General features: G+C 52.3%; 42 protein-coding genes (2 of these 42 running past the window's edge). 37 read left to right on the top strand and 5 right to left on the bottom strand.

Annotated features, from left to right (window positions below; all coding sequences use genetic code 11):
- From L1F29_RS31765 to argH, 22 genes are all read left to right on the top strand, one after another.
- Nucleotides 1–330: the 3' portion of a flagellar protein FlaG gene (locus tag L1F29_RS31765; RefSeq protein ID WP_258385962.1), read on the top strand. The gene continues 27 nt to the left of window position 1, outside the view; only the last 330 of its 357 coding nucleotides appear in the window; the start codon falls outside the window, past its left edge; it ends in the stop codon at nt 328–330.
- Between the two features lie 15 nt (nt 331–345).
- Entirely contained in the window at nt 346–1,839 is a 1,494-nt protein-coding gene (gene fliD / locus L1F29_RS31760; RefSeq protein WP_258385961.1) for a flagellar filament capping protein FliD, read from the top strand.
- 21 nt (nt 1,840–1,860) lie between these two features.
- Entirely contained in the window at nt 1,861–2,259 is a 399-nt protein-coding gene (fliS, locus tag L1F29_RS31755; protein WP_258385960.1) for a flagellar export chaperone FliS, read from the top strand.
- A 1-nt stretch (nt 2,260) separates the two neighbouring features.
- Entirely contained in the window at nt 2,261–2,590 is a 330-nt protein-coding gene (locus L1F29_RS31750; RefSeq protein WP_258385959.1) for a hypothetical protein, read from the top strand.
- A gap of 164 nt (nt 2,591–2,754) precedes the next feature.
- Nucleotides 2,755–4,962 (top strand): motility associated factor glycosyltransferase family protein, encoded by a 2,208-nt coding sequence (locus L1F29_RS31745; protein WP_258385958.1) that lies wholly within the window; start codon nt 2,755–2,757, stop codon nt 4,960–4,962.
- 105 nt (nt 4,963–5,067) lie between these two features.
- A complete protein-coding gene (locus L1F29_RS31740; RefSeq protein ID WP_258385957.1) occupies nt 5,068–7,311 on the top strand; it encodes a motility associated factor glycosyltransferase family protein in 2,244 nt (747 codons plus the stop codon).
- A gap of 18 nt (nt 7,312–7,329) precedes the next feature.
- Nucleotides 7,330–8,196, top strand: coding sequence for an N-acetylneuraminate synthase family protein (locus L1F29_RS31735; protein ID WP_258385956.1), 867 nt, complete (start codon nt 7,330–7,332; stop codon nt 8,194–8,196).
- Nucleotides 8,181–9,353, top strand: coding sequence for an acylneuraminate cytidylyltransferase (locus L1F29_RS31730; protein WP_258385955.1), 1,173 nt, complete (start codon nt 8,181–8,183; stop codon nt 9,351–9,353). The genes L1F29_RS31735 and L1F29_RS31730 overlap by 16 nt, the downstream gene beginning before the upstream one ends.
- 113 nt (nt 9,354–9,466) lie before the next feature.
- The gene (locus L1F29_RS31725) at nt 9,467–10,309 is read left to right on the top strand and encodes a class I SAM-dependent methyltransferase (protein ID WP_258385954.1); all 843 of its coding nucleotides are present in this window, start codon (nt 9,467–9,469) and stop codon (nt 10,307–10,309) included.
- Nucleotides 10,310–10,553: 244 nt separating this feature from the next.
- A complete protein-coding gene (locus L1F29_RS31720) occupies nt 10,554–10,751 on the top strand; it encodes a cold-shock protein (protein WP_042170033.1) in 198 nt (65 codons plus the stop codon).
- Between the two features lie 108 nt (nt 10,752–10,859).
- The gene (locus L1F29_RS31715) at nt 10,860–11,954 is read left to right on the top strand and encodes a DUF2920 family protein (protein WP_258385953.1); all 1,095 of its coding nucleotides are present in this window, start codon (nt 10,860–10,862) and stop codon (nt 11,952–11,954) included.
- Between the two features lie 114 nt (nt 11,955–12,068).
- Nucleotides 12,069–12,614: a ribosome hibernation-promoting factor, HPF/YfiA family gene (gene hpf / locus L1F29_RS31710; protein ID WP_258385952.1), complete on the top strand. Its 546-nt coding sequence runs from the start codon at nt 12,069–12,071 to the stop codon at nt 12,612–12,614.
- A gap of 148 nt (nt 12,615–12,762) precedes the next feature.
- Nucleotides 12,763–15,279: a preprotein translocase subunit SecA gene (gene secA / locus L1F29_RS31705; protein ID WP_258385951.1), complete on the top strand. Its 2,517-nt coding sequence runs from the start codon at nt 12,763–12,765 to the stop codon at nt 15,277–15,279.
- Nucleotides 15,280–15,334: 55 nt separating this feature from the next.
- Nucleotides 15,335–16,442, top strand: a protein-coding gene (gene prfB / locus L1F29_RS31700; protein ID WP_258385950.1) for a peptide chain release factor 2 whose coding sequence is annotated in 2 segments (ribosomal slippage) — nt 15,335–15,406 and nt 15,408–16,442 — 1,107 coding nt in all. Because the reading frame shifts where the segments join, the coding sequence is not laid out codon by codon here.
- A 197-nt stretch (nt 16,443–16,639) separates the two neighbouring features.
- Entirely contained in the window at nt 16,640–17,671 is a 1,032-nt protein-coding gene (locus tag L1F29_RS31695; protein ID WP_258385949.1) for a YitT family protein, read from the top strand.
- Between the two features lie 153 nt (nt 17,672–17,824).
- The gene (argC, locus tag L1F29_RS31690; protein ID WP_258385948.1) at nt 17,825–18,874 is read left to right on the top strand and encodes an N-acetyl-gamma-glutamyl-phosphate reductase; all 1,050 of its coding nucleotides are present in this window, start codon (nt 17,825–17,827) and stop codon (nt 18,872–18,874) included.
- Nucleotides 18,875–18,925: 51 nt separating this feature from the next.
- Nucleotides 18,926–20,164 (top strand): bifunctional glutamate N-acetyltransferase/amino-acid acetyltransferase ArgJ, encoded by a 1,239-nt coding sequence (argJ, locus tag L1F29_RS31685; RefSeq protein ID WP_258385947.1) that lies wholly within the window; start codon nt 18,926–18,928, stop codon nt 20,162–20,164.
- 48 nt (nt 20,165–20,212) lie between these two features.
- Nucleotides 20,213–21,001, top strand: a complete 789-nt coding sequence (argB, locus tag L1F29_RS31680; protein ID WP_258385946.1) for an acetylglutamate kinase — start codon at nt 20,213–20,215, stop codon at nt 20,999–21,001.
- 80 nt (nt 21,002–21,081) lie between these two features.
- Nucleotides 21,082–22,275 (top strand): acetylornithine transaminase, encoded by a 1,194-nt coding sequence (gene argD / locus L1F29_RS31675; protein ID WP_258385945.1) that lies wholly within the window; start codon nt 21,082–21,084, stop codon nt 22,273–22,275.
- Nucleotides 22,276–22,303: 28 nt separating this feature from the next.
- On the top strand, nt 22,304–23,260 hold the full coding sequence (gene argF / locus L1F29_RS31670; protein WP_258385944.1) for an ornithine carbamoyltransferase: 957 nt from the start codon (nt 22,304–22,306) through the stop codon (nt 23,258–23,260).
- Between the two features lie 53 nt (nt 23,261–23,313).
- Complete coding sequence (locus tag L1F29_RS31665; RefSeq protein ID WP_258385943.1) at nt 23,314–24,549, top strand: argininosuccinate synthase; 1,236 nt, start codon at nt 23,314–23,316, stop codon at nt 24,547–24,549.
- Between the two features lie 128 nt (nt 24,550–24,677).
- Nucleotides 24,678–26,093 (top strand): argininosuccinate lyase, encoded by a 1,416-nt coding sequence (gene argH / locus L1F29_RS31660; protein ID WP_258385942.1) that lies wholly within the window; start codon nt 24,678–24,680, stop codon nt 26,091–26,093.
- 114 nt (nt 26,094–26,207) lie between these two features.
- On the opposite strand, the gene L1F29_RS31655 is transcribed toward argH, so the two are convergent.
- Nucleotides 26,208–27,707 carry a VanW family protein gene (locus L1F29_RS31655; RefSeq protein ID WP_258385941.1) on the bottom strand — a complete coding sequence of 500 codons (1,500 nt, stop codon included), beginning with the start codon at nt 27,705–27,707 and terminating at the stop codon, nt 26,208–26,210.
- A 259-nt stretch (nt 27,708–27,966) separates the two neighbouring features.
- Here L1F29_RS31655 and ftsE point away from each other — a divergent pair, with 259 nt between their 5' ends.
- The 5 genes from ftsE (at nt 27,967) to L1F29_RS31630 (ending at nt 33,992) form a co-directional block, all read left to right on the top strand.
- Nucleotides 27,967–28,653: a cell division ATP-binding protein FtsE gene (ftsE, locus tag L1F29_RS31650; protein WP_258385940.1), complete on the top strand. Its 687-nt coding sequence runs from the start codon at nt 27,967–27,969 to the stop codon at nt 28,651–28,653.
- On the top strand, nt 28,643–29,560 hold the full coding sequence (ftsX, locus tag L1F29_RS31645) for a permease-like cell division protein FtsX (RefSeq protein ID WP_258385939.1): 918 nt from the start codon (nt 28,643–28,645) through the stop codon (nt 29,558–29,560). The genes ftsE and ftsX overlap by 11 nt, the downstream gene beginning before the upstream one ends.
- An 11-nt stretch (nt 29,561–29,571) precedes the next feature.
- On the top strand, nt 29,572–30,771 hold the full coding sequence (locus L1F29_RS31640) for a murein hydrolase activator EnvC family protein (RefSeq protein ID WP_258385938.1): 1,200 nt from the start codon (nt 29,572–29,574) through the stop codon (nt 30,769–30,771).
- A 127-nt stretch (nt 30,772–30,898) separates the two neighbouring features.
- On the top strand, nt 30,899–32,374 hold the full coding sequence (locus L1F29_RS31635) for a S41 family peptidase (protein WP_258385937.1): 1,476 nt from the start codon (nt 30,899–30,901) through the stop codon (nt 32,372–32,374).
- Between the two features lie 328 nt (nt 32,375–32,702).
- Nucleotides 32,703–33,992: a PDZ domain-containing protein gene (locus tag L1F29_RS31630; protein ID WP_258389871.1), complete on the top strand. Its 1,290-nt coding sequence runs from the start codon at nt 32,703–32,705 to the stop codon at nt 33,990–33,992.
- Between the two features lie 478 nt (nt 33,993–34,470).
- Here L1F29_RS31630 and L1F29_RS31625 read toward each other — a convergent pair whose 3' ends face one another.
- Both L1F29_RS31625 and L1F29_RS31620 read right to left on the bottom strand, forming a co-directional pair.
- Complete coding sequence (locus L1F29_RS31625; protein ID WP_258385936.1) at nt 34,471–35,256, bottom strand: OmpA/MotB family protein; 786 nt, start codon at nt 35,254–35,256, stop codon at nt 34,471–34,473.
- Nucleotides 35,243–36,034, bottom strand: a complete 792-nt coding sequence (locus L1F29_RS31620; RefSeq protein WP_258385935.1) for a flagellar motor protein — start codon at nt 36,032–36,034, stop codon at nt 35,243–35,245. Before L1F29_RS31620 ends, L1F29_RS31625 begins: the two co-directional genes overlap by 14 nt.
- A 350-nt stretch (nt 36,035–36,384) precedes the next feature.
- Between L1F29_RS31620 and uvrB the strand changes: the two genes are divergently transcribed.
- Both uvrB and uvrA read left to right on the top strand, forming a co-directional pair.
- Nucleotides 36,385–38,388, top strand: a complete 2,004-nt coding sequence (gene uvrB, locus L1F29_RS31615) for an excinuclease ABC subunit UvrB (RefSeq protein ID WP_309252354.1) — start codon at nt 36,385–36,387, stop codon at nt 38,386–38,388.
- 210 nt (nt 38,389–38,598) lie between these two features.
- On the top strand, nt 38,599–41,484 hold the full coding sequence (uvrA, locus tag L1F29_RS31610; RefSeq protein WP_258385934.1) for an excinuclease ABC subunit UvrA: 2,886 nt from the start codon (nt 38,599–38,601) through the stop codon (nt 41,482–41,484).
- Nucleotides 41,485–41,656: 172 nt separating this feature from the next.
- Here uvrA and L1F29_RS31605 read toward each other — a convergent pair whose 3' ends face one another.
- Complete coding sequence (locus L1F29_RS31605) at nt 41,657–43,279, bottom strand: nitrite/sulfite reductase (RefSeq protein ID WP_258385933.1); 1,623 nt, start codon at nt 43,277–43,279, stop codon at nt 41,657–41,659.
- A gap of 285 nt (nt 43,280–43,564) precedes the next feature.
- Between L1F29_RS31605 and L1F29_RS31600 the strand changes: the two genes are divergently transcribed.
- The gene (locus tag L1F29_RS31600) at nt 43,565–43,783 is read left to right on the top strand and encodes a hypothetical protein (protein ID WP_258385932.1); all 219 of its coding nucleotides are present in this window, start codon (nt 43,565–43,567) and stop codon (nt 43,781–43,783) included.
- Nucleotides 43,784–44,404: 621 nt separating this feature from the next.
- On the opposite strand, the gene L1F29_RS31595 is transcribed toward L1F29_RS31600, so the two are convergent.
- Entirely contained in the window at nt 44,405–45,373 is a 969-nt protein-coding gene (locus tag L1F29_RS31595) for a sugar phosphate isomerase/epimerase family protein (RefSeq protein WP_258385931.1), read from the bottom strand.
- A 326-nt stretch (nt 45,374–45,699) separates the two neighbouring features.
- Between L1F29_RS31595 and L1F29_RS31590 the strand changes: the two genes are divergently transcribed.
- The 7 genes from L1F29_RS31590 to ligA all read left to right on the top strand — a co-directional run.
- Complete coding sequence (locus tag L1F29_RS31590) at nt 45,700–48,222, top strand: U32 family peptidase (protein WP_258385930.1); 2,523 nt, start codon at nt 45,700–45,702, stop codon at nt 48,220–48,222.
- A gap of 233 nt (nt 48,223–48,455) precedes the next feature.
- The gene (locus L1F29_RS31585) at nt 48,456–50,273 is read left to right on the top strand and encodes an AfsR/SARP family transcriptional regulator (RefSeq protein ID WP_258385929.1); all 1,818 of its coding nucleotides are present in this window, start codon (nt 48,456–48,458) and stop codon (nt 50,271–50,273) included.
- Between the two features lie 23 nt (nt 50,274–50,296).
- Entirely contained in the window at nt 50,297–52,477 is a 2,181-nt protein-coding gene (locus tag L1F29_RS31580; protein ID WP_258385928.1) for an ATP-binding SpoIIE family protein phosphatase, read from the top strand.
- A 29-nt stretch (nt 52,478–52,506) separates the two neighbouring features.
- A complete protein-coding gene (locus tag L1F29_RS31575) occupies nt 52,507–52,866 on the top strand; it encodes an STAS domain-containing protein (RefSeq protein WP_258385927.1) in 360 nt (119 codons plus the stop codon).
- A gap of 23 nt (nt 52,867–52,889) precedes the next feature.
- Nucleotides 52,890–53,609, top strand: coding sequence for a heptaprenylglyceryl phosphate synthase (gene pcrB, locus L1F29_RS31570; protein WP_258385926.1), 720 nt, complete (start codon nt 52,890–52,892; stop codon nt 53,607–53,609).
- Nucleotides 53,610–53,831: 222 nt separating this feature from the next.
- Complete coding sequence (pcrA, locus tag L1F29_RS31565) at nt 53,832–56,186, top strand: DNA helicase PcrA (protein WP_258385925.1); 2,355 nt, start codon at nt 53,832–53,834, stop codon at nt 56,184–56,186.
- Nucleotides 56,187–56,243: 57 nt separating this feature from the next.
- Nucleotides 56,244–57,671, top strand: the 5' portion of a protein-coding gene (gene ligA / locus L1F29_RS31560) for an NAD-dependent DNA ligase LigA (RefSeq protein WP_258385924.1). The gene runs 618 nt beyond the window's last position; 1,428 of the gene's 2,046 nt are visible here — the first part of the coding sequence; its start codon is at nt 56,244–56,246; its stop codon lies beyond the right edge, outside the window.

Here is a 57,671-nt window from a genome sequence, read left to right as displayed (position 1 = left end):
ACGACAGGCTATATGACAGACGGGAGTACACACATCGGCTCGCGGAATGAAGCAGTAATTGAGAATAAGAATAGTAGTAATACCAGTACCAATAACGAGTCCATCGATCGACCGCAGTTGAAAAAAAGTCTTGAGCGTATCTTGCAGGCTATTCAAGGACCGGAAACAACGGTTGAGCGATCTGTCCATAAGGAAACGAACCAAGTCGTGTACAAAATCAAGGATAAGGCAAGCGGTGAAGTGATTAGACAATTTCCCGAAGAGAAATTGTTGGATGCCGCCGCCAGGCTTATTGAATTAACAGGCATGATGATCGATGAGAAGGTATAGGAAGGAGGATGTAAAATGAGACTCTCTGGATTAGCTTCCGGCATGGATGTCGATGCGATGGTCAAGGAGCTTATGAAAGCCCGGCGATCTTCTTATGACAAGATGATCAAGAATCGCGTTAAGGTAGAATGGAAGCAAGAGGATTTTCGTACGATGAGCACGAAGATCGTGGATTTTAGAAATAATAAGCTATCCACTTATAACGTATCGAATGTGATGAAGGCGAAAACCTCGCAAGTTAGTGGGGACACGAACGCGTTGACCGTTAACGCTACGAATTCGACTGCTTCCGGAACGTTGTCCGTTCAGGTTACATCCGTAGCGAAAGCTGCTAATGATGTTTATACGTTCGCGGATCCTTCGAAAACACTTGAGGAATTGGGATTTACATTGGAGATGAAGGATGAAGGTAGCGGTCCACAGCCGACAGGCAATGTACTTGCCACGATTAACGGAAAAACGATAGCCATAAACAAGGACGCCAAATTGGCCGACTTGGCAAATGCGGTTAATAATTCCAGCAGTATGCTAAAGGCAACAGCTGTTTTCGATGCAGCATCAGGCAAGCTATCGCTGGCGGCAACGCAGACAGGCGCCAATGGACTAAGTATTGGAAACTTTCCTCCAGCTGTGGAACCAACCAATCCGCCAACCGTTCCGACTCCAGCTGTCACGAAGCAGACGATAACGGCTGGATCGGATGCCAGCGTAACGGTTAATGGAATTAATTACACGAGCTCCACCAACCGCTTCACGGTAAATGGCGTCGATTTTACCGTAAAAGCCGAAACGGCAGCGGGCAGTCCGACTATGATTACAGCCGTACAGGATACGAATAAGATCATCGACACCATCAAATCCTTTGTTGCGGATTATAACAGCTTGATCGGCGCGCTTAATACGGAACTTTCGGAAGTGAACAATCGCAATTATATGCCGTTGACAAGTGAAGAAAAGAAAGAAATGACGGACGATGATATCAAGCGTTGGGAAGAGAAGGCACGGAACGGTACGCTAAGGAACGATAACACGCTTACCAAGCTGGCGACGGAGCTTCGTCTCTCGGCCACCTCGTTGATTGGCGGAATCGATGACGGCTCCGGTAACAGACTATCGATCGGAATTACGACGGGGAGTTACACGGAGAAGGGTAAACTCATTCTCGATGAGAATAAGCTGCGCAGCGCGTTGGAGTCGAATCCGGATCAAGTTACCGATCTCTTCATGAATCCGGATAAAGGCGTATTCAGGCAAATGTCGAAGTCTTCCATGGATGCCTTAACGGACCTTTCCAAAAAAGCGGGCACATCTCTCGTTAGTACCGACTTAACGATGTCCTTCCAAAAGGATTCATCGATAGGCAAGGAAATTGAGCAGATGAAAAAGCGTGAGAGTGCGATGCTGACACGTCTCAATATGCTTGAAAAACAATATTACAAACAGTTTACTGCGATGGAAACGGCAATTAACAAATTTAATTCACAATCATCATCATTGTCGAGTCTATAAGTAATTAAAGGGGTGTAGAATGTGGTAAACTCACCATATCAAATTTACCAGCAATCATCCGTTCAGACAGCAAATGGCGGCAAGTTGATCATTATGCTCTACGAAGGCGCTATAAGATTTACGAAGTTGGGTATTGATGCTGTCCATAACCGTAAATATGATGCGGCTAATACGAATTTCTTAAAAGCTCAAGCCATTATTAATGAATTAATCGCATCACTTAATTTCAATTATCCAATATCGAATGATTTAGTTAAAATATATGAATATATGTTACATTGTCTGATTCAGGCTAATGTGAAGAAGAATGCGACAATTGCTGAGGAAGTTGTGGCGCATCTGATGGATCTGCTTGGAACCTGGAAGCAGGTTTCCAACGGAACGGCAGGAAACCATCAAGCAGCTGTGGATTCCATTTGATATGGTTGAGCTTATCACGCACTTATTGAATGTAACGAAGAGGACGTCTGATCAAATCGATGAGATCAATGAGGAGGAGCTGAATGTACTGCTCGAGCTTCGTGATGAAGTCATCGGTCAGCTTAACGGCAGCGGTAGTTCTTTATCAAAGACCGAGAAAGAATTGCTTCAGAAAATCGGAGAGTACGATTACGTAATCGTACAACGAATGGAATACCTGAAGGAAGAAGCATCCCAAGGACTTGCCAAGCTTCAGGCATCGCAGATGCAGAAGAGCAGGTATGAGCAGGCATCCGCATCCGAAAGTTACTTCATAGACCGCAAAGAATAGATACTGTCAAAAGAGACTGCTGGGTTATTATTCCTAGCAGTTTTTCTTATTAAATGACCGGGATTATCCGATATAATGCTTATCGACATTGTATAAGGGTGTGAAAACGAATGCGCGAAGAGCTACATGATCTATTTGAAACCATAGAGGAGATTAAAGCGTTTTTGCCTCGATTGCAGAGAGCATGCGGATCGATATCCGATTTATTCTATGATAAGTTGACCGAGCAGGCGTGGTCGGTATTCGGCCAGGTAGTCGCTGGATTGGATGATCTATATAAAGTGCTGCGTACCGTGGATAATGGACTGCAGGACGCTGCAGTCGATTTCGGCATACAGCCCATCATTCATCATACGGTGGGAACAATTGAAGAGAAGTTCTCCTTATTAAACGATTATGTTGACCGTGAAATGCATGTGGCCGTTGGCGATATCATCAAGCATGAGTTTATTCCCCTCATTCAAGGGCTATCTATTAGTCTAGGGGAAGAAAATGAGGCGATGAAACGGCGTTTCGAGGTTAATGCGGCCTACTTTCAATCGGCCCACCCGGAGGTATACAAGCAAATCGCGGGTCTTGTTTGGGATCAGTTAAATTATCAATTGATTCCCGCTAAGGATGGAACGCCTAATCTGCATATACGAAGCGGTAACGCATCCGTAGCGTTATATAGTACATACAATCCAATGTATGAGGTTGTACGTTGGGCGGAATCTGAGACAAGCAAAGGAACAGGGAGAAGGCAAATTCTCATGTATGGTCTTGGGCTCGGGTATCATTTGTCAACGTTCTCACGGCAGCATCCAGATGTAAAGGTCGTTGTCGTTGAGCCGGATGAGCAGATTCTGCTTGCCGCAATGCATGCGGTAAATTTGGAAGCGTTGTTTAAGGAAGCCAATGTACATGCAATGGAAGTTGGCGTGAGAAGAGGCAGGTTAGAAGATATTATAAAAGGGTTTTATACTTTAAACGACAGCAAAGTGAGCGAAGTGAGTATCCCGATTTATAATCGTTTATATTCCGACGATAAAATTATCTTAAAAGATTTGATTCATCAAGTCGCCTGGTCCTATGTATCGAATATAAGCACGATGAAAGAACGCGGACTGCAGCATACGAAGAATGTTCTATATAACCTTGCTGCAAACTTAAATACGCCGTCACTATCGAATAAATACCAGTCGCTGAGCGGAACGTCCGCCGTCATAGTAGGTGCGGGCCCTTCATTGGAAAGGGATGTCGAATGGTTAAAGAAAGTAAAGGATTACGCGCTCATTATAGCTGCAGGCACTTCGATTCAGTCGTTACAGCATTACGGAATAAAGCCTCATCTCGTGGTTTCAATGGATGGAAGCGATTCTAACTATGATGCATTCAAGCCTATCGACCGCAGCGATATTCCTTTCGTCTATATACCGCAAGTGGACTATCGAATTGTTGATTTACAGATGAGCAATACGATGCATGCATTCTTCTACAGCGATGCTATAACCAATTATTTGATGGGAACCGTAGAAACGGATCCTTTATTCCGTTCCCATTTTTCCGTAACCGGAACATGTATTCAAATTGCAGCTTATTTAGGCTGTACAGAGATTATCTTTACGGGACAAGATCTGTCCTATCCTACCAGCAGCATGTATGCAACCGGAGCGAAGCATGTCAGCAGCGAGCATAAAAGCGAAGTCGTCAACAAGGCAAACATGTCGGTAGATAATGTGCAAAGCGGCAAAAATAGAACGGATGTGCGAATGCAGATTACTCTGGCAAATATCGAGGAAGAAATACAACGGACTGCCGATGTGCAATTTGTTAATGCGAGTCAATTGGGGGCAAAGATTGAGCATACGCGATTTGAACCGATGAGCAGCGTATTGGAACGATTAAGCAGTCGGCCGCGTGTTGATGAGCTGATAAAACAAATACTAAGCGACCAGGGCGATACGTATGATCGCTCGAGAAAGCAGGAGGTTGAAGCAAGACTGCGGGAGCTGCCTGTATTGACGAATGATATCGATAAAGTCATACAGGAAGTCAAGACACAATTGGATACACTGCCCGGTCTTGGACAGACCGATCCGGATCAATGCCTGCAAGCAATGGCTGATATTGAAGATCAATGGGGCATAATCGTCTGCAGCAAGCTTTTTGAGGCTATATATACCTATACCATCGGCGGAGATGTACATGAATTTGACCGCAAACTGCCTGAGCTAGCCGAGGAGAAGAACATTCAAAATAAGGCGAAGATGTTCGTTGAGGTGCTGGGTAAACTGATCGATCGAATGGTAGATACGAATATTCATTTGCAGGCGTATTATGAAGAAGCGATTGCGAGAATAGATAGACTGAAAGTTATTTCATTAGGTTAATTGGAATATATTACAAGAGTCCGTCAGAGACAATTCTGATGGACTTTATTAATTTATTTAGGCAAATATCCGATATATAGAGTAGGTACGAGAGGGGACGGACAGATGGATCAACAGGTTGATGCCGTTAATAGGGTCTTAGCTGATATAAAAAACTTTTTACCTGACCTAGTCGGAGCTTGCACGAATATCGCTGATGTAATCCAAGAACCTCTAGCCGCACAAGAGTGGGAACAATTTGGCTATGTCATCGATGGTATCGATGATCTCTACAGAACATTAACACACGTTAACAATAGTCTGAATGAATATGATTTCCGATTTGCTCTGCAGCCTTGTATTGCACGCGCAATAACGGATATCAACGATACCTTTCAGGATATGAATCGCAGTATGGACCAGGAAGACTACATTGGTGCCAGTGATTGCATGACATACGAGTTAATACCCGTACTTAAGCAATTGGAGACTGATCTGGGGCAGGACAAGCAGACGCTGGAACAACGATTTAACCGCAATAGGAATTACTTTCAAATCCACAAGCCCATGCTGTACGATCGGATTCGTTCTGAAGCAAGGAATCGCGAACACTACCAGATTGTAACCAGCAAGAATGGTAAACCAAATCTCTATATCAAAATAGAAGGACAGGATCCCTTATATTTATACAGCCGATACAATCCTGATCGAGAGGTTGAACGATGGGTCGATAAACGATCCATCAAACCAGAAGAAACGACAAGCATCTTTTTCTATGGATTTGGATTTGGCTATCATATCGAGCGGTATGCAAGCTTGTATCCGCAGCATCGTTTATACATATACGAGCCTGATGTGCAAATACTGCTGGCTGCGATGGAAGTTGTTGATTTTCAAGCCGTATTCGAGCGGTATCCATTCGTAGATTTTATTGTGGGAGCGGACGGGAAGAACAGGGAAAAGATGTTTTATCACTTCGCCAGATATGCCAAGGGCGAGCCTGAGCTCTACACGCTGCCGGTGTATGATCACATACGCAAGGAAGATAAGGAACAATTCTATCAAGAAGCAGCCTTGGCTGTCGGCAACTACAATAGCTCGATTATAAGATCGGAAAAGTCCGGCGTGGAATGGGTCAGAAATAGTCTGTATAACCTCCAGGCGACTTTAATCACGCCTTCAATTGCCGGCTTGAAAAATAAGTGTAATGGAATGACGGCCGTTATTATTGGAGCGGGACCTTCATTGGAAGCGGATATCAGCCATCTGATCAAACTTAAAGAGCATGCCTTTCTAATCGCTGCCGGTTCGGCCATCCAATCTCTGCTTCATTATGGCATAAGACCGCATCTTATCGTTTCTATCGATGGCGGCGAGTCGAACTATCGTGTATTTAAGAACACGAATATAGAAGGAATTCCATTACTATATGCCCCAATGATCCATTATCAAATCATCGATGATAACCGCAACCATTTGCTGCATGCTTTTTTGGACAACGATGTAACAATGGATCATCTTATGGAGCTGCGTAACGGGGAACCGCGTTTTCAATCTACTTTATCCGTGACGGGGACAGCGATCCAAGCGGCGGTGTACATGGGATGCAATGAAATCGTATTTACAGGACAAGATTTATCGTTTCCAGCCAATACTTTGTACGCTCCAGGAGCACGACATGTAAGTGAAGCAGCAATGAACGCGATAGTTGAAAGCGCGGATATGTTCGTCGAGAACGTACAAGGCGGAACAAATCGATATCATGCTGGTATGGAACAAACATTGGCTAATATCGAAGGGCTGATTGAACAATACCCTGACGTTGCGTTTACCAACTCATCAAGCAAAGGGGCAAAAATTAAGCATACCGCTTACCGGCCAATGGAAGAGGTCTTAGAAAGCCTGCAGCATCAACAGGTGGCCGAAGACTTTCTCCTTCACGAGATAGAAAGATTGCAAGGGTATACCCCGTCACGCATATCAGCCATAGTAGAGCGAACCATGAAACTGCCGGGTGAAATGGACAGGTATGAGAACCAATTAATGACGCTTTCCAATCGAATTGGCGGAATGCCGAAGCTAAGCAGAACGGAACCTAATAAATGCATCAAGTCTTTTCAGGCGATTCATGCTGACTGGAAGATGCTTTTGAACAGCGATCCCTACAGGGGACTATATATGAAAGTTTGCCGAAATGAGCTGCTGACGTTTGAACGAGATTTTGCCGAATACGCAGGCGAGTCTGACTTGAACAAGAAGGCAGAACTTGCGGTTCGTGTCATGCTGCCGCTTATTCAAACAATGCTGAAAAAAACGCCCGAGCTTAAGGGAATCGTTAGAGAAGCAATAAGCAGGTTGGAAGCACAATAATAATTAGGGGGATTTATAATGAAAGCTCCACGAATGATCGCTGAAGTCGGATGTAATCATATGGGCGATATGGAAATCGCAAAAGAAATGATCGTGACGGCCGCTATATTTTGCAAAGTCGATGCCGTTAAGTTTCAAAAGCGCAATAATAAAGAGTTATTAACCGAAGAGCAGTATAATGCGCCGCATCCAAACCCTCATAACTCCTATGGAAATACATATGGGGAGCATCGCGAATACTTGGAATTCGATGTTGACCAGCATAAGCAATTGAAGCAATGGTGCGAGGAGGCTGGACTCGTCTACAGTACGTCGGTATGGGATTTAACGTCGGCCAAGGAAATAGCTTCGATTAAACCGAGCTTTATTAAAATTCCTTCGGCCCTTAATTTGCACTATGATATGCTCGGATACTTATGCGAGGAGTATGAAGGGGAAATTCATATGTCGCTCGGTATGACAGCCAAGTCAGAAGAAGCCGATATCATTGACTTCTTCGTTAAAAATAAACGTGCCAAAGATGTCGTGCTCTACAGCTGCACATCCGGCTATCCGGTCCCGTTCGAAGATGTATGCTTGTTTGAAATTTCTCGTCTTCAGAAGCTCTATGGCAATGTAGTGAAAGAAATCGGATTTTCCGGACATCACAATGGCATTGCGGTTGATATCGCGGCATATGCACTCGGCGCAACTACGATCGAACGCCACTATACTCTGAATCGTACTTGGAAAGGTACGGACCATGCGGCTTCCCTGGAGCCGGACGGAATGCGCAGACTGGCGAGAGATTTAAAGGCGGTTCAGAAATCACTGACATACAAGGAAACGGATATGCTGGATATCGAATTGGTGCAAAGGGATAAGCTGAAATGGAAAAATCATTGAAAACAGTAGCGTTCATTCCGGCCAGAGGCGGCAGCAAATCGATTCCGCTCAAGAATATAAAGCAGATAGCAGGCAAACCTCTCATACAATGGACCATCGATGCTGCAATCGAATGTTCTCTTATCGATCATGTGTATGTCTCTACGGATTGTGATATTATACGGAATATCGTTCAGGAGTGCGCAAATGAGAAGGTAACGGTTATTGGTAGGAGCGAAGAGACTGCGACTGACCATGCAAGCTCTGAAATGGCTCTATTGGAGTTTACCCGAAAATATCGTTTCGAGAACGTCGTGTTCATTCAGGCGACTTCTCCTCTATTAGAGGCGGCGGATCTCGAGAAGGCCATCCAGTATTATGATGATGAACCCTTCGATAGCTTGTTATCCGTCGTTCGGCAGAAACGGTTCATGTGGACGGTCAATTCGGACGGGACGGTTAGTCCGGGGAATTACGATTATAGACGCAGGCCGAGGAGGCAGGAATTCGACGGGTACCTGGTAGAGAACGGAGCGTTCTATATTACCGGAAGAGAAAGGCTTCTGCAGAGTGAAAATCGGATTTCGGGTGCCATTGGTCATTACGAAATGGATGCAGCGTCTTACTTGGAAATCGATGAGCCAGAAGACTGGATCATAATCGAACAACTGCTAAGACGAAAAAAGAACCGAGAAATACAGCGCATCTGCCAAAATATAAAGCTGTTTATTACGGATTGCGACGGGGTTCTGACGGACGGCGGCATGTATTATTCGGAGAACGGAGACGAACTCAAACGCTTTAATACGAAGGATGCCGTCGGCTTAGGACTTTTGAGAGAGCAGGGAATCTTGACAGCTATTATAACCGGTGAAGATGTAGATCTAGTAAGACGAAGAGCAAGGAAGATGAAGGTTGAAGAAGTGCATCTTGGAATAACGAATAAAATGGAAGTTATCAATAAGCTGGCGGCAAAGTATAGCATTAGTCTTGATCAGGTTGCCTACATAGGGGACGATCTGAATGACTATGATGTTATTGGAAATGTTGGACTTTCCTTTAGCGTTAATGACGCAACAGAATGTATAAAAGAACGGGCGGATATCGTTACGCTAAGCAACGGTGGGCAAGGTGCGGTAAGAGAAGCGTGCGAGTTTATTATTCGATATATCCGCTAGACAGATAAGCGGTTAATAGACTCAGAAGGGCTGAATTATACCTGGCAACAGGTTTATATAACGGTATTGATTCGAACGATCATGGGGGTTGTCTCTTGGAGACATGTTGCTATTTGTGTGGAACAGCTAGTGGAAAGCTGAGGCATCAAGGAGTCAGAGATAATACTCTGATAGATGTGCTGGAATGTTCCGAATGTGGACTTGTATATTTATCTTCATTTGATCATATCAGCGATGATTATTATGAGCAGTCCATGATGTTGGGCGGGGTTGTGGATTTAGATCAGTATCGGTTGCGTTCATTAAATGATGATACACGCCGGTTAACCACAATCAAGGAAGAGGCAATCGACAAAACTATTTTGGATTTTGGCTGCGGCGGTGGCGGCTTTCTATCTATGATCAAACCATTCGTTCAATGTGCGGCAGGTGTTGAATTGGATAACACCATAAGAAATTCATTGCGTCAAGAAGGGCTGCAAGTATTCGCGTCTATTGATGAAATAGAGGGTCAATACGATTATATAACCCTCTTCCATGTACTTGAGCATTTGCCGGATCCGGCTGCCATACTCGGGAGACTAAAGAATCATTTAAGCCCTAAAGGAAAAATCATCATTGAGGTCCCGAGTGCAAACGATGCTTTGTTAAAATTGTATGGAAGCGATAAGTTTGCAAAATTCACGTACTGGAGCTGCCACCTGTTTTTATTTACACCAGAGACGTTAACGAAAACAGCAATAAATGCCGGATTCAAAGTAAAGTACGTAAAGCAAGTGCAGAGGTACCCGCTCTCGAACCACTTGCATTGGCTCGCTGAGCAGCGTCCCGGGGGACATCAAGAATGGAGCTTCTTGAACGATGTGCAGCTGAATCAAGCCTACGAGAAACAATTGGCTAGTATCGGAATGTGTGACACATTGTTTACTTGTTTAATGATAGATGATGTAAAGTAGTCTGCGGTACTAGGATGGATGCGTCGGACGATGATCTCCCTTCTGCACGCAAGCAGGATCTGTAATCGTAAATTGCTAGAATGCGCCCGGATTCTCAACAAATTAAAGGAAAGGCACATAATAATCCACGTTGTGTATTCGCTTACAAAATATGATTGACAATTATGTGAAGGCGATGGTATATTCGAAATGTGGTTCACTTTATGTGATTTCCAGCAATTTAAGAATGAAGGGAATGTTCTGAATGCAAGGTAAAGTTAAATGGTTCAACGCTGAGAAGGGTTATGGATTTATCGAGACTGAGCAAGGCGGCGACGTATTTGTTCACTTCTCCGCTATTCAATCCGAAGGTTTCAAAACGCTCGAAGAGGGCCAATCGGTTGAATTCGACATCGTTGAAGGCGCTCGCGGACCACAAGCAGCTAACGTAATCAAACTGTAATACGCTTAACCAAAGAAGCAGACAGAGCCCTGGAATCCCAGGGCTTTTTTTTCGTTTATTTGCCGACAATAAGTAGTACATTACATGAAGAACCGGGAGGTCGCGTGATTGTCGATCGAACTCCATCACCGCCGGTCAGGGCATCCGAATATACATCACGATAATAGTTTGAGAGAATTGGATGTCTATTATTCCGAGCCGGCGGACGGCCCGAATGATGAAACGGGCGTTCTCTTATTGATTCCTGGCTTTGGCGGGCACGCGAATGCAAATGTGTACAGAAAGATGCGGAGGACATTTTCGGATAAGTATAATCTAATGGTCGTGCAGTGCGACTATTTCGGGAATGAATTCATGCAGACTCCGGCAGCGGATCATCAATTAACGGTGTCGTCCGAGTCCTTAAAGTTGATTGATGATGAACAGGACTTACAGGATGCGTCACGTAACGGGTACGACATGAACCTGGCTATGCAGCTGGCTGAACATAAGAACATGGATTTGCTGGTGAAATGCCAACTTAATGAAACCATTGAACATTTTAATGAGATGGGCATCATGCAAGCGATCGACAATCTGACGGCGCTGTTCGATGTGATTAAGGTAGTAAAAGAAAAGGGCGTCCAAATTAACAGTAAAAAAATCATCGTATACGGCCATTCCCATGGAGCTTATCTGTCTTATATGTGCAATGCCCTCGTCCCGGAACTATTCACGCTGTTAATTGATAATTCCGCCTGGTGCTTCCCGCAATACTTGAACATGCCCAGAGTGCTGTCTCAGACGAAAGGCAAGATCAATCTTATTATGGAAATGAAATATTTAGCCGCGAGCATGGACGTTGACCGCGAACTGCTTGAATTGAACAAACTGTACCGGAGAACGAACAACAGCTGCCGAATCGTAAGCTATCATGGCGCGGATGATATATTGGTCTCTTCAGAAGAGAAGAAAGCGTTCTGCGCATCCGTTCCGAATTGCGAATATCATGAAATCACGCGAGATGCCGTGGACGGGGAAATAGTTCGATCAGCCGCACACGGGCTAGATGCAAATTTCCTGCTTCTGTTCGATTATGTCATGAAGGACAGACACTTTGACATAAGCTATGAGTGGAAGTATGGTCCCCACAAGATTGCCACCAACAAGCATGTCTATTGCATCGATTTCGACGATGATATCCCGCTGCTTACCGTCCAATAAGTAATCGCTACGGTTATTGTGTCAATTTATCTAAATATTCTAAAAAAACAGAAAATTGCTTTGTGTCCTCCTTCGCCTATGGTATAATAAGAACATGTAAAGGAGGAGTGCCCCATGAAATACAACATTCGAGGTCAACACATTCAGGTGACAGACGCCTTGCGCGATTTTGTCGAAAAGAAGCTCACACGCCTGGAAAAGTATTTTGAAGCGCCAATCACCTCCGAGCTTAATGTAACGATGTCTGTAACGAAAGGAAAACACGCGGTAGAGGTCACGATTCCGCTGCCGGGAATGATGCTCCGAGCGGAAGAGAAAAGCGACGATATGTACGCTTCCATCGATCTGGTGGTGGACAAACTGGAGCGTCAGATCCGCAAGCACAAGACGAGAGTCAATCGCAAGGTTAGGCAGGAGAGCGGGATACGAACCCTCTTCAAGGACGACAGCGCCCCGGTACGGGTGCTGGATGAAGAAGACGATATGGAGCTAGTGCGGACCAAGCGGTTCACGATGAAACCGATGGATGTCGAGGAAGCCATCCTCCAGATGAACATGGTCGGTCACTCCTTCTTCGTATTTGCCAATTCCACCACGCGGGAAGTCAACGTTGTCTATCGGCGCAGCGACGGCAAATACGGACTAATTGAACAAGAATAACAATGACAATGAATATACGGGGGCGGTACTTCTTCCAAGAAGTGCCGCCCTTTTCATACGGCCGCAATAGGCCTGTCCGCATTGCGATAAGTGCCGCAAACTGTTACAATTTATGCAAACAGGCTTTTTGCAGCGAAAGGGGAAGACCATGCTCGGACTTGTGAAAAAGATATTCGGTGACGCTAACGAACGGGAGATTAAGCGTCTGCTGCGCACGGTAGATCAAATCAATGCCATGGAACCGCAAATCTCGCAGCTTTCGGACGAGGCGCTCCGGGCGAAGACGGAGGAATTTAAGTCCCGTATCGAGAAGGACGAGGATCTCCTTGCGATTCTTCCTGAAGCGTTCGCCGTCGTTCGCGAAGCGTCCAAACGGGTACTCGATAAGCGCCACTATGATGTTCAATTAATAGGCGGCATGGTGCTCCACGAAGGTAAGATCGCCGAGATGAAGACAGGCGAGGGCAAGACGCTCGTTGCCACGTTGGCCGTGTACTTGAACGCGCTCCTCGGGAAAGGCGTTCATGTCGTAACGGTCAATGATTATTTGGCTATGCGCGACAGCCAGCAGATGGGAGTGCTCTATAATTTCCTCGGACTGACCGTCGGCTGTAACATGAACGGATTAACGCACGGTCAGAAGCAGGAAGCTTATGCCTGCGATATCACATATGGTACGAACAATGAATTCGGCTTCGACTATTTGCGCGATAATATGGTCCTATATAAGGAACAGATGGTTCAACGTCCGCTCTACTACTCGATCATCGATGAAGTGGACTCCATTCTGGTCGACGAGGCGCGTACGCCGCTCATTATTTCCGGCCAAGCGGCCAAGTCGACGGAGATGTATTTTGCCGCTGACCGGTTTGTAAACCGGATGAAGCACGAAGAGGACTACACGATCGACGTGAAGCTTCGCAGCGTTACGATGACGGAGGCTGGGGTGGAGAAGGCGGAGCGTGCGTTCGCCGTCGAGAACTTGTTCGATCATGCCAACGTTACGCTGAACCACCATATCCAACAAGCGCTGAAGGCGCATGTCATTATGAAGCGCGATGTGGACTACGTGGTGCAGGACGATGAAGTCGTGATCGTCGACGAATTCACGGGCCGTCTGATGGCAGGCCGCCGCTACAGCGACGGTCTTCACCAAGCGATCGAAGCGAAGGAACAGATCAAGGTTCAGAACGAGAGCATGACGCTCGCTACCATCACGTTCCAGAACTACTTCCGTATGTACCGCAAGCTGTCCGGCATGACCGGCACGGCGAAGACGGAGGAAGAAGAATTCAAGAAAATTTACGGGCTGGAAGTCATTCAAGTGCCGACCAACCGTCCGAACATACGTCAAGATACCGCGGATGTCGTCTATAAGACGCAGAATGGCAAGTTCAATGCGGTTGTCGAAGAAATCGTGGAGCGCCACAAGAAGAACCAGCCGGTTCTTGTCGGCACGGTATCCATCGAGAACTCGGAGAAGCTCTCTGACATGCTGAAGAAGCGCGGCGTTACGCATAAAGTGCTCAACGCCAAGTTTCATGCCGAAGAGGCTGAAATCGTCTCTCGCGCCGGGCAGCCAGGGGGAGTGACGATTGCCACCAATATGGCGGGCCGGGGCACGGATATTTTGCTGGGCGAGGGCGTACCTGAGGTTGGCGGGCTTCATATTATGGGTACGGAACGGCATGAAAGCCGCCGGATCGATAACCAGCTGCGTGGGCGCGCTGGCCGTCAGGGCGATCCGGGTTCTTCTCAATTCTATCTGTCCCTCGATGATGAGCTGATGCGCCGGTTTGGCTCCGAGAATATTATGGGCATGATGGAGCGTCTGGGCTTCGAGGAAGATCAGCCGATTGAGAGCCGCCTTATTTCGAGAGCGGTCGAATCCGCCCAGAAGCGGGTAGAAGGCAATAACTTCGATCTGAGGAAGATTGTCCTCCAGTACGACGACGTGATGAACCAGCAGCGTGAGATTATTTATAAGCAGCGCCGTGAGGTATTGTACTCGGAGAACATCCGTGAAGTAGTCATTGATATGATCAAGCCCGTAATCGAGCGGATCGTTGAGGCTCACTGTCCGGATAGCGAAGTGCCGGAGAACTGGGAGTATCAGGAGATCATCGATTATGCCCAGGGCACATTCCTCGAAGAAGGCTCACTCACAAGGGACGATCTGTGGGGCAAAGAGAAGGATGAGATCATCGAATACCTGACCGAACGTCTGCTGGAGCTGTACGATCGGCGAGAAGCGGAAATCGGTACCGAATCGATGCGTGAATTCGAGAAGGTCGTCGTTCTCCGTGCGGTCGACAGCAAGTGGATGGATCATATCGACGCCATGGATCAGCTTCGCCAAGGGATTCACCTTCGTGCATACGGCGGTACCGATCCGCTGCGCGAATATCAATTCGAAGGCTTCGAGATGTTCAAGGAAATGATCGACAGCATTCAAGAAGAAGTGACCAAATATATTATGAAGGCCCACGTGGAGAGCAACCTGGAGCGTCAGGAAGTGGCCAAGGGACAAACGGAGTCCGGCGGCGGAAGCGGCGAGCCGCAGACGAAGCGTCCCGTGAAGCGCGATGACCGTATCGGCCGCAACGATCCATGCCCATGCGGAAGCGGCAAGAAGTTCAAACAATGCCACGGCGCGGAGCTCTAGAGCTTCCGCCTGCATAAGATAGAGCCAAGAAAGAATGTTGAGGTGAAGCATTGCCATGATAGACATATCGGTGAAGCAAGATCTGCGCGAGATGGCAAAGCGTCTCCAAGAGCTCAGGGGGTCTCTTTGACTTAGATCTCAAGCAGGAACTGATCGAGAACTTTGAAGAGAAGATGACCGCGCCCGACTTCTGGGACGACAATGACCGTGCGCAGAGCGTTATTGCGGAGCTCAATGCGGTCAAGTCGGTCGTGGAGCAGTACGAACGCTTGAATGTGGAGCAGGACGATCTGCAGACGATGCTGGAGCTTGCGGAAGAGGAGGGCGACGAATCGCTGGAAGCGGATATTGCTTCCGGGGTGCAGGAGCTCGTACGCAAAGTGAATGAATTCGAGCTGCAGCTGCTGCTCAACCAGCCTTACGACAAGCTGAATGCCATTCTCGAGCTGCATCCCGGCGCGGGCGGTACGGAATCGCAGGACTGGGCGCAGATGCTGTATAGGATGTATACCCGCTGGGCGGAGAAGAAGGGCTTTAAGGTCGAGCTGCTTGACTACCTGCCGGGCGACGAAGCGGGCATCAAGAGCGTCACCGTCATGGTGAAGGGCTATAATGCCTACGGTTATCTGAAAGCGGAGAAGGGCGTTCACCGGCTTGTGCGGATTTCCCCCTTCGACGCTTCCGGACGGCGGCATACGTCGTTTGTTTCCTGCGATATCATGCCGGAGATTGTCGACGATATCGAAATTGAGATTCGTTCGGAGGATCTGAAGGTCGATACGTACCGGGCGAGCGGAGCAGGCGGCCAGCATATCAATAAGACGGAGTCGGCGATCCGGATTACGCACATCCCGACGGGTATCGTCGTATCCTGCCAGACGCAGCGTTCGCAGATCCAGAACCGCGAGAGCGCGATGACGATGCTTCGTTCCAAGCTCTATGAGCGCAAGATCGAAGAGCAGCAGAAGCAGCTTGCGGAGATTCGCGGCGAACAGTCCGACATCGCGTGGGGGAGCCAAATACGTTCGTATGTATTCCACCCGTACAGCATGGTTAAGGACCACCGGACTTCGGTGGAGACCGGCAATGTCGGCGCGGTGATGGATGGCGATCTGGATGCCTTTATCGACGGGTATTTGCGCAGCCAGATCAAGCACGACTAAATGGTATAGTGCATGCAGATATCGATCTGATCACGTCGAATCCGCTGTTCATGCATAGCCGAGGGGAAGAGTTCCTACACTGATATGGTGTGGGAACTCTTTTTTTCGGGCGATAAGAATGGATGATTAGGGTACATAAAAGGATTGCAAATGGAACTTCAGCATGAATCACGGATAATACGGGAGGTTACGAATCAATGCATGACAGGCTGCTTCAAAGACGGGACAAAAGGGACGGGGCAGCAATTAGAGAGCAGCTGACTTACCTTAAGAGTGAACGGAAAAGCGTGGGCATAAGCTCTACATCGGGAAAGGCGGGAGAAGGACCGCACAAGCATCAGTATCAGCATCAGCCTTCGCGTAAGCGGAAACGGCCGGACGGCTTCTGGCGGGACCCCAAATTCGAAGCGGTAACCAGCGTGCTGCTGCTGCTGACCGGTTCATTCATCGTTGCGGTCAGTTTCAATCTCTTTCTCGTTCCGCTCGGTATCGCTTCGGGAGGGGTGTCAGGCATTTCCATCCTGGTGAAACGGCTGACCGATATTCCTCCGGCTTATACGCAGTGGGCATTGAATGTGCCGCTCTTCCTGCTCGGCTGGTGGCTGCTGGGCAGGCGCTTTGCGCTGAAGACCGCGCTGGGATCGTTCGTGCTGCCGCTGTTCGTCCTGCTGACCTCCCATTGGTCGCCGCCGACAACGAACGCCCTGCTGGCTGCTATTTATGGCGGTATCGGCGTTGGAGTGGGGCTGGGCTTCGTGTTCCGCGGACGCGGCTCGACGGGCGGTCTCGACTTGGCGGCACAGGTTCTGCACCGCTTTACGGGGATCCGGCTGGGGCTTGCCGTCGCCTGCTTCGACGGCCTCGTCATTGTGGCTGCTGGCATCCTGATCGCGCCTGAGAATGCGCTCTACGCGCTCATCGGCTTATTCGCGACGAGCAAGACGATCGATTTTGTCCAGACGGGAATGGCACTGTCGAAGGTCGCGTTCGTTATTTCCGACCGCCCGGATGAAATTACAGAGGTCATCCTGTCCGATTTGGACCGCGGACTGACGATGCTGGACGGGCGCGGCGGTTACACGGGCGAGCAGCGGACGATTCTGATGGTTGTCGTCGGACGCGGGGAAGTGTCCAAGCTGAAGCAGCTTGTCCGAAGCGCGGATTCGAATGCCTTCGTCATCATCAGCGATACGGCGGAGGTCCTTGGGGAAGGCTTTAGCCTGCCGTAACAGAGGGAATTCTAGCTGCGGAACGGTATATTTTTTCATTGAATTAATATAAATACGAATGTATAATAATACATAATTACTAGCTATTTTCTCTGCTTCCCGGTTCGTGTAGAATGGATAGTTAGATAGTTCATGGATGGGAGAGAGACAGGCATGAATGAGAACGTGAAGGTAGCAATCATCGGGTCCACGGGATACGGCGGCGTAGAGCTTATCCGGCTGCTGGCCAGCCATCCGCGGGCGGCGGTGACCTCGGTTATATCGTCGTCGAGCGCTGGCGCTCCGATTGCCGAAGGTTTTCCGCATCTGAGCGAAATTCGCACGGATGTGCTGGACGATGTCGATCCTGCGCTCATCATGAGCAAGGCGGATCTCGTATTTCTTGCCACGCCCGCAGGCGTGGCCGCGAAGCTGGTTCCCTCGCTGCTTGAAGCAGGCTTGAAGGTTATTGATATTTCCGGCGACTTCCGGCTGAAGTCGCGTGATTCCTATGAGACGTGGTATAAGAAAGAGGCGGCTGAACAGCAGTACATCGATCAGGCCGAGTACGGGCTGGCTGAAGTGTACGGCGACCGCGTGAAGGGGAAGGATTTCATCTCCAACCCGGGCTGTTACCCGACGGCAACGCTGCTAGGACTGGTGCCGGCCATCAAGGCGGGATATATTGATCCGGCTACCATTATTATTGATGCCAAATCCGGGGTATCCGGCGCAGGGCGCGGAGCAAGCCTCGGAACGCATTATTCGGAGCTGAACGAGAACTTCAAAGCGTACAAGGTGAACAAGCATCAGCATATTCCCGAGATTGAGCAGGTGCTCTCGGACGCAGCGGGCTGCCCGGTCATCACGACCTTCACGACGCATTTGGTCCCGATGACGCGCGGAATTATGAGCACGATGTATGCAACGATCCAAGGCGGACGTTCCTTGGAAGATTTCATTTCCTTATATCGTCATTACTATGAAGGGCGCCGCTTCGTTCGTATCCGCAATGCAGGCATATGGCCGGCTACGAAGGAAGTATGGGGCTCGAATTATTGCGACATCGGCTTTGCCGTTGACGAACGTACCGGGCGAGTGACGATCGTATCGGTCATAGACAACCTGGTTAAGGGTGCAGCGGGCCAGGCGATCCAGAACTTGAATCTCATGATGGGATGGGACGAGTCATTGGGGCTCCAATTCGTTCCGGCCTATCCTTAAGCCGCTGGACTTGCGATACAGCTTACCTAATGAAGGAGAATCGATGCGATAATGGGACAGGGTACGAAATCATCCTATACGGTTATGCCGGAAGGCTCGATCACAACCCCGAAGGGTTTTAAGGCGGGGGGCTTGCATTGCGGGTTGAAGAAGACGACGCGCCACGATCTCGGTGCGATTGTATGCGAAGTACCGGCTACCGCTGCAGGTGTCTATACGACGAATGTGTTTCAAGCGGCGCCGATCAAAGTGACGCGCGAGAGCATTCAAGCCGGCGGCCTGCTGCGGGCTGTCATCGTGAACAGCGGCAATGCGAATGCCTGCACGGGCAAGCAGGGCGAAGCCGATGCGTATGAGATGCGCGGCAATTTCGCTGAGGCGATCGGGGTACCGGCCGATCAAGTCGCGGTTGCATCCACGGGCGTAATCGGCGAGCTGCTGAAGATGGACCGGGTGCTGGGCGGCATCAAGGAACTCCCGGCGAGACTGGCTGCTACCTACGATGCGGGAGACGACTTCTGCCAAGCGATTCTGACAACGGATTTAACGAAGAAGGAAGCTTGCGTTTCCGTTACGATAGACGGGAAGACGGTGCACATTGCCGGCGCATCCAAAGGTTCGGGCATGATTCATCCGAATATGGCGACGATGCTCGGATTCGTCACAACCGACGCGGCCATCGGCGGCGAGGCGCTGCAGCAGCTGCTGCGGCAGGTGACGGACCTGACTTTCAATATGATTACGGTAGACGGCGATACGAGCACGAACGATATGCTTGTAGCTATGGCGAGCGGGCTTGCGGGCAACAGCGAGCTGACGCAGGCTCATCCGGATTGGGCCGCTTTCGCAGACGGACTCCGGTATGTATGCGAAGTGCTTGCCAAAGCGATCGCCCGCGATGGCGAAGGTGCGACGAAGCTGGTTGAAGTTCAGGTGCGCGGCGCGGTATCCGACGATTCGGCGCAGGCTATTGCGAAGACGGTTATCGGTTCGTCGCTCGTGAAATCCGCGGTCTTCGGAGCGGACGCGAACTGGGGCCGCATCATTGCGGCCGTCGGCCGGGCAGGCCAGCCGGTCAACCCGGAGACGGTCGACATCCGGCTTGGCGAGATCGTAACGATGGAGCAGTCGCGCCCGGTCGGCTTCGACGAGGACGCCGCGCTGGAATATTTGAAGGGCGATACGGTTGTCATTCATGTCGATCTTCACGGTGGAGAAGGAGCTGCAACCGCATGGGGCTGCGACCTTACATACGATTATGTGCGGATCAACGCTGCATACCGGACATAAGGTCAGGGGTTAAGCCATCATAACGGTAATGAAAGGGACGGACGATATATGGAACAACGGTTTGTTATGAAGTGCGGCGGCAGCACGTTAGCGGCGCTGCCGGATTCGTTCTTCGCCGATCTGCGCAGCCTTCAGGAGAATGGCGTCAAGCCGGTCATCGTGCACGGCGGCGGCCCGGCCATCTCCGAGACGCTGGGGAAGCTCGGCATTGAAAGCGAGTTTGTGAACGGCCTGCGCAAGACGAGCGATGAGGTGCTGGACGTGGTGGAGATGGTCCTGGCGGGACGCATCAACAAAGAAATCGTCCGGCGCATGCTGAGCAGCGGAGCCAAGTCGCTCGGTCTCTCCGGCGTAGACGGCCGTCTCATTACGGCACAGCCGGTGGCAAATGCCAATGAAGTCGGCTTCGTCGGCGACGTCACGGATGTCAACGCAGCCATCATCGAAGGCGTAATGGCCATGGGCTATATTCCGGTCATTGCTCCGATCGGCATTGACGGTGAAGGCCAGCGCTATAATATTAACGCAGATACGGCGGCGGGCGCGGTCGCGTCCCATCTCGGGGTGGAGCGGATGATCGTCGTCACCGATGTGCCGGGTATCTTGAAGACAATCGATGGCGAGAAGCGCGTGCTGCCTTCCGTCAGCGTAGCTGAAATTGAAGCGATGATATCGAGCGGCGAGATCTACGGAGGCATGATTCCGAAGGTGCGCGCAGCGATTCAATGCATACAAGGCCGGGTCCGCGAAGTGGTCATCGTTAACGGAGACGAGCCGAACGTGCTGAGCAAGGCCATTAGCGGGGGCGGGATCGGCACGAGGATTGTTCGGGAATAGCGGAAGCTGCTCGTAAGCACAAGAAGAGGCAGGGGCAGAGGCCTATACCGTTTTAGCGATAATAAGAGAGGTGACTGAAGATGAGTGAGGCGACGAAGAGCGAAAGCTCGCTGTTTCCGACTTATGCCAGATATCCGTTTACGCCTGTCCGCGGGCAGGGAAGCTGGTTATGGGATGACAAGGGGAACAAATATTTGGATTTCGTGAGCGGAATCGCGGTAACGAATCTGGGCCATGCGCCGCAGCGGATCAAGGAAGCGCTCGTGAAGCAGCTTGACGAGCTCTGGCATGTCTCGAATTTATATCATATTCCGAATCAGGAGGCCGCTGCCAAGCTGTTGACTGACAACAGCTGCGCGGATGCGGTGTTCTTCTGCAACTCGGGAGCGGAAGCGAACGAAGCGGCCATCAAGCTTGCCCGCCGGTATCAGCAGAAGGTAGCCGGGACGGGCCGCTACGAGGTCATTACGTTCAATCAATCGTTCCATGGACGTACGCTGGCAACGCTGACGGCAACGGGGCAGGACAAGGTCAAGGACGGCTTCACTCCACTACCGGAAGGGTTCCGTCATGTTCCTTTGCACGATGTGCAGGCGCTGGATGCAGCTATTAACGACAAGACAGCGGCGATCATGATCGAGATGGTGCAGGCCGAAGGCGGCATCTATCCGGTTGAGCCGGCGTTCGTTCAGCATATTACCAAGCTGTGCAAAGATAACGGCATCCTGCTCATTGTCGATGAGATCCAGACCGGCATGGGCCGTACGGGCAAGCTGTTCGCCTTCGAGCATTACGGCATCGAGCCGGACATCTTCACGCTCGCCAAAGGAATCGGAAGCGGCTTCCCGGTCGGCGCTATGCTGGGCAAGGGCTATCTTGCCGAAGCCTTCAGCGCCGGAAGCCACGGCTCCACATTCGGCGGCACGCCGATCGCGACAGCTGTCGTGAAGGCGACGATCGAGACGATTGTCGGCGACAAGCTGGCGGATCGCGCTGCGGAGATGGGCGAATACCTCGCGGAGCAGCTGCGCGAGAAGCTTGCCGGGCATCCGCTGGTGGTCGAGATTCGGGGCAAAGGACTCATCGTCGGAATCGAGTGCACCGAACCGGTAGCAAGCTTCGTTAACGAGGGAATGCAGCGCGGCCTCCTTATTCTTACGGCGGGCCCGAACGTTATTCGACTTCTTCCGAGCCTTCTGGTGACGCGCGAGGAGATTGATCAAGCGGTCGGTATTCTGGCTGCGATGTTTGCAGAGCGGACGGCAGCCGTTTAGAAACAGATTGAAGGGAGCAAACGATAGCATGCAGCCAATAGTAAAGGAAGAGCTGGCGTCCAGCCTGAGAGGCCGCGACTTCATCGCACTCGTTGATTATTCGCCGGAAGAGGTTCGTTACCTGATTGACCTGGCGATCGATTTGAAGGGCAAACAGAAGGCCGGCGAGATCTATCACCCGCTTAAAGGGAAGACGCTGGGCATGATCTTCGAGAAATCGTCGACCAGAACCCGCGTTTCCTTCGAGGTAGGCATGTACCAGCTTGGCGGCCAGGGGCTGTTCTTAAGCGGCAACGACCTGCAGATCGGACGCGGGGAGACGATTTGGGATACAGCGCAGACGTTGTCGCGCTATCTGGACGGGATTATGATCCGCACGTACGCGCACCGTACGGTGATCGAGCTGGCTCGAGGAGCGACGATTCCGGTCATTAACGGATTGACGGATACGAATCACCCTTGCCAGGCGCTGTGCGACTACCAGACGATTCTGGAGCACAAGGGACGCTTGGAGGGACTCAAGGTCGCATATATCGGCGACGGCAACAATATGGTGCACTCGCTTCTGATGGGCGCGGCCAAGCTGGGCGTGCATATGTCCGTGGCGACGCCGGAAGGCTATGAGCCGGATGAGGATATTATCCGCCAGACAATGGAAGCCGCTTCGGCGACGGGCTCGAAGATATCGGTCCACCGTGATCCGAAGGAAGCGATTGCCGACGCTGACGTCGTGTATACCGATGTTTGGGCGAGCATGGGCTTCGAGCAAGAGCAGAAGGAGCGCGAGATCGCGTTCGCGAGCTACCAGGTGAACGAAGAGTTGACGAAATATGCGAAGAGCGACTACCTGTTCATGCACTGCCTGCCCGCACACCGCGGCGAAGAAGTGAGCGAGGGCGTCATCGACGGCAAGCACTCGATCATCTTCGACCAGGCGGAGAACCGCCTGCACGCGCAGAAAGCGATTATGGCAGCGATCATGTAAGCAACGGTCCGTTCGCGGGCCGACGATCATAAATGAGGAGCGATAGAGAAACCATGGCGAAGGAAAAAATCGTATTGGCGTACTCGGGCGGTCTCGATACGTCCGTTATTCTAAAATGGCTGAAAGAAACCTATGACGCAGAAATCATTGCATTCACTGCGGATATCGGGCAGAAGGACGAGCTTGATGGTCTGGAAGCCAAAGCGCTGGCTACCGGCGCATCGAAAGTGTACATCGATGACCTGCGCGATGAATTTGCACAGGACTTCATCTTCCCGATGTTCCAGGCAGGCGCGCTCTACGAGGGGCAATATTTGCTCGGTACGTCGATTGCGCGTCCGCTGATCGCGAAGCGGATGGTTGACATTGCTCGCGCGGAGGGCGCAACGGCAATTGCCCATGGCGCAACCGGCAAAGGTAACGACCAAGTGCGCTTCGAGCTGACGGCTGCTGCATTGGCTCCGGATATCGCCGTAATCGCGCCATGGCGCAGCGAAGAATTCCGCGAGCAGTTCCCGGGCCGTGCGGAGATGATCGCCTACGCGGAGAAGCACAACATTCCGGTTCAAGCCTCGGCAGCTAAGCCGTATTCCATGGACCGCAACCTGCTGCATATCAGCTTCGAGAGCGGTATGCTGGAAGATCCATGGTTCGACCCGAGCGCGGACGAGAACAAGGGCATGTATGTCCTGAGCGTATCGCCGGAAGACGCGCCGGATCAGGCTGAATATGTCGAATTGACGTTCGAGGCCGGCAATTGCGTGGCGATTAACGGCGAGCAGCTGAGCCCGCTGGCGGTAATGGATAAGCTCAATGAGCTTGGCGGCAAACACGGCATCGGCCGTGTCGATATGGTCGAGAACCGCTTCGTCGGCATGAAGAGCCGCGGTGTGTACGAAACGCCGGGCGGAACGATTCTGTTCACGGCTCACCGCAAGATGGAATCGCTGACGATGGACCGCGACGTTATGCATCTGCGCGATTCGCTGATCTCCAAGTATGCGACCCTTGTTTACAACGGATTCTGGTTCGCGCCTGAACGTCTTGCGCTGCAAGCGCTCGTGAAGGAAAGCCAGAACAACGTAACGGGCGTCGTCCGCCTGAAGCTGTACAAAGGCAATGTGATCGGCGCCGGCGTCAAGAGCCCGGTCAGCCTGTACAACCCGGATATCGCTACGATGGAAGCCGATCCTTCCAAAGCTTACGACCAAGGCGATGCAACCGGCTTTATCCGCTTGAACGCCCTGCGTCTTAAAGTATCGTCCGGCGTAGAGCAAAGCAAGAAATAATAACGGCAGTTGGGCCCCGGCTATACTTGCCGGGGCCCGCCGCCTGTGAAGACAGGCGGCGCGGCCCGCAATCGCACAAAAACGCATGCGGCGGGTACATCGGGTTTATAAAGGAGCGGGAAACAGCAGTGAGTAAACTTTGGGGCGGCCGATTTACGAAGAAAACCGACCAATTGGTTGAAGAATATACGGCATCGATCATGTTCGACAAGGAGCTGGCCGAGGAAGATATACAGGGCAGCTTGGCGCATGTGACGATGCTCGGCAAGCAGGGCATTCTGCCTGCGAACGACGTGGATACCATCAAGGACGGATTGCACGCCGTTCTGCAGAAGATCAAGCGGGGAGAGATCGAATTCTCCATCTCGGACGAAGATATCCATATGAATATCGAGAAGACGCTGATTGAAGAAATCGGGCCGGTCGGCGGCAAGCTGCATACGGGGCGGAGCCGCAACGACCAAGTTGCGACGGACATGCATTTGTACCTTCGCAAGCGGGTCGTCGAATTCGTCGAGCTGCTGTCGAAGCTGCAAACCGCTCTCGTGGAGCAGGCCAAGGCGAATCTCGACACGATTCTGCCGGGCTATACGCATCTGCAGCGGGCGCAGCCGATCCTGTTCGCACATCACATGATGGCCTATGTATCGATGTTCGGCCGTGATATCGAGCGACTGCAGGACAGCTACAAGCGCATTAATATGCTGCCGCTCGGAGCTGGGGCACTGGCGGGGACAACGTTCCCGATCGACCGCCATTTCGTCGCGAGCCAGCTGAATTTCGACCGCGTTTATGAGAACAGCCTGGACGCGGTGAGCGACCGCGATTTCATTCTGGAGTTTCTATCCCATGCGTCCATTATTATGGCGCATCTGTCGCGTCTGAGCGAGGAGCTTATCCTGTGGTCGAGCACGGAGTTCCGTTTTGTCGAGCTAGATGATGCGTTCTGCACAGGCAGCAGCATTATGCCGCAGAAGAAGAACCCCGACGTGCCGGAGCTTGTCCGCGGCAAGACGGGACGGGTATACGGCAATCTGATCGGCCTCTTGACCGTGCTCAAATCGCTGCCGCTGGCCTATAACAAGGACATGCAGGAAGACAAGGAAGGCATGTTCGATACGGTTCGTACGCTGCAGGGCGCGCTTTCGCTGTTCGCGCCGATGATTGCGACGATGAAGGTCAACAAAGACCAGATGCGTCAGGCAGTCAATCAAGACTTCTCCAATGCGACGGACATCGCGGACTTCCTCGTCGGCAAAGGTCTGCCGTTCCGTCAAGCGCATGAAGTGATCGGCAAGACGGTCTTGTACTGCATTCAGCAAGGGAAGTATTTGCTCGACCTGACGCTGGACGAGTTCAAACAGTTCTCCAGCCTGTTCGATGAGCGGATCTACGAGGTGCTCCAGCCGGAGCAGGTTGTTAATGCGCGCAACGTCTACGGCGGCACGGCCCGCCCGCAGGTGGAGGGTGCGATAGGCCGCGCAGAGCAGGAGCTCGTGAAGACGGCTGCATGGACGGAAGAGTACGCTAAGCGCAGCCAGTAAGTTTGTCCTAGCACAAATCCGCTGCTTATTAAGCACGCCAAGAAGAGCCTGTAGCGATCATCCATAGAGGATGGCCGCGGCAGGCTCTTTTATTTGACGCCGCTATTGGGCCGGCTATTCATTCACGCCGTCCTCGATCAGCTGTCTCGGCGGGGGAGAGCCCTCGGGTACTGCACCCGGATCGCCGTTCTCCGGGGCTACGCCATAGATGGCAGGCTGCGCTTTATAGGTGTCGCGCGAGATTCGTTCACGCGATACGGCGCGGTCGTCCTGATACTTCGTCCGGTAAGTTTCGACGACATATCCGGCTTTGCCGGTGCTGATCAACAGACGTCCGCCAGGTACCGCAGCTGCAGACTCGATCAGCTTAACCGGGGGATCGATGACCTTCACCGTCTTCGAATCGATCGTATAGCGGACGTTCTTGGGCATCGAGCCGAACAGTTTGATGGTGAGTATGCGGTTCCTAACCTCGGTCCGAATGATCAAATGTTTGCCTGTCGTATTTTTGAACTTGAAATTAATAGCCCCTTCCGCGAACGTGGCATCTTGTCCCTTGGGCAAATAGGACACCGGCAGCGAATGGTTGCGACGCTCGGTCATATGGAGGCCGATCCGCAGCGCAGCACTGTAAAGCGTGCTGGATACCTGGCAGATCCCGCCGCCAATACCTGGGACAAGCTCCCCATTCAATATAACCGGGGCTTCCCGGAACCCGTATTTCACTCTCGTCGCTTCGATGACCTTGCGGTAATCGAACTCTTCCCCCGGCGCCAGCTTCCAATCGTGAAGCGTATTTGCCGTTGCCGTCACATTGTGGACTCTCCCTTCTCCGCTCGAACGAAAGTCCGTTGAGAATGAGGTAATCATCCGTTCGATGCCTTCCGCCTTTAATCTCTCCAGCGTTACGTTCGGATGGACGACGGATATGGCAAGCGGCAGGGAAATCGGCTTGGCGTTCGCTCCCCAACCCGCATTGAGTTCCGCTTCGACGGCCTTCACAACGTTCGTTAACAAAGCTTCCATATTCAGCCGATAAGCATTCTGATGGGGTTTATAGACAACTTGATCGTCCGAAGTAATCTCCCTTGACGCGTTGATGGGCGTACTGGCGTCCAGATACCCCCATTGACTGCGAACCGCCTTTTCAAAGACGCGCGAATTCCAGGTTAAGCTTACGTCAAGTCGATCGGGAAAGCTCCAGCGGTAAATAGCCTTGTCCCACATGCGGCCTTCGCCTAGCCTTGCGATCGCAGCACGGGCATTCTTCGTATCGATTTGCAAGCCGAGCTGCTCGAGCGTCCACGTTTTGTTCAGCACCTTCGTACCGTTCGCTTCCAGGGTAAGCGAAAGCTTCTTCAGCGATTCCGAACGTTCATTCAGGCGCTGCAGAGCCGCATCGATGGATAGCCCCCCGAGAGGAAGGGGGCTGCCGGACGTCAGCCTTTGTTCGCCGTTTGATAATAGCTGATGCGCTGCCTCTCCGTCGCTGCTTGCGTAAGCTCCGTCTGGGACTGTGTTTCTATGCGTATAGACCCATATCAATCCCCAGCCGACGGAGTATGCGAGCAGAGCGGCGATCAGAATCATCCACACCATATGAAATCGTTTCATGATTTTCGACCACCTTAGGCGAGAGTGATTCCTTCATGTATATGCGGTAATGGCTGGATACTTGCCCCAAAAATCGCAGGGATCTAATTCGACAAACATGTTGAGAAGCAGATGTCGAAAATGAAGGTTTTAGCGCTTGATGTGACGTTATGTAGCAAGATGAAAATTATGAAAAATGACAGAATTCAGGTCTTTAGTAGAGGATTTATCGAATGCCTGTCGAATAAATAAAAGCTGACTATCTACAGGATGTGATAATGTGATTGAAATGCAAGACATCTGGAAAACGTACGCGGACGGCACACATGCGCTGTGCGGCGTTTCCGTTCTTATAGAGCGCAACGAATTCGTCTATCTGGTCGGCCCGTCAGGTGCCGGCAAGTCCACGTTCATGAAGCTGATCTACCGTGAAGAGATTCCAACCAAAGGTCAGATTTCGGTAAACGGATTCAATATCGGCAAGCTCAAACCGCGCAAAATCCCTTATGTCCGCCGTAACATCGGCGTTATCTTCCAAGACTTCCGGCTGCTCCCCAAGATGACGGCTTACGAGAATGTAGCGTTTGCGATGGAGGTCATTGAAGCGCCCCGCCGCATCATCAAGAAGCGCACGATGGAAGTGCTCGAGCTTGTCGGCTTGAAGGAGAAGTTTAACAGCCTGCCCGCTCAATTGTCGGGGGGCGAGCAGCAGCGAGTCGCCATCGCACGGGCGATCGTGAACAGCCCGGCTGTTATCGTAGCCGACGAGCCGACGGGCAATCTTGATCCAGAAACATCATGGGGCATTATGAACCTGCTTGAAGAGATTAACTTTCGAGGAACGACAATCGTTATGGCCACTCATAACCGCGAAATTGTGAACAGGCTCCGTAAGCGCGTCATCGCCATCGAATCCGGTACAATCGCCCGCGATGAAGCAAGAGGGGAGTACGGTTATGAAGCTTAGAACGATGCTGCGCCATCTGCGGGAAGGCGTGAAGAATGTCTTGCGCAACGGCTGGATGTCATTCGCGTCCATAAGCTCGATCGTCATCTCCCTCTTCATTCTCGGGGGGTTCCTGCTGCTGGCGCTTAACGTGAACAATCTTGCCGACCAGATCGAGAGCCAGGTGGAGATACGGGTATTTCTGCAGCTGGACACCGATCAGGCGAAGATCGACAAGCTCCGTAACGAAATCGGCAACATTGCGGAAGTGAAGCAAGTGAAGTTCGTATCGAAGGATGAGGGGCTCGAGCTGCTCCGCAAAAACTTGGGCGAGGACGGCGAAGAACTGCTGCAAGGATACGAGAACGAGAAGAATCCGCTGCCGGATTCCTTCACCGTGGAAGTGTTTGAGCCGCAGACGATCGCTTTCGCGGCGAAGAAGATCGAGCTGATCAACAAAGCCGATCAAACGAACCCGATTACGGACGTGAAGTACGGCAAAGGCAAGGTCGAAACGCTGTTCAAGCTGACGAACGCTGTCCGCAATATCGGACTCGTCATCGTGGCCGGTCTTGCCATAACGGCCATGTTCCTTATTTCAACCACCATCAAGATAACCATCCTGGCGCGCCGGCGCGAAATCGGCATCATGAAGCTGGTAGGCGCAACCAATCATTTTATACGCTGGCCTTTCTTTATTGAAGGTGCGTTAATCGGCATCATCGGCTCTGTTCTTACGACGGCGATCCTGCTTTACGGGTATTCCAGACTTATCTATGTATCGCAATTTGAGCTTGGCCTGTTGATGATCAAGCTTGTCACGTTGAAGGAAGTCGGCTTTCTCGTCTCTGTGCTGATTATTGGTCTCGGTACGCTGATTGGCATTTGGGGCAGCACCTTGTCGGTGCGCAAGTACTTGAAAGTGTAGGTGGTGGAAACGTGAGAAAATGGCTCGCCATCCCAGCCGTAGTCGTGCTAGCAGCTTTTATTTTTCAGCCCTTCGGCGGGGAAGCTGCTTCACAAGTAGACAAGATCAATAAAGAGCTGGATCAGGTCCGCAAAGAAATCTCTGCGGCAGCTCATAACCGCAATCAGGCGGATAAGGACAGACAGGTTATCATCCAGCAGAAAACGGAAACGGCCAAGTCCATGCAGGAAGTATTGACGCAGATCGATGAAGTAGGGACGCAGATGATGGGTGTCCAGGCCCAGCTGGATGCTGCGGAAGAGAAGCTGCTGTTGACCGGCGAAGAGCTGCAAACAGCCGAGGAGCGGATCGCTACGAGGGACGAGCTGCTTCAGTCGAGGCTTCGCCTGATGTATACCAACGGTTCCGTATCCTATCTGGATGTGCTGTTGAATGCCACGAGCTTTAGCGATTTCATCGACCGGTTCGATTCCCTGCAGTCTATTCTCGGACAGGATCGCGACATTCTTGAGAGCCACAAGGAAGACCGTGAGCTGATCGCGCAGAAGAAGAAGGATGTCGAGAAGCAGCTTGCGGAAGTGAAGGTGATGTACGGCAAGCTGGACAGCTACCAGTCTCTTCTCGTTGCGAAAGAAAAACAGAAGGAAGTTATGGTGCTGAGCTTTAACGAGCAGGCCGAGGAGCTTGAGGAGATTAGCGAGGAGCAGGAGAAGCTTCTCATCAGTCTGGCGAAGAAAGTATCCGATCTGGAAGAGCAGAAGCGGAAAGCGGCTGCGAAGAAAAAGAAGAAGAAGGTTACGCCGTATTATACCGGCGGCAAGTTTGCCGTACCGCTGCAGGATGGCTATCGCTTATCCTCTCCATATGGCTATAGGACGCATCCGATCTCGGGCAAGAAGAAACTACATACAGGTTTGGATATGGCCGCTCCGGCAGGAACGCCGATCTATGCGGCGGAAAGCGGCACCGTTCTGATTGCGCAATGGTGGAGCGGGTACGGCAACACCGTTATTATCGATCATGGTAACGGCCTATGGACGTTATATGGCCATATTCGCAACAACGGCATTAAGGTGAATAAGGGCGATACCGTCAAACGTGGCCAAAAAATCGCCGAAGTCGGCAGTACCGGCCAATCGACGGGGAACCATTTGCATTTTGAGGTCCGCAAGAACGAGGAGCCTGTAAATCCAAGTCAATATCTTAAATAGGGCAGAGCGGGCATGCACCGCTGCTGCCAAAAACAAGACGCCGTACCCGAGATGCAAATAATCGGGTGCGGCTTGTCATATACTAGGAATGTTGTGGATGTGCTGACATAGAAAGCAGGTGATAATCATGCAGTTCAAGGGACGTACTGTCGCAGCCTTCATATCGCTGACGATCGTGGCCTCGGTGTTGGTTACGCTTATGGTGACCGACCGCTGGATCGCGCTGGAGAGCGGGGGCGCTGCAAGCGGAGCGGTAGCCGCGGATGCCAAAGGGAAGGACGGGATGACCGCGCAGGAGATTAATAAGCTTAACGCGGTCGTGCAGTTGATTGAAACGAAATATTTCCGTGAAGTGGATCGTTCCAAAGTCATGGACGGGGCGATCAACGGCATGATGTTAGCCTTGGACGATCCTTATTCCGTTTATATGGAGAAGGATACGGCGAAGCACTTCTCGGAATCCATCGAAGGATCGTTCACAGGCATAGGTGCCGAGGTAACGCTCCAGAATGGAAGCATTACGGTTATTTCCCCGATAAAGGGATCGCCGGCGGAGAAAGCAGGCGTGCTCGCCAAGGACGTGCTGCTGTCGGTCAACGGCGAGAAGCTCGAAGGGGTTACCCTGAATGAAGCCGTCGCTAAAATACGCGGTCCGAAGGGGACGAAGGTCAAGCTGAGCATTAAACGCGCTGGCGTTTCAGACCCTATTCAGCTCGTGCTTGTACGCGATGATATCGATTATGAGACGGTATATGCGAATATGCACAGTGACGGCGTGGGCGTCATTGAAATCCGCCAATTTTCCCTGAATACCGGCGAACGGTTCGCAGAGGAGCTAGCGCGGTTGGAGAAGCAGGGAATGAAAGGGCTCGTGATCGATGTGCGCAACAATCCGGGCGGCGTTCTGCCGATCGTCGTTTCCGTGGCGCAGCCATTCATTGCGGAAGGACAGCCGATCGTACAGGTTGAAGATCGGGCGGGAAATCGCGAGAAAACGATGTCCAAGGGCAAAGGCAAGCCTTACCCGGTTGCGGTGCTGATGAATAAAGGAAGCGCGAGCGCTTCGGAGGTGCTGGCAGGCGCTCTGAAAGAAGCGGGACATGCCGTATTGGTCGGCGAGACGACGTTCGGCAAAGGCACGGTTCAGGTCAGCTACGATAAAGTGACAGGCGATGGCAGTCTGGTCAAGATGACGATCGCCAAATGGTTGACGCCTCTTGGCAATTGGGTGCATGAGAAGGGGCTGAAGCCCGATATCGAGGTGCTGCCGCCGGATTATTACACGGTAGCCCGTCTGTCCAAGGCGAAGACACTCGTCCGCGACACGATATCGGAAGATACCCGCAGCCTGCAAGTGATGCTGAATGCGCTCGGATATGAAGTGGACCGGAAGGATGGCTACTTCAGCGCTGCGACGGAGAAGAGTGTCCAGACGTTCCAGAAGAAAGCCGGGCTCCCGGTCACAGGCGAAGTAGACAAAGTGACGGCCGAGAAGATCGAGGAAAAGCTTATCGTCCAAATTCGCGATCAGGATAATGACGTGCAGCTCCTTAAAGCGGTCGGCGTCGTCAAAGAGAAATTAAAGAATAAAGCTGCTCAATAGTCAGTATCGTGCAGCGGTATGGATCGCGTAGAGGCAGGATTTCTCAACTCGATGTCGAATGAATAGAAGGTTGGCTTCGCGTTTTTGCGATGCCTGCCTTCTTTTTTATTCCGTTAAGAAACAGCGGGTGTGTGCCATTCTTTCCTACATTCTTTCCTACATTCGTTCTAACGTCATACAAGTCTATACACTGTGAACAGTTCGACGGAGGACTGGAATGATAGTGGCGTTCCTTCAGAGAGTACCGCGGTTGGCAGCCGGATGGGATCATTCGAATCGAATCCGAATTATTCGAAACTAGGGATAAGAAGGGGTGAACGCTTTGGAAGTGGCTTTGGAAGTGCTCCGGCAAGCCGGAGGAGCGGCTTGGCAGCTGCTGCTATCACCTTATTACTACGTAGCCATTCTGCTTATTATGCTGCAATACATGCGCCAAACGCGAATGATGCGCAAGCTGTTCCATGTCCGTCTGCATGCATGGCCTTCGCAGCTCGTGAGGACGATAATCTCCGGCATAGTGGTCGGATTCTTTCTATCATGCGCAGGATTGTTCCTGGGCGTGACCGTTACTGGTGAAGCCGTGCTCTGGATGTGGGGAACGGCTGCGGTCTTAGCCGCGTTTTCAGTGCGTTATTTATGCTTCGCCTACAGCGTAGGCCTGCTCGGGGTGCTGCAGTGGCTGCTCGGTTGGATGCCGCTGACGGAACGAGCGGATTGGATCGGGACGGCGGCTGCTTCGCTGGGGCGGCTGGATATCCCGGGTCTGCTCATACTCGTCGCGCTCATGCATCTCGCAGAGGCGCTGCTCGTGCGCTTGCAGGGGGCGCGGTTTGCCAACCCTCTGTTTCTTGAGGGCAAGAGAGGAAAGCTCATCGGCGGCTATATGCTGCAAGGCTACTGGCCGGTGCCGCTTCTTATGCTGGTTCCGGCAGCATCTGGCGGCGGCGCTGATATTGCTCTGCCTTGGACGACGCTTCTGGACAACAGCTTCCTCGGCAGCGGCGGCTGGACGATGGTCGGGTTTCCGATGATGATCGGGTTTACCGAGCTGACCCGAACGATGCTGCCGGGTGCTAAGGCACGCGCGGCGGCATCGTCGCTGATGCTCTATGCGCTCCTGGTAGGCGCGGCAGCTGCAGGCGCCGCATTCTGGCCGCCGCTTACGGTTATTGCAGCGCTCTGTGCGCTTCTGCTGCATGAGCTGCTCGTCTTGTTTAGTCGGCTGCGAGAAACGACAAGCAGCCCCTTTTATGTACATAACGAGCAGGGGCTTCGCGTATTAGCCGTTATTCCAGGAACGCCTGCGGAAGCGATGGGCATTGTTTCGGGCGAAATCTTGCACAAGGTTAACGGCATGAAGGTTCGTTCCATAGAAGAGCTGTACGCCGCTTTGCACATGCAGTCCGCTTTCTGCAAGCTGGAGGTGCTCAATTTGGAGGGCCAAATCAAGTTCGTGCAGCGTGCCCGCTACGCCAACGAGCATCATCAGCTTGGCGTCATACTGGCGCCGGATGACCGGGCGGACTTCTATGCCGCACCTCGAGCGGCTTCGCTGTTTGACCTCTTCCGGGGAGGGCGCGCGGCGCGTCAGCGTGACTCGGCGTCGACTTCGATTTAGTAACTGTCATTGGAGTTTACCGGCAATTTAACGACGGGAACCGTTAATCTTCTAAAATAAAGCTGCTCAACCTTTATGCGTTTGCTCGGAAGCCGTTTTGCCTCATTACGCGGCGGACTGGAAGCTGTAACGGTCAAAAACAGCGTTACAGACGCGTGGTGGGGAGTGTGTTCAGCTGCAAGGCCGTTACAGTTGAGCAGTTCAAGAGATCAGTAGACCCGAAGTAACAATGGTAATAAACGGCGATACTGACTCTGCAATGGGGAGCTGCCGGGGCGAAATTCAGAGCGAGTTTGCGGATCAGACGCTTTCAGCAATCCCAGTCCATTGCTCGGGAAAGTTTAGATCATAAATATTAAATACTAAGAAACCGTTCCTCTCGCAAATGGCAGATCGCGCTGCCGTTTACAAGGAACGGTTTTTTAGTTTCCATCATACCAAGAGGTAAGATGGCTTGCTTCGAATCAGCCGCTGTGGTTCATTCTATAATCCGCATGACCGTGATTTCGACGCGGCGGTTTTTTTGACGGTTGGCCTCCGTCGTGTTCGGCGCGACGGGGCGCGTATCGCCGTATCCGGCGATCTCGAATTTTTTCGGATCGATCTTTGCCCCGTCGACGAAATACCGCAGAACGGACAGGGAACGTGCGGCCGACAGCTCCCAGTTGTCCCGGAACGCTCCGCCTTCTTGTATCGGCAGATTATCCGTATGGCCTTCGATACTAATCGTATTGTCTTTCAGCTGTTTAAACAGGCTGGCCAGCTTGTCGAGCACAGGCTTCGCATACGTCTTCAAATCAGCCTTGCCAAGGTCGAACAGAAACTGATCGGAGAGACGGATTGCAATCCCTTTGGACGTATCTGCAACATAAACGAGATTTTCCAAACGATTATCTTTAATGTAAGTCTGTATGATGCGAAGTAAATCCTGCAGTTCATTCTCCAACTGGAGCTTCTCGGCCTTACGCCGCTCCTCTTCGGGATCGGTCACTTTCTCGGAAGTTTCGGGGGGCTTGGGCTGCTGAGCCTTATCGAGCGAGCCGGTCAAGCCTGAGCCCCCTTCAAGAGGCGATTCCGCCTTGCGGAATTCAAAGTTAAGCGATTGCGCGAGCACTTCGTATTTCTTCACATCGAGCTGGCTCATGGCATACAGAATAACGAAAAATATCATCAGCAGCGTAATCAAATCCGCATAAGTGATGAGCCAGCGATCATGGCTTTCCGGCGCATCTCTCCGGCTTGAACGCCTTCTACTCCGCCGCATTCGTCCCCACCTTCTTCGCTCTAGGATTTTCCTGCTCCAGCAACATGAACGAGGTCAACTTCTTGCGGATCAATTGGGGATTTTCCCCGGCCTGCAGCGCCAGCACGCCTTCCAACATCAGCTCCAGCATTTGTACCTGCTCCATGCTGGCTGTTTTGATTTTGGATGCGATCGGCAAATAAAAGACATTCGCGCTGGCAACCCCGTACAGCGTAGCGGTAAAAGCGACCGCGATCGAAGGTCCGAGCGAGCCCGGATCGGATAAGTTGCTCAGCACGTGGATCAACCCCATAACGGTGCCGATGATGCCCATCGTTGGCGCGTATCCGCCGGCTGCCTCGAAAATTTTGGCCTGTTGCTCCCGCTTGCGCTCCATGGCGTCGATTTCCAGTTCCATAATTTCGCGGGTAAGCTCGGGATCGGTGCCGTCAATGACCATAAGCAGTCCGTTGCGCAAAAAAGGTTCCTTCAGCTCGTTCGCTTCACTCTCTAACGCGAGAACCCCATTTCGCCGGGCGATCGTAGCCATGTCCACAATCTTATCGATCATCCCGTAGGGATCGGTATCCGTCCTGCGGAAGGCATGCCGAAGCGCATCTGGAATCTGTTTGAGTTTGGAGGAAGGGAAGCTGACGGCAACCGCCGCGAATGTACCCCCGATCACGATCAGCAAGGCCGTTTTCTCAAATAAACTTTCCGGATGCCCGCCTTCCCACAAAAAACCTAGAAATAATGCCAGAATACCTGCGATAATACCAATGACCGTCGTAATATCCATCTTCCGTTTTCACGCCCCGTCTTATTAATAATCTTATCAATTTACTCCCTGTGCTCAGACTTGTTGTCAACATCAACCGATTGCATCGGACAGCGATAATCGGTATAATATACGAATGGGAACACATATTCTTATGAATTCCGCAGGATCACGGGCTTGCTTACAGAATTGGCAGATGCTCGGTAATATGTAATGACAACGTGCAGCAGATTGAGCCCAATACCACATGGCAAGACGGGCAGCAAGTCATGCACTTTTTTTAATAGGACTGTGTCTAACTTATCGGGATTTATGGGTAACCTTTTAATAGGCCTTTTTTCATAGAGGCCATAGAATCGGGGTGTTAATGCATGGTGGAGCACGAAACGAGGATGAAGAAGCCGTTCGAGCTGAAATCGGAGTACACGCCGCAGGGCGATCAGCCGGTAGCGATTCAACAGCTGGTGGAAGGCGTGAAGGCGGGCGAGAGGTATCAGACGCTGCTGGGGGCTACCGGTACAGGCAAGACCTATACCATCGCGAACACGATCGCGAAGCTGAATCGGCCGACGCTGGTCATTGCGCATAACAAGACGTTGGCTGCGCAGCTATGCAGCGAGTTCAAGGAGTTTTTTCCGGACAATGCCGTTTCGTATTTTGTCAGTTACTATGACTACTTCCAGCCCGAAGCGTATATTCCATCCTCGGATACGTATATCGAGAAGGATTCGAGCATTAACGACGAGATCGACAAGCTCCGCCACTCCGCTACCAGCTCCTTGTTCGAGCGAACGGACGTCATCATCGTTGCCAGCGTTTCCTGCATATACGGCCTCGGTTCACCGACGGAATATGGCGGGCTCGTCTTGAGTCTGCGCAAAGGAATGGAGAAGTCCCGCGATCAAATTCTTCATAAGCTCGTCGACATTCAATATCAGCGCAACGATATTAACTTCATTCGCGGCACCTTCCGCGTGCGCGGCGACATTATCGAAATTTTCCCCGTAGCGAACAATGAGAGGGCCATGCGCGTCGAGCTGTTCGGCGACGAGATCGAACGGATTACCGAGATTGACGTGCTTACCGGCGAAATCGTCGGCGAACGCGATCATGTCGCTATATTTCCGGCGTCTCACTTCGTTACCCAAGAGGAAACGATGCGCATAGCATTGAAGAATATCGAGGCCGAGCTTGAAGAACGGCTTGCCGAGCTGCGGGAGCAGGGAAAGCTGCTGGAGGCCCAGCGCCTGGAGCAGCGCACCCGTTATGACATCGAGATGATGCAGGAGATGGGATTCTGTTCCGGCATCGAGAACTACTCGGGGCCATTAACGTTCCGTGAACGCGGCGCAACGCCATATACGCTCATGGATTATTTTCCGGAAGATATGCTGATCGTCGTAGATGAGTCTCACGTGACCCTTCCGCAAATCCGGGCGATGTACAACGGCGACCGTGCGCGCAAAGAGGTGCTCGTCGACCATGGTTTCCGGCTGCCGTCGGCAATGGACAACCGGCCTCTGCGCTTCGAAGAGTTCGAGGAGAAGATGAAGCAGATCATCTATGTATCGGCTACCCCGGGACCTTATGAGCTTGAACATTGCCCGACGATGGTCGAGCAAATCATCCGCCCGACAGGGCTGATCGACCCCATTATCGAAGTGCGTCCGACCAAAGGGCAAATCGATAACCTGCTTGAGGAAATCCGCGATCGCATCGCCAAGGACGAGCGCGTGCTCGTGACGACGCTGACGAAGAAGATGGCCGAGGATCTGACCGACTACATGAAGGATGTCGGTATTAAGGTTCGCTATCTGCATTCGGATATTAAGACGCTGGAACGGCTCGCGATATTGCGGGATCTGCGCATAGGCACCTTCCATGTGCTAGTCGGCATTAACCTGCTGCGGGAAGGCCTTGACCTTCCGGAAGTGTCGCTCGTCGCCATTCTGGACGCGGACAAGGAAGGCTTCCTGCGATCGGAGCGTTCGCTCATTCAGACGATCGGCCGGGCGGCAAGAAATTCGGATGGTCGCGTCATTATGTACGGCGACAAAATGACGGACTCCATGGATAAAGCGATCAAAGAGACGGAACGCCGCCGGTCCATTCAGTTAAGCTACAATGATAAGCACGGCATCACGCCGCAGACGATCCGCAAGAAAATCCATGACGTTATCGAAGCGACGAAGGTTGCCGAGCAGAAGAGCGATTATTTGACGGGTGTCGGCGCAAGCAAGATGTCGAAGAAAGAACGCCAATCGCTTATCGGGCGTCTGGAAGCCGAGATGAAGGATGCGGCTAAGAACCTGCAGTTCGAACGCGCGGCCGAGCTGCGCGATGCGCTGCTGGAGCTGAAAGCCGAAGTAGGGTAAGAATCGATAACCTTCATCGGCCGGCCATTCTCTTAATTCAAATTCCCAAACATCAAGCGGTGAACGCCCGATAGCGGGCGTCGCCGCATTTGCATATCTCACCGTTGAAGGGCGGTCAGGCCGCTTGGACTTCAACTGAAACCTAAGACACGGCTAACAGGCTGCACGGATGTGCGCCGAAGGTTGGACGTACAGGAGGAGAGAAAGTAAGTGGCCAGTGATTCCATCGTTATTAAAGGGGCAAGAGCCCATAATTTGAAAAATATCGACGTGACCATTCCGCGTGATAAGTTTATCGTGCTTACCGGTCTGAGCGGCTCGGGCAAATCGTCGCTTGCGTTCGATACGATCTATGCCGAAGGACAGCGGCGCTATGTCGAATCGCTATCCGCCTATGCGCGTCAGTTCCTTGGCCAAATGGAGAAGCCGGACGTGGACTCCATCGACGGCTTGTCTCCGGCGATCTCGATCGACCAGAAGACGACGAGCCGCAACCCGCGTTCGACCGTCGGAACGGTGACCGAGATCTATGACTATCTTCGGTTGTTATTCGCCAGGGTAGGGAAACCTCACTGCCCGGAGCATGGCATTGAGATAACCGCTCAGACCGTGGAGCAAATCGTGGACCGCATCATGGAATATCCGGAGCGAACCCGGCTCCAAATCATGGCCCCGATCGTCTCAGGCCGCAAGGGCGAGCATACGAAGCTGCTGGCGGATGTCTCGAAGCAGGGCTTCGTGCGCGTCCGGATTAACGGCGAGCTTCGCGACCTGGGCGAGAAGATCGAGCTGGAGAAGAACAAGAAGCATAATATCGAAGTGGTCGTGGACCGGATCGTGATCAAGGAGGATATCCACACCCGGCTTGCCGACTCGATCGAGACGGCGTTGAAGCTGTCCGACGGTCAAGTATTGGTCGATGTGATGGAGAAGGAAGAGCTGCTGTTCAGCTCCAAGCTCGCTTGCCCGCAATGCGGATTCAGCATTGACGAGCTGGCGCCGCGGATGTTTTCCTTCAACAGCCCCTTCGGGGCTTGTCCGGACTGCGATGGTTTAGGAGCCAAAATGATCGTCGATCCCGACCTGCTTGTACCGGATAACCGGAAGTCGGTTGAGGGTGGCGCATTCGAGGCTTGGGCGGGAAGCACGTCCAACTATTACCCGCAATTCCTTCAAGCGGTGTGCGAGCATTACGGCATTCCGATGGACGTGCCGGTCAGCGAGCTGACGGACGAGCATATGAAGAAGCTAATGTTCGGAACAGGCGGCGAGCGTGTCCGGTTCCGTTACGAGAATGATTTTGGCCATTCGAAGGAAGCTCATGTGCCATTCGAGGGCATCGTGCACAATTTGGAGCGCCGTTATCGTGAGACGGGCTCGGACGGCATCCGCGAGCATATTGAACAATATATGAGCGCCAAGCCTTGCGGCGGCTGTAAAGGCCATCGTCTTCGCAAGGAAAGCTTGGCTGTCTCCGTCGGCGAACAGAATATATCCTATGTGACCTCGCTCTCTATTGGCGATGCGCAGAGATTCTTCAGCGGCATTGAACTGACGGAGAAGGAGCGCGCCATCGCACAATTGATTCTGAAGGAAATCAACAGCCGGCTGGGCTTCCTGGTCAATGTCGGGCTGGAATATTTGACGCTTAATCGGGCGGCAGGCACGTTGTCGGGCGGCGAAGCACAGCGTATCCGTCTGGCGACTCAGATCGGCTCCAGCCTGATGGGTGTCCTGTACATTCTGGATGAGCCGAGCATCGGGCTTCATCAGCGGGACAACGACAAGCTGATCCAGACATTGGAACATATGCGTAATCTGGGCAATACGCTTATTGTTGTCGAGCATGACGAGGACACTATGATGGCTGCCGATTATATTATTGATATCGGGCCGGGCGCAGGGATCCATGGCGGCACGGTTGTCGCGGAAGGTACGCCGGCTGAAGTGATGGATTCCGAGAAGTCGCTGACGGGCGCCTATTTGAGCGGCCGCAAGTTCATTCCCGTACCGCTTCAGCGCCGTTCGACGGGCGAGAAGTGGCTGGAAATCCGCGGTGCGAAGGAGAACAACCTGCGCGGCATTAATGTGAAGGTTCCGCTTGGGGTGTTCACCGCCGTTACAGGCGTTTCCGGCTCAGGCAAGTCGACGCTTGTGAACGAGATTCTGTACAAGACGCTTGCCAGAGATTTGAACAAAGCGAAGCTCCGTCCGGGGCAGCATAAGGAAATACGCGGTCTTGAGCATATCGATAAGGTGATCGAAATCGACCAGTCTCCGATCGGCCGGACACCGCGCTCGAACCCGGCGACGTACACTGGCGTATTCGACGATATTCGGGATTTGTATGCGACGACAACCGAATCCAAGGTTCGCGGCTATAAGAAGGGGCGATTCAGCTTTAACGTCAAGGGCGGGCGCTGCGAAGCCTGCCGCGGAGACGGTATCATTAAGATCGAGATGCACTTCCTTCCCGATGTTTACGTGCCTTGCGAGATTTGTAAGGGCAAACGGTATAACCGGGAGACGCTCGACATTAAATACAAAGGCAAGAACATTGCCGACCTGCTTCAGATGACCATTGAGCACGCGTGTGATTTCTTCGTGAACGTACCGCGTATTCATCGCAAGCTGAAGACGTTATTGGATGTAGGTCTGGGTTACATGACATTAGGTCAGCCAGCGACGACGATGTCCGGCGGCGAGGCGCAACGGGTCAAATTAGCGGCTGAGCTGTACCGGCGGAGTACGGGCAAGACGATGTACATTCTCGATGAACCTACGACAGGTCTGCATGTAGACGACATCGACCGGCTGCTCATTATATTGCACCGTCTAGTGGAGTCTGGAGAATCGGTCCTGGTCATCGAGCATAACTTGGATGTCATCAAGACAGCCGACTATTTGATCGATCTTGGTCCTGAGGGCGGGAGCGGCGGCGGTTCAATCGTAGCCACCGGTACGCCGGAGCAAGTGGTCAAAGTCGAGGGCTCCTACACGGGCCGCTACTTGAAGCCGATTCTGGAGCGGGACAGCAAGCGGACGAAAGATGCGAACATGGCATCGGAAGGCGTAGCGGCTGGCCGAGCGGATTAGGAGCAAGGAGCGGGCAGGGTTATCCTCGCGCAGAACAAGTCGGTACTTTGAAAGAAGCCCTCTGGATACGACGCATCATATGCGGGTATTCAGAGGGCTTCCTGTATCTCTCACTTGAAATCCTCTGCCAGTATTATAGGATACTTCGCAGAGGATTCTAATTTAACTTTATTTAAGCGGATGTGGGCTGGGCGAGGCAGTCGTTTAGTTTTTCTTGGAATGCGGCTGCTCCGACCCGATTTACATAGTTATGGAACGATTCGCCGGCTTCGCGGTTATCCTTATAGAAGGTAATGAGCTTCGCCAAGACGCTGCCGATTTCGGTGCTTTTGACGCGGCCTTTGAGCGTTGTGTTAAACTTCGCTCCAGGTCCGAGTATACCGCCAACTGCGATATCAAAGGCATCGACCGTACCATCTGGGGTACGGATCAGTGCGCCCTGCAAGCCGATGTCCGCAATATGCTTCTGTCCGCAAGCGTTAGGACATCCGATAATGTGGATGCGGATTTTCTCATCCAGTTCTACATGTGCATCCAGGTATTCCGCAACATCGCGGGCGAGTTCTTTCGTTTCAACAACAGCGAGGTTGCAGAACTCGTTGCCTGTGCATGATACAGTGCGGCTCATGAATGTCTTCGCTTGCGGGGACAGACGCTGAAGTACAGGCGATTGCAGCGCTTCCTCCAGCTTCTCGGCCGGAATCCCGCTCAGAATGATGTTTTGTGACATCGTGGTACGGATCTTACCGTCGCCATATTTCTCAGCAATGTCAGCCAGCTGCTCGAACTCCGAAGCTTCTGTGCGGCCCACAGGTACGTTTAAGCCGATGAAGTGCAAGCCTTCCTGTTTCTGCTCATATACGCCATCATAATAGACAGCGTTCCATCCGATTGTCCGATTCGTGCCTTTGGAAGGCATATCTCCGATCAGCTCGATCAGTTTCTCCTTGAACTTCTCTACACCCCAGTCAGCCACGAGAAATTTCAACCGGGCATGGTGTCGCTTCTGGCGGTAACCGTAATCACGGAAGATGGTGGTCACGCCGATAGCGGTCTTGAGGACTTCTTCCGGACGGATGAAGATATCCAGCTCCTGTGCCATATGCGGTTTGGCCGATAGGCCGCCGCCGACGTAGGCGTGGAAACCGATTATTTCTTGACCGTCGATGACCTTCGATGCGGGCACGAATGCAAGATCGTTAATCTCTGCATTTGCGTTGTTATAAATGTTGCCAGTGATGGACATTTTATATTTGCGGGGCAAGTTGGAGAAGTCGCGATTCAGCAGGAAGAAATTGCTTACTTCTTCGACAATGCCAATTGTGTCAATCAGTTCATCCTTGTCGATCCCTGCCAGCGGGTTACCGACAATGGTGCGCGGGCAGTCACCGCAAGCTTCGTATGAGTAGAGTCCGACTTCTTCGAGGCGGTTGAAAATATCCGGTAAATTCTCAACGCGCAGCCAGTGGTATTGAATGGCCTGACGCGTCGTTACATCAATAAGATTGCGTCCGTAATCGCGTGCGATTGAAGCTAATGCACGGACTTGCGGTGCGGTCGTAATACCGGTAGGGATGCGGACGCGCATCATGAAATGGCCGTCGCGGGGCTTTTGCTCATAAACGCCAGCCCATTTGAACCGGCTCATGTCGTCTTCCGGAATAGAGTCGTAGCCCTCTTTGGCGTACTGGTCAATAATGGTGCGAATGACGTCCAGTCCGTCCTTCTCCATCTTGACTAGCTCGAATTTATTCAAAGCGGATGGATCCTTCATCCATACGGGCTCGTAAGCCATCGATCGATTCCTCCTAGTCTAAATTTCATACCTCAATATAAATCCGACATGTCAGGTATGAATATTCTAAAAAAATGGTAACACATTTTAATAAAAGCGACAATGCCGTCAAGCTAAGCATATATAAGATTTTGTTATATGAAGCTTTGGTGTTGGTTATAATGAAGAAAAAGTTTCAAATTCGTGACAAAGTTGTTACGATTCAAAATTCGGACTTGCAACAAAGCCCAGTTACGGCTAACATAAGCTAAGATAGGTATCGTGTGATAAGAAGGAGGTCCCCCCATGTTTCTCGCAGAAGAAGCTGCACAGGCGGTTGCAAAGACGTTCGAACCGTTCGATATCATGATGCTGATATTCACATTGGTCATCTTCATCGGCCTTGTTCGTCTTTTAACGGCGCGTCCGAAGAAGAACATCTTTGCAATCGGATTTACGGCCGTTGCATTCCTCGTATTCGCGTTTGCTAACTATGTGATGATCTTTAAAGTGTGGTTGGGCTAATTCAAACGGTAATTCCGTGTGAAAGCATAATAAGCCGCTGGGGTCTTGTTGATCAAGACACTGGCGGCTTTTTTCGATGAGCAATATATCGGAAGAATGACGCGGCAAGCCGAATAAAAGTTCATGAAGCCGATAGGATAATCTAGCCGAACACTCGAATGAATTTATCTGTATTTCGATCTACGCACTTGATCGAATTTGATTGTAATTACGCAATTATACATTGATATTAGTCATGATATATATCTGATTACATGGGCTTGTACCGATATAATATGTATTATAAAGATAGTTTAAATAATGCAAATTCCTTATCGGCATATATCGCATGCATACTGTTTTTTTGCGCATTTTCTCACGAACATATAATTAGGGAGAGATGGCTAATGCTGCTGATAAATCAAGAGGTTTATCGATGAAAATTAATCGGAATTGGCCGTCCGTCAACGAATGATTTTTGGCTGCGCTGCTGATGTGCAGGAACGGGAGATCGGACTTATATATGGAGAGAACAAAATAAAAGGCTGCCAAAGATGCTAGGGAGGGCATGAAAAAACCAGTCTAACACAAGAGAATTGTGTTAAGACTGGTTTCTAATTACATAGGATGGCTAGAGGGAGCTTACACCCACCACATTTCTCCCAGCGGCTCTTTGATCAGTACCTGCTGAAGGTTCTGTACCGCTTTGGTGAAGCCTTCGTCAACGGACATAAGGCCATCTTCATGCTCGATGCTGACGACATAATCGTAGCCGACAAGACGAAGCGCGCTGATGATATCCGCCCAAGTCTTAATATCGTGGCCAAAGCCGACGGTACGGAACTGCCAAGCGCGGTCAAGCATAAGGGCATAGGACTGCATGTCCGTTACGCCGTGATGGTTGATGTTCACCGGATCAATGGAAGTATCTTTCGCATGGAAGTGGTGAATAGCGCCGGCGCGGCCGAGAATATGGATCGCTTGCACCGGATCGATTCCCTGCCACCACATATGGCTCGGGTCAAGGTTTGCGCCGATCGCGTCGCCGGCAGCTTCACGCAGGCGAAGAAGCGTTGCCGGGCTATGAACGGAGAAACCGCCATGAAGCTCGAGGCCGATCTTGACATTATTCTCGGTTGCCAGTTTAGCGATTTCAGTCCAGTACGGAATCACTTTCTCTTCCCACTGCCATTTCAGAATGTCTTGGTAGTCGTTCGGCCATGGAGCTACCGGCCAGTTCGGATATTTAGCATCTTCATGGTCGCCAGGGCAGCCGGAGAAGGTGTTAACAACCGATACGCCAAGCTTGGAAGCAAGCGTGATGGTTTTGCGGATGACCGCATCGTGTTCGCTGGCAATGGCTTTTTGCGGATGGAGCGGGTTGCCGTGGCAGCTCAGCGCGCTGATCGTTAGACCGCGGGACGCGACCGCTTCCTTAAAGGCTTGCAGCTTGCTCTCATCAGCGAGCAGCACATCGGGATCGCAATGCGCGTTGCCCGGGTAGCCACCGGTACCAATCTCAATCGCATCCAGACCTTTGGAAGCGATATAGTCGAGTGCTTCCTCGAATGGCTTCTGAGCAAATAGAACGGAAAATACGCCGAGTTTCATAGTTTTATAAAACCTCCCGTTAATCATAAGTGTTAATGAATGATTTCATTATATAGCATGACGAAATGCAGAGAAAGCCGCGAATGAACAAATGACAAAATCGCATAATTAAATAGCAAAGAAGAGAATGTAATCCCCGCTTTGCTATTATTCGTATGAAATCGATTAGATTCGACAGCAGATAAACGGCTAATAGCAAAATAGAATTCATTTTGACGCAGAAGCGAGTCTTTGGGGAACTAGCATTGAAACCCTGTGGAATCACGGGCCATGCTCTGTTACACTTAAGAGACTAGCAAGCGATAAAGAAGGATGGCGGTAACACGATGAGTAAGATAAGACGGGAAGATGTAGAGCTGCTGGCTCCGGCCGGCGATTGGGATTGCATGCGTGCAGCCGTTGCGAACGGGGCGGATGCGATATTTTTTGGCGTGGAGAAATTTAATGCCCGCGCACGGGCGAATAATTTCCAGACGGACGAGCTGCCGGAAATAATGGCTTTCCTGCACAGCTACGGTGTGAAGGGATTTCTTACCTTTAATATATTGGTGTTTGAGAATGAGCTGGAGGATGCGAAGCAGTTAATGGAAGCTTGCATCGATGCCGGCGTCGATGCGGTCATTGTCCAGGATCTTGGTCTGGTCAAGCTGATTCGCGAGCTATCGCCGGACTTCCCGATCCATGGATCGACCCAGATGACGATAACGTCGCCGGAGGCGGTGGAATTTACGAAGCCGTTCGATATCGAGCGCGTCGTACTTGGCCGGGAGAATAACTTGAAGCAGATCAAGAAGATCGGCGAGCAGGCGAAGCTGCCCATGGAAGTATTCGTGCATGGCGCGCTCTGCGTGTCGTACTCGGGACAATGCTTGACATCGGAGATGTGGGGCGGCCGTTCAGCCAACCGCGGGGAATGCGCGCAAGCGTGCCGTTTGCCTTACGATCTTATGGTAGATGGCGAAAAGATGCCGATGGGCGATGTCGCCTATCTCTTGTCGCCGAAGGATCTGGCGGCGATCGAACTGATGCCGGAGCTTATTGAAGCCGGCGTCATGTCCTTTAAGATCGAAGGGCGGCTGAAGACCCCCGAATATGTAGCGAATGTCGTAAGCAAGTATCGCGCGGCTATCGACCGCTATTTCGACGGTAACCGGTCGGCCCCTTCCAAGGAAGAGATGCGCGAGCTGCAGCAGAGCTTCTCGCGCGGGTTCACGCACGGATTTCTGCAAGGAACGAACAATAAGCAGCTCGTCGAGGGCACGTTCCCCAAGAGCCGCGGCGTCTATCTTGGCCGGGTGGAGCGCGTTCTTCGCGACGCCGTTGTCTGCAAGCTTGAAGCGCCGCTGAAACGCGGGGACGGAATCGTGTTCGACGCAGGTGATCCGACGAAGAAGGAAGAAGGCGGCCGCGTCTACGATTTGCGGAGACAGGGAGTCAAGCTGGAGGGCGAGGCCCAGGAAGGAACGCTGCTGGAGCTGGTGCCCGGACGCAACGATATCGATCTGCGCAAGGTGCACGTAGGCGACCGGATTTGGAAAACGAATGACCCGGCGCTTGACCGGCGTCTTCGCGCCACATTCGAGACCGAGAAGCCTTACCGGACGTTTCCGCTTCACGTGAAGGTGCTGGGCGTTCTTGGCCAGCCGCTTCGCACATGGTGGACGGATGTACAGAAAAACACGACGGTCGAGATTGTTTCGGAGCTGGAGCTGGAGGAGGCGCAGAAGCGTCCGATGGACCAGTCGCTGCTGGAAGAGCAGCTTGGCCGCCTTGGGGGTACCGTCTATCAGCTTGAATCGCTCGATGCGGACTTGAAGGGCGATTTGATTTTGCCGATACGCGAATTGAACCGGATGCGGCGTGTAGCCGTGGAGCAGCTGGCCGGCGAGCGGCCGAAGCCGCCAGTATATATTAAGCGCGAGGTGGATAGCTATTCGGATGTTCGCGCAAGGGAGAATACTTCTGCCGAAGCATCATCCGCTAAGGGTACCGCCCAATTAACCGCCCTATGCCGCAGCTTGCCTCAAGTGGAGGCGGCTGTGAAAACCGATGTGGGCATGGTCATCGCGGACTTTGAGTTTGTGAAGCAGTTTCCGGCTGCGATGGAAATTGCCCGGAACGCCGGCAAGCCGATCGCCTTGGCAACCCCACGGATTCATATGCCGGGGGAGAACGGCTATCATGCCAGCATCTTGAGAATGCAGCCGGATGCGGTGCTTGTGCGCAATACAGGCGCATTGTACTATTATTTGCGCGCGCGGGCCGAACGCACCGTGGGGCCGTTCCCGCAACTGATCGGAGACTTTTCATTAAACATCGCCAATCATAAAGCGGCGGATCTGTTCGTCGATGCAGGCTGCAGCTTGATTACGCCCTCGTATGATTTGAACGTGCAGCAGATGTTCGATTTACTGCGCCGTACCGATACGTCCAAGGTTGAGGTTGTCATTCATCAGCATCTGCCGATGTTCCATACGGAGCACTGCGTGTACTGCACATTCCTCAGTGAAGGCACCGACTTTACGAACTGCGGGCGGCCGTGCGAAGAACGCCGCGTCTCGCTGCAGGACCGAATCGGCATGTCCCATCCGGTCCGGGTGGACGAAGGGTGCCGCAACACCGTCTATAATGCAATCGAACAGTCGGGTGCGGAATATTTGAGACAATTTGCCGATCTTGGCGTCGCTTCGTTCCGTATTGAATTTCTGGAGGAAACTGCCGATAAAGTAATAGAGGTCATCGATCTGTATCGCGATGCTCTGGCTGGCCGCATAAACGGCACTCAAGTATGGCGCAGTCTGAAGGCTATCAACCAGCTCGGCGTAACTCGGGGACAACTGGTGAAATAAACGGTAAAATAGAGAGAGAGTAATCGGATGATGCATACATCTGTAAGCTCTCTTTCTTTATAACATCCTTTATAATTAACCGCAGCAACCCGTGTAACTAATTGGAGAATAATGCCTGCGTTTGCTATACATATCCACATTTCGAGTATTGTCGGCATGATGGGCAAGGAATTTAGCGGATAATCGCGAATATTACATTATATTACTTTGATAAAGAACGTGGGGACATGCGAATGGGACAACGGAATGATTCAGGTAGACAAAAGGACGCATGGGTGAATAAACTGCTGTCCCTAGAGCAGGCGATTCTAGACGGGCAGAACTTGTCGGCGGATGAACTTCGCGTTATCCCGGCCGAGGTGCGGAAGAGATCTCCGCTCTTGCTTCAAGCGGAATGCGAGGATGGTCTTCTTCAGGGCAGGTTGATCGAGACGAAGCATTTGCTCGAAACCGCTCTGAAAGGCTTTGCGGCGCAAGCCAATGAGTCGGCCATGCTTGCCATGATGGGGATGCTTGGCTTGCTTTATGAACAAGTGGGCGACCGGAACGAGTCGGTCCCGATCGTGACGCTGCTGCTTCAGGAATGGCAGCGGACCCCGGAAGCGTGCAGCGGGTTTGTTCCTTGGGCGCTGGCGCGCGCTTCAGCGAACAGAGGTCTTCCGGGAGCGACGGATTTTCAGGATCCGGAGACGTTGTTCCGGCATGCCGCAGAGCAGTTCGGCAATGAAGGCAAGCCGCTCTGGACGGCGTTTGTTATGCTGGACCGATTGCTATATGATCCGTCGGCAGCTGCGTATGGCCGACCGGAATGGCGCACGCGGCTGCAATGGTTGAACCGGCATCTGGACAAGGACAATCTGGGGGTAGCGCTTATCGCAACGCTGACAACGGGCCATCCGAGCGTTAAGGAAGTCGCTTCGCTACCCGAAAGGTATGCCTATTTGGTCAAAGCCATTCTTCTCAAAACCGGGTATGAGAAGCCGGCATACTCGCTGGCTTGCGATAACGAAAGCCAATTCTTTACTTCCGCAGCCGAGGCGGAGCGTCTGCTTGAAGAAGGCGACGATACAGGTGCCAAGGCGGAATACGAGACGATGCAGCGGCTGAAGAAGCTGGTTTCGACACCTGCCATAAATCGGAGGTTTGATGATATTGCGGCCATGCTGGACCGTTTATTTCCCAAGGAGAGCCGGGATTCTGAAGAAAGCGGGGATCCATCTGCTGAGGAAGAAGCCGGGCAGGCGGATAACAGCCATCTTGTCGATATGTTCATACCTCGTCCTGCTTCTGTTCCGATGAACAACCCGGATGATAAATGGCGGATTAAACTGATGGGCGGCATCCGGTTCAGTACAACGGACGGTTCTTACGCCGAGCCAGCATGGAAAAGGCGCCGTGCCGGCGAGCTTCTCGTTTATCTGCTGCTGCAGCCGGGGTATAAGGCGAACCGGGAGCAAATTATTGATCGCGTGTTCGGTGAAGGGGACACGTCCAAACGTTCGAATCAGCTCTATGTCACGCTCCATGACCTGAGGCACACGTTGAAGGAAATGGGGATGACCGATACCGTGTATGCCAAACGCGGGGTAATCGGACTGGAGGAGCATACGATCGAACAAATCGATGTCGAAACCTATGTTGCGCTCTCCCGCGTCGGCGATCAATTGTGGATGGATGACCGGGAGGCGGCGTGCAGGCTGTATGACGAAGCGCTCCCGCTGTACGGTCAGCTTGCAACCGAGCTTCCGTCTGCGGAGTGGCTCGAGCGTCTGCGCGAGCAGCTGCTGGACCGGCAAACCAATATGCTCAAGCGGATAGCCATATATTATTCCGAGCTGCAGGACGATGTAAGAGCCGAACAGCGGCTGAACGAATGGATTGCGCTGCGTCCCGAGCAAGAGGAAGCCTATGAGACGATGATACGCCACTGCTTGGATAAAGGGCATCGGGCGGAAGCGATCAACTGGTTCAAACGTCTTGAGCGGATCAGCAAAGAAGAACTCGGAGTCGAACTGCTCGAGAAGACGAAGCGTTTGATATGGCAATCATGAATCCAGGTCCGGAGGCTTCCCGCGTGGTACAAGGTGAACCGATTACTGGCGGATATTCGCATGATTTGCAGGATCCCCAGGTGTCTTATGACAAAGCCGCACCGACAAGCGCTCAATTGCGCTTTCGCTTGTTTGGCGTATACATGTTCTCTTTACTGGCTGGAATCATCATCATTGTTAGCGAACACATGCTTGTGATGGATATCCCTTTTCAGCAAATTTTAACGCTCTCTTTGCCCGCCATGCTGATAGGCGCGGTTGTACTCTCAGCATTGCTTACTGCGCTGTCAATATGGAGATTGCGGCCCGTATTCCGGATCAGGTCGGTTGAACCGGCCGACGATGGAGCGTCAGACGAATCGGCCAAAGCGCTTAACCGTCTGTTGGCGCATCCCTGTGAACTGTTAGTCGCCATGATTGTATTCGGCCTCGTATATACGAGTTTGTTTCATTGGAAGGAGACCGCATTCCGTAACGATACATTGCCGTCTATCGACTGGACGGTGCTGGTCGGCTCGATCGCGCGCGAGATCAGCTTGTCGTTAACGATCGGGATCTTCATCTTTACGTCGATTCGTCGGCTGCTTCTGCCGCTCGTTCTTCGCTTCCAGCCGCAGTCCGGACAATGGGGCGGAAGAGGCTCTATCGTATCGCCGTTGATCATAACGTACAGCAGCACCTTTCTGATCGCTGTGTTGAATCTGTTTCAGCTGGCGGTGCTTGCGGACAGCTCCGGAGAACCGCAAAGCCCGATGTTGATCGGCGGCGTCGGTTTATTCTATTTCATTCTTGGCGTAAGTCTGATCGGCTACATCTCCCTGCAATTCAGGAAGGAACTTCGTACGCTTGTCCGTAATATTCAACAGTTAGGCGGTGGAGGCCGAAAGCTTGGCAGCCGGATGCCGGTCGTATCCTACGATGAAGCGGGCGAGCTGGCTTCGGCCTTCAACGAATTGCAAACGCGGATCGACCGGGAATACGAATCGCTGGAGAGGGAGCTGAAGCTGGCCTACAACGTTCAGCAGAAGCTGCTTCCGCCTGGCGATTTGACCATTGGATCTTATCGGATCGCCGCCCGGTGCCAGCCCTATCGTAATGTCGGCGGAGACTTTTTCGACGTGCTGATGCTAGGGCCGAGCCGATTTGCCATTATGATCGGCGATGTCTCGGGTAAAGGCGTGCCTGCCGCGCTGCTGATGTCTGCGCTTCTGCTGCTCTTCCGTGCGGAAATACGAAGGAACGGAAATCCCGCAGAGGTGCTTGCCCGTATGAACCGACAGTTATGCGAGGCGATGGGGGACGATGGAGCCGTTACGCTTGGCGTTGGAGTGATTGACACGACAAGCGATACCGTACGCTATGCCAGCGCTGGTCATCTATCGCCTTACATTGTATCTCCGAACGGCTCAATCGTTACAGTCGACTGCAGCTCGCTGCCGATCGGCTTCGACGCGGAAGTGGTTTACCAAGAAACGCAGCTGCAGCTCAATCCGGGCGACCGTTTCGTTCTGTATACAGATGGTATTATCGAATCGATGGATGAGGGCGGTCATATGTATGGCTTTGACGGGTTGGAGGAGGAAATTTCATCCTGGAAGCCATGCGATGATTTGCCGCAATTGGTCGATGGATGGCTGGCGCGGATGGACGCGCATTCCACAGCGGGGAAGGACGATCGGACTATCGTGGTATTAGAGCTTGTCCAGGCTTACAGGAGTCAGACTGTCCAGCGCGAAGCGATCAGCGGGGGGCATCTGTCCGAGCTTCTGCCGAGCAGCTTCTTCTCGCAGGAATGGCTGCTGCGCAGCCGAATGGGCAGTGAGCGCGGGGTAGCCGAGCAAATCGGCAGCTTCATCACTAAGTTCTGGCCGGAGACCAACCTTCACGAAGATGTTCAAAGCGCGGTAGCCGAAGCCATTATGAATGCGATGGAGCATGGCAACAAGCTTGATCCGATGGCGCAGGTTACCGTACAGGCGCAGATCGGCAGCCTGCTTGCTGTTATCCGCGTCTATGACGAGGGTGGCGGGTACTTCCCGCACGTGTCCCGGGATGAGAAGGAAATGGCCAAGAAGCGGGAGTCGGATGATCCCAGAGGCTGGGGGCTTGTCATTATCGACTCGCTTTCCGATTACTGGGCGACCGGCCGCGACGAGCGCGGTTTTTATATGGAGCTGTATTTTATGCGTATTACGAACACTTAACGACGAGAATAACAAGGGGTGTGAATGCAGTGGAACTGCCTTTAGTCATCGAGCGGCGACAATTTCCGAACGGAAGCGTGCTGCAGCTGAGAGGCGATCTGACCAAAATGTCCGAGAACGAGCTGCTGGACGGCTTAGCAGGAGGGCTTGACGACAGCGTCCGTTTCCTGGCGCTTGATTTGACGGGTGTATCTTATATCAACAGTGGCGGCATGGCCGTGCTCATCCGTCTGGCACGGATCGCACGGAAAGCCGGCGTTCACACATTCGCTTGGGGCGTGACGCCGCATTACGAGAAGCTGTTTCGGATGGTCGGCCTTACGGAGTGGCTGATGCTGTATCCGAATGAGTTTGCCGTCATGCAGCGGATCGAAGCGTTGGATTTGTAAAAAGAAAGGCAAGTGGGGCTACCATGCAATCGGCAATATACGAAACATGGCGACATGTGTTTAAGCTTGACCCGGATCGGGAAATATCCGATGAAGTGCTGGAAGCGGTATGCATGTCGGGTACCGATGCGATTATCGTTGGCGGAACGACCGGCGTGACCTACGATAATACGGTTGATCTAATGTCGCGGATCAGGCGCTATGAGGTGCCTTGTGCACTGGAAGTATCGAATGAGGAATCGGCCGTCCCGGGCTTCGATTACTACTTCATCCCAATGGTTCTCAATACGGACCGGGCGGAATGGCTGAGCGGCCATCAGGTCGAAGCGCTGCGCAAGCTGGGCGCGTTTATCCCTTGGGATCAGACGGCGGCAGAAGGGTATCTGATTCTGAATCCGGATGCCAAGGCTGCGAAGCTGACCGGCGCCAAGACGGATTTGGATGCGGAAAGTCTGGCGGCGCATCTCTATATGGCCGACCGGCTGATGCGTCTTCCGATTGTCTATCTAGAATACAGCGGAACATACGGAGACATGCAGCTCGTCAAGCGGGCGGGCAAGCTTGCGACCGGTGCAAGGGTATTCTATGGAGGCGGCATTGACAGTGTGGATAAAGCCCGCCAAGCGGCGGAATCGGTACATACCGTTATTGTAGGCAACGCCCTATACGATCATCGGCTTGAAGCCGCGCTCTCGACCGTACAGGCCGTTAAGGAAACGGTGTGCTCGCTGCTCGATTCGTGAGCCGCACATGATGACCGTCATATTTTGGATTGGCCGGCTTTCAGGCCGAATCGACCGCACGGGTCGGCTCGGCTTGAAGGCCGGTTTATTTTTTCTGCCGCTAACAAAGAAAGTCCCTTATCTCCTGACTCTTCCATGCAGATTCAAATTGACACTCGTGGCCTTGTTGTCTAGACTGAAGATAGGCGAACAAATGCGAACAAAAGGAGTTTTATTCCTCATATGATAAATGAATTTGGCATCGATCAGGCGGTTCAGAAGCTGAATCCGCCGCAGCGGGAAGCGGTTCAGGCGACGGAAGGCCCTTTACTCATCATGGCGGGAGCGGGCAGCGGCAAGACGCGCGTGCTGACCCACCGGATCGCATACTTAATTGAAAAGCGGCGCGTGGCGCCATGGAGCATTCTGGCGATTACATTTACGAACAAAGCGTCACGCGAAATGCAGCAGCGGGTGGCTTCTCTTGTCGGACCGACCGGACAGGATATTTGGGTATCGACCTTCCACTCGATGTGCGTGCGCATATTGCGCAAGGATATTAGCCGCATCGGCTTTACGTCCAGCTTCTCGATTCTGGACTCGGCCGATCAGCTGTCCGTCATCCGCAACTGTATGAAGGATCTGAACATTGATACGAAGAAATTCGAGCCCAAAGCCGTTCAAGCCAAAATCGGCGGGGCCAAGAACGAGCTGCTTTCACCGGAGCGGTTCGAGAACAAAATCGGCGATTATTTCGACGACATTGTCGCCAAGGTGTACAAAACGTATCAGAAGCGGCTGAAAAGCAACAACTCCCTCGACTTCGACGATCTGATTATGACGACCATACAATTGTTCAAGGAAGTCCCGGAAGTGCTCGAGTTCTACCAGAACAAATTTCGATACATCCATGTCGACGAATATCAGGACACCAACAGGGCTCAGTATATGCTGTGCCGCATGCTGGCCGACAAGCATCACAACATCTGTGTCGTCGGGGACAGCGACCAGTCGATTTACCGCTGGCGGGGAGCCGATATCTCGAATATTCTGAATTTCGAAGAGGATTATCCGGAAGCGCGGACGATTATGCTCGAACAGAACTACCGCTCGTCTGCGAACATTTTGAATGCTGCGAATGCAGTTATTAAGCTGAACACCGGCCGCAAGCCCAAGAAACTGTGGACGGATCAAGGGGAAGGCGACGCCATTACGGTCTATCAGGCGGATTCCGAGCATGAAGAAGGCTACTATGTCACTTCAGAGATTCAGAGCAGTGTGGCGAAAGGCCATAAGTACGCCGATCATGCCATATTGTATCGGACCAACGCCCAATCCCGGGTCATAGAGGAAACGCTCATCAAATCCGATATTCCGTATCAGATTGTCGGCGGTATCAAATTCTATGACCGTAAGGAGATCAAGGACCTGCTTGCCTACCTGCGCCTCGTCTCCAATCCGGACGACGACCTCAGCTTGCAGCGGATCGTGAACGTGCCGAAGCGGGGAATTGGCGATACGACCGTTGCCAAGCTGTCGGAGCTTGCCGTGGAACGGGGGATTTCGATCTTTGCCCTTCTGGATGAGCTCGACTGGATTGATGTGACCGGCAGGGCGCGTACATCCTTGAAGGAATTCCACGACATGATGCTTCATCTGAAGCGGATGGAAGAAGAGATGTCGGTAACGGAGCTCACCGAGAAGCTGCTTGAGATGAGCGGCTACCGCGAAGAGCTTCATCGCGAGAATACCTTGGAGTCCAAGGCGCGGCTTGAGAATATCGAGGAGTTTCTGTCGGTTACGCTGGATTTCGAGAAACGCAATGACGACAAGACGCTTGTCGCTTTCTTAACCGATTTGGCGCTGATTGCGGATATTGATACGATGGACAAGGATGAACCGGAGGGCGGCATTAAGGATGCAGTCGTCCTTATGACGATGCACAGCGCCAAAGGCCTCGAGTTTCCCGTTGTCTTCATTATTGGAATGGAGGAAGGCGTCTTTCCTCACAGCCGGGCGCTGATGGATAACGACGAGCTTGAGGAAGAGCGGCGTCTCGCCTATGTTGGCATTACGCGTGCGGAGAAACGGTTGTTCCTCACCTGTGCGCGGATGCGTACGCTGTTTGGGCGGACGAACGCCAACATGCCGTCCCGTTTTCTGCGCGAGGTTCCGGATGAAGTGAAGGAAGAGTCATCGCCTGGCGGCCGTGCCGGGGGCAGATCCCTTGGAAGCTTTGGAGCGGGCAGCCGGTATGGCAGCGGCTCGACGGGGTCAGGCGGCGCTTCCGGGTTCGGCTACCGGGGACAAGCGGGCGGCGGATCTGCTGGCGCCGCGGCAGGCGGTTCTAGGGGCGGTGTGCGTGTGAGCACGCCGCTTGACGATGCACGGGCGGCTTCCGGCCAAGGGACGGCAGCAGGCGGAGGAGCCCGCAATTTTAATGTGAGCGACAAGGTATCGCACGGCAAGTGGGGAATCGGCACCGTCGTCTCTGTGAAGGGAACGGGGAACGATACAGAGCTGCAGATTGCATTCCCGGCCCCGGTCGGCATTAAGAAACTGCTTGCCAGCTTTGCGCCCATTACGAAAGTAGAATAATTCTCGCAGCCAGATTGCACACGCAACATATCGTCCATTAAGAGAGGGAGAGTGTCGATGTCGACGACCATGGAACCTGGCAGGGAAGCAGAACCGCAGAAGCTCGCGCGTATGAATGAGCTGGCGGACTTAATCGAGCAGTACAACCATAATTATTACACGCTGGATCGGCCGACGATCAGCGACAAAGAGTATGATGCGCTCTACGACGAATTGGTTCTCTTGGAGCAGGAGACCGGCACCGTACTGCCGGACTCGCCTACGCTGCGGGTTGGCGGCGATATCTTGAAGGGCTTCGAGCCGCATCGCCACCGTTCCAGACTCTGGAGCCTCGATAAGGCGCAGGACGCAGAGGATCTGCTGGCGTGGAACGCGCGGGTTATTAAGGCGATTAACGATTACAATGCCAAGAACCCTGACGAGGTGCCTTTGCCAGAACCCAGCTATGTAATCGAACAGAAATTCGACGGTCTAACGCTGAACCTGACTTATGAAGACGGCCGTCTCGTGCAAGCGGCGACCCGCGGGAATGGTGTCGTTGGCGAGGGGATTCTGGCGCAGGTGAAGACGATCAAGTCCATCCCGCTTAAAATTCCGTTCGACGATGGCATCATCGAAGTTCAGGGGGAGGGGATCATGCATCTCTCCGTACTGGAAGCCTATAACCGCACGGCTGCAGAACCGCTCAAGAATGCCCGCAATGCGGCAGCGGGAGCGCTCCGCAATCAGAATCCGCGTATTACAGCGGAACGAAAGCTTAGTGCTTACTTCTATAATATCGGTTTTGCGGACGGAGTGAGCTTCGAAACGCATCAGGCGATGCTGGAATTTCTGCGTGACAACCGTTTTAAGGTAAATCCTTATGCTACCTATTGGAGTACGATCGAGGAAGTGCAGGCGGAGCTCGAACGAATTACAGAGGTCCGCGGATCGCTTGATTATTTGATAGACGGCGCCGTCATCAAACTGACGGACATGCGTACGCGGGAAGTATTGGGCTATACGGACAAATTCCCCCGGTGGGCGGTCGCCTTCAAATTCGAAGCGGAAGAAACGACTACGGTTCTGGAGTCGGTATCGTGGGAAGTAGGCCGAACAGGCAAGATTACGCCGGTCGCCCGTGTGGAAGCTGTCGAGCTTGCAGGCGTAACGGTTCAGAATTGCACACTCAACAACATTGGCGATATCGAGCGTAAGAACTTGAAGCATGCGCTCGGTGCACGTGTCTTTATCCGCCGCTCGAATGACGTTATTCCGGAAATTCTCGGCAGAGCGGATGACGAAGAGGGTGCGGAAATTATCTATCCGGAGATTTGCCCGTCGTGCGGGACCGCCTTGGAGCAGCGTGGAGCCCACTTGTTCTGCAACAATAAGCTGGGCTGCAGGCCGCAGACGATTGCACGCATTACGCACTTCTCTTCCAGAGATGCCATGGATATCGAATCCTTCAGCATCATGACGGCGGAGCAGCTGTTTGATGAATGC

Source organism: Paenibacillus spongiae (assembly GCF_024734895.1).
Classification (GTDB): domain Bacteria; phylum Bacillota; class Bacilli; order Paenibacillales; family Paenibacillaceae; genus Paenibacillus_Z; species Paenibacillus_Z spongiae.
This window is presented reverse-complemented; position numbering and strand designations above follow the sequence as displayed.

Bases quoted from the DNA above. Each gene is read 5' to 3' on its own strand.
- fliD (WP_258385961.1), top strand. From the start codon at position 346: ATGAGACTCTCTGGATTAGCTTCCGGCATGGATGTCGATGCGATGGTC.
- L1F29_RS31750 (WP_258385959.1), top strand. From the start codon at position 2,261: ATGGTTGAGCTTATCACGCACTTATTGAATGTAACGAAGAGGACGTCT.
- L1F29_RS31740 (WP_258385957.1), top strand. From the start codon at position 5,068: ATGGATCAACAGGTTGATGCCGTTAATAGGGTCTTAGCTGATATAAAA.
- L1F29_RS31735 (WP_258385956.1), top strand. From the start codon at position 7,330: ATGAAAGCTCCACGAATGATCGCTGAAGTCGGATGTAATCATATGGGC.
- L1F29_RS31730 (WP_258385955.1), top strand. From the start codon at position 8,181: ATGGAAAAATCATTGAAAACAGTAGCGTTCATTCCGGCCAGAGGCGGC.
- L1F29_RS31720 (WP_042170033.1), top strand. From the start codon at position 10,554: ATGCAAGGTAAAGTTAAATGGTTCAACGCTGAGAAGGGTTATGGATTT.
- hpf (WP_258385952.1), top strand. From the start codon at position 12,069: ATGAAATACAACATTCGAGGTCAACACATTCAGGTGACAGACGCCTTG.
- secA (WP_258385951.1), top strand. From the start codon at position 12,763: ATGCTCGGACTTGTGAAAAAGATATTCGGTGACGCTAACGAACGGGAG.
- L1F29_RS31695 (WP_258385949.1), top strand. From the start codon at position 16,640: ATGCATGACAGGCTGCTTCAAAGACGGGACAAAAGGGACGGGGCAGCA.
- argC (WP_258385948.1), top strand. From the start codon at position 17,825: ATGAATGAGAACGTGAAGGTAGCAATCATCGGGTCCACGGGATACGGC.
- argJ (WP_258385947.1), top strand. From the start codon at position 18,926: ATGGGACAGGGTACGAAATCATCCTATACGGTTATGCCGGAAGGCTCG.
- argB (WP_258385946.1), top strand. From the start codon at position 20,213: ATGGAACAACGGTTTGTTATGAAGTGCGGCGGCAGCACGTTAGCGGCG.
- argD (WP_258385945.1), top strand. From the start codon at position 21,082: ATGAGTGAGGCGACGAAGAGCGAAAGCTCGCTGTTTCCGACTTATGCC.
- argF (WP_258385944.1), top strand. From the start codon at position 22,304: ATGCAGCCAATAGTAAAGGAAGAGCTGGCGTCCAGCCTGAGAGGCCGC.
- L1F29_RS31665 (WP_258385943.1), top strand. From the start codon at position 23,314: ATGGCGAAGGAAAAAATCGTATTGGCGTACTCGGGCGGTCTCGATACG.
- L1F29_RS31655 (WP_258385941.1), bottom strand. From the start codon at position 27,707: ATGAAACGATTTCATATGGTGTGGATGATTCTGATCGCCGCTCTGCTC.
- ftsX (WP_258385939.1), top strand. From the start codon at position 28,643: ATGAAGCTTAGAACGATGCTGCGCCATCTGCGGGAAGGCGTGAAGAAT.
- L1F29_RS31635 (WP_258385937.1), top strand. From the start codon at position 30,899: ATGCAGTTCAAGGGACGTACTGTCGCAGCCTTCATATCGCTGACGATC.
- L1F29_RS31625 (WP_258385936.1), bottom strand. From the start codon at position 35,256: ATGCGGCGGAGTAGAAGGCGTTCAAGCCGGAGAGATGCGCCGGAAAGC.
- L1F29_RS31620 (WP_258385935.1), bottom strand. From the start codon at position 36,034: ATGGATATTACGACGGTCATTGGTATTATCGCAGGTATTCTGGCATTA.
- uvrB (WP_309252354.1), top strand. From the start codon at position 36,385: ATGGTGGAGCACGAAACGAGGATGAAGAAGCCGTTCGAGCTGAAATCG.
- L1F29_RS31605 (WP_258385933.1), bottom strand. From the start codon at position 43,279: ATGGCTTACGAGCCCGTATGGATGAAGGATCCATCCGCTTTGAATAAA.
- L1F29_RS31600 (WP_258385932.1), top strand. From the start codon at position 43,565: ATGTTTCTCGCAGAAGAAGCTGCACAGGCGGTTGCAAAGACGTTCGAA.
- L1F29_RS31595 (WP_258385931.1), bottom strand. From the start codon at position 45,373: ATGAAACTCGGCGTATTTTCCGTTCTATTTGCTCAGAAGCCATTCGAG.
- L1F29_RS31590 (WP_258385930.1), top strand. From the start codon at position 45,700: ATGAGTAAGATAAGACGGGAAGATGTAGAGCTGCTGGCTCCGGCCGGC.
- L1F29_RS31585 (WP_258385929.1), top strand. From the start codon at position 48,456: ATGGGACAACGGAATGATTCAGGTAGACAAAAGGACGCATGGGTGAAT.
- pcrB (WP_258385926.1), top strand. From the start codon at position 52,890: ATGCAATCGGCAATATACGAAACATGGCGACATGTGTTTAAGCTTGAC.
- pcrA (WP_258385925.1), top strand. From the start codon at position 53,832: ATGATAAATGAATTTGGCATCGATCAGGCGGTTCAGAAGCTGAATCCG.